The 47,100-nt window shown below is 67.8% G+C and carries 52 protein-coding genes and 4 tRNA genes (1 of these 56 only partly in view); 34 read left to right on the top strand and 22 right to left on the bottom strand.

The genetic code is table 11. The features are described 5' to 3' along the window. Window positions 1–1,122, top strand: partial view of an NtaA/DmoA family FMN-dependent monooxygenase gene (locus tag ACZ3HL_RS19920; RefSeq protein ID WP_465532729.1) — the 3' portion only. The gene continues 195 nt to the left of window position 1, outside the view; the window shows 1,122 of its 1,317 coding nt (coding positions 196–1,317); its start codon lies beyond the left edge, outside the window; the stop codon is at window positions 1,120–1,122. Here the strand turns inward: ACZ3HL_RS19920 and rfbA are convergent. Beyond that, on the bottom strand, window positions 1,112–1,993 hold the full coding sequence (gene rfbA / locus ACZ3HL_RS19925; protein WP_465532730.1) for a glucose-1-phosphate thymidylyltransferase RfbA: 882 nt from the start codon (window positions 1,991–1,993) through the stop codon (window positions 1,112–1,114). The two genes, ACZ3HL_RS19920 and rfbA, sit on opposite strands and share 11 nt — an antisense overlap. Before the next feature lie 52 nt (window positions 1,994–2,045). Continuing rightward, complete coding sequence (locus ACZ3HL_RS19930; protein WP_465415471.1) at window positions 2,046–3,194, bottom strand: sialidase family protein; 1,149 nt, start codon at window positions 3,192–3,194, stop codon at window positions 2,046–2,048. Window positions 3,195–3,376: 182 nt separating this feature from the next. Between ACZ3HL_RS19930 and ACZ3HL_RS19935 the strand changes: the two genes are divergently transcribed. After that, on the top strand, window positions 3,377–4,033 hold the full coding sequence (locus tag ACZ3HL_RS19935) for a hypothetical protein (RefSeq protein WP_465532732.1): 657 nt from the start codon (window positions 3,377–3,379) through the stop codon (window positions 4,031–4,033). A 49-nt stretch (window positions 4,034–4,082) separates the two neighbouring features. On the opposite strand, the gene ACZ3HL_RS19940 is transcribed toward ACZ3HL_RS19935, so the two are convergent. After that, window positions 4,083–4,574 (bottom strand): YajQ family cyclic di-GMP-binding protein, encoded by a 492-nt coding sequence (locus ACZ3HL_RS19940; RefSeq protein WP_007030975.1) that lies wholly within the window; start codon window positions 4,572–4,574, stop codon window positions 4,083–4,085. Between the two features lie 119 nt (window positions 4,575–4,693). On the opposite strand from ACZ3HL_RS19940, the gene ACZ3HL_RS19945 reads away from it, so the two are divergent. The 3 genes from ACZ3HL_RS19945 (at window position 4,694) to ACZ3HL_RS19955 (ending at window position 6,828) form a co-directional block, all read left to right on the top strand. Next, window positions 4,694–4,775, top strand: a tRNA-Tyr gene (locus tag ACZ3HL_RS19945). A 92-nt stretch (window positions 4,776–4,867) separates the two neighbouring features. Next, a complete protein-coding gene (locus ACZ3HL_RS19950) occupies window positions 4,868–5,440 on the top strand; it encodes a TetR/AcrR family transcriptional regulator (RefSeq protein ID WP_465532734.1) in 573 nt (190 codons plus the stop codon). After that, window positions 5,437–6,828 (top strand): MFS transporter, encoded by a 1,392-nt coding sequence (locus tag ACZ3HL_RS19955; protein WP_465532736.1) that lies wholly within the window; start codon window positions 5,437–5,439, stop codon window positions 6,826–6,828. The genes ACZ3HL_RS19950 and ACZ3HL_RS19955 overlap by 4 nt, the downstream gene beginning before the upstream one ends. Here the strand turns inward: ACZ3HL_RS19955 and ACZ3HL_RS19960 are convergent. Genes ACZ3HL_RS19960 through ACZ3HL_RS19980 form a run of 5 tightly spaced genes read right to left on the bottom strand, consistent with a single transcriptional unit; the run spans window position 6,776 to window position 10,513 of the window. Next, complete coding sequence (locus ACZ3HL_RS19960) at window positions 6,776–7,537, bottom strand: class I SAM-dependent DNA methyltransferase (protein WP_465415435.1); 762 nt, start codon at window positions 7,535–7,537, stop codon at window positions 6,776–6,778. The two genes, ACZ3HL_RS19955 and ACZ3HL_RS19960, sit on opposite strands and share 53 nt — an antisense overlap. Window positions 7,538–7,591: 54 nt before the next feature. Continuing rightward, the gene (locus tag ACZ3HL_RS19965) at window positions 7,592–8,161 is read right to left on the bottom strand and encodes a dihydrofolate reductase family protein (protein WP_465532738.1); all 570 of its coding nucleotides are present in this window, start codon (window positions 8,159–8,161) and stop codon (window positions 7,592–7,594) included. 40 nt (window positions 8,162–8,201) lie between these two features. After that, the gene (locus ACZ3HL_RS19970; RefSeq protein ID WP_465415431.1) at window positions 8,202–8,624 is read right to left on the bottom strand and encodes a PPOX class F420-dependent oxidoreductase; all 423 of its coding nucleotides are present in this window, start codon (window positions 8,622–8,624) and stop codon (window positions 8,202–8,204) included. Next, a complete protein-coding gene (locus tag ACZ3HL_RS19975) occupies window positions 8,621–9,835 on the bottom strand; it encodes a DUF4241 domain-containing protein (RefSeq protein ID WP_465532740.1) in 1,215 nt (404 codons plus the stop codon). The genes ACZ3HL_RS19970 and ACZ3HL_RS19975 overlap by 4 nt, the downstream gene beginning before the upstream one ends. A gap of 39 nt (window positions 9,836–9,874) precedes the next feature. Next, the gene (locus tag ACZ3HL_RS19980) at window positions 9,875–10,513 is read right to left on the bottom strand and encodes a TetR/AcrR family transcriptional regulator (protein ID WP_465415427.1); all 639 of its coding nucleotides are present in this window, start codon (window positions 10,511–10,513) and stop codon (window positions 9,875–9,877) included. Between the two features lie 97 nt (window positions 10,514–10,610). Between ACZ3HL_RS19980 and ACZ3HL_RS19985 the strand changes: the two genes are divergently transcribed. Further along, window positions 10,611–10,754 (top strand): hypothetical protein, encoded by a 144-nt coding sequence (locus ACZ3HL_RS19985; protein WP_158073309.1) that lies wholly within the window; start codon window positions 10,611–10,613, stop codon window positions 10,752–10,754. Between the two features lie 48 nt (window positions 10,755–10,802). After that, the gene (locus tag ACZ3HL_RS19990) at window positions 10,803–11,183 is read left to right on the top strand and encodes a VOC family protein (RefSeq protein ID WP_465532742.1); all 381 of its coding nucleotides are present in this window, start codon (window positions 10,803–10,805) and stop codon (window positions 11,181–11,183) included. A 54-nt stretch (window positions 11,184–11,237) separates the two neighbouring features. On the opposite strand, the gene ACZ3HL_RS19995 is transcribed toward ACZ3HL_RS19990, so the two are convergent. The 4 genes from ACZ3HL_RS19995 to ACZ3HL_RS20010 are packed head-to-tail and all read right to left on the bottom strand — an operon-like array spanning window position 11,238 to window position 13,744. Next, on the bottom strand, window positions 11,238–11,627 hold the full coding sequence (locus ACZ3HL_RS19995) for a VOC family protein (protein ID WP_465415421.1): 390 nt from the start codon (window positions 11,625–11,627) through the stop codon (window positions 11,238–11,240). Further along, a complete protein-coding gene (locus ACZ3HL_RS20000) occupies window positions 11,624–11,914 on the bottom strand; it encodes an ArsR/SmtB family transcription factor (RefSeq protein ID WP_465532744.1) in 291 nt (96 codons plus the stop codon). Before ACZ3HL_RS20000 ends, ACZ3HL_RS19995 begins: the two co-directional genes overlap by 4 nt. Window positions 11,915–11,957: 43 nt before the next feature. Continuing rightward, window positions 11,958–12,602, bottom strand: a complete 645-nt coding sequence (locus tag ACZ3HL_RS20005) for a response regulator (RefSeq protein WP_465415419.1) — start codon at window positions 12,600–12,602, stop codon at window positions 11,958–11,960. Beyond that, window positions 12,593–13,744 (bottom strand): sensor histidine kinase, encoded by a 1,152-nt coding sequence (locus ACZ3HL_RS20010; RefSeq protein WP_465532746.1) that lies wholly within the window; start codon window positions 13,742–13,744, stop codon window positions 12,593–12,595. The genes ACZ3HL_RS20005 and ACZ3HL_RS20010 overlap by 10 nt, the downstream gene beginning before the upstream one ends. Before the next feature lie 135 nt (window positions 13,745–13,879). Between ACZ3HL_RS20010 and ACZ3HL_RS20015 the strand changes: the two genes are divergently transcribed. Further along, window positions 13,880–14,530, top strand: coding sequence for a DedA family protein (locus ACZ3HL_RS20015; RefSeq protein WP_465415415.1), 651 nt, complete (start codon window positions 13,880–13,882; stop codon window positions 14,528–14,530). Window positions 14,531–14,572: 42 nt separating this feature from the next. On the opposite strand, the gene ACZ3HL_RS20020 is transcribed toward ACZ3HL_RS20015, so the two are convergent. The 6 genes from ACZ3HL_RS20020 to ACZ3HL_RS20045 form a co-directional block, all read right to left on the bottom strand. Further along, the gene (locus ACZ3HL_RS20020; RefSeq protein ID WP_465532748.1) at window positions 14,573–15,733 is read right to left on the bottom strand and encodes an alkaline phosphatase PhoX; all 1,161 of its coding nucleotides are present in this window, start codon (window positions 15,731–15,733) and stop codon (window positions 14,573–14,575) included. Continuing rightward, window positions 15,730–16,233, bottom strand: coding sequence for a helix-turn-helix domain-containing protein (locus ACZ3HL_RS20025; RefSeq protein WP_465532750.1), 504 nt, complete (start codon window positions 16,231–16,233; stop codon window positions 15,730–15,732). The genes ACZ3HL_RS20020 and ACZ3HL_RS20025 overlap by 4 nt, the downstream gene beginning before the upstream one ends. Next, the gene (locus ACZ3HL_RS20030) at window positions 16,230–16,430 is read right to left on the bottom strand and encodes a hypothetical protein (protein ID WP_465415409.1); all 201 of its coding nucleotides are present in this window, start codon (window positions 16,428–16,430) and stop codon (window positions 16,230–16,232) included. Before ACZ3HL_RS20030 ends, ACZ3HL_RS20025 begins: the two co-directional genes overlap by 4 nt. Window positions 16,431–16,597: 167 nt before the next feature. Continuing rightward, entirely contained in the window at window positions 16,598–19,000 is a 2,403-nt protein-coding gene (gene lon, locus ACZ3HL_RS20035) for an endopeptidase La (protein WP_465532752.1), read from the bottom strand. Between the two features lie 166 nt (window positions 19,001–19,166). After that, a complete protein-coding gene (locus ACZ3HL_RS20040; RefSeq protein WP_465532754.1) occupies window positions 19,167–20,015 on the bottom strand; it encodes an SAM-dependent methyltransferase in 849 nt (282 codons plus the stop codon). Between the two features lie 18 nt (window positions 20,016–20,033). Then, window positions 20,034–20,972, bottom strand: a complete 939-nt coding sequence (locus tag ACZ3HL_RS20045; RefSeq protein WP_465532756.1) for a GNAT family N-acetyltransferase — start codon at window positions 20,970–20,972, stop codon at window positions 20,034–20,036. A 280-nt stretch (window positions 20,973–21,252) separates the two neighbouring features. Here ACZ3HL_RS20045 and ACZ3HL_RS20050 point away from each other — a divergent pair, with 280 nt between their 5' ends. The 6 genes from ACZ3HL_RS20050 (at window position 21,253) to ACZ3HL_RS20075 (ending at window position 25,290) form a co-directional block, all read left to right on the top strand. Further along, window positions 21,253–23,868 (top strand): putative bifunctional diguanylate cyclase/phosphodiesterase, encoded by a 2,616-nt coding sequence (locus ACZ3HL_RS20050; protein WP_465415400.1) that lies wholly within the window; start codon window positions 21,253–21,255, stop codon window positions 23,866–23,868. 79 nt (window positions 23,869–23,947) lie between these two features. After that, window positions 23,948–24,020, top strand: a tRNA-Thr gene (locus tag ACZ3HL_RS20055). Between the two features lie 49 nt (window positions 24,021–24,069). Beyond that, window positions 24,070–24,142, top strand: a tRNA-Met gene (locus tag ACZ3HL_RS20060). A gap of 45 nt (window positions 24,143–24,187) precedes the next feature. Further along, window positions 24,188–24,352 (top strand): 50S ribosomal protein L33, encoded by a 165-nt coding sequence (rpmG, locus tag ACZ3HL_RS20065; protein ID WP_005152047.1) that lies wholly within the window; start codon window positions 24,188–24,190, stop codon window positions 24,350–24,352. 87 nt (window positions 24,353–24,439) lie between these two features. After that, the gene (locus tag ACZ3HL_RS20070) at window positions 24,440–24,889 is read left to right on the top strand and encodes a MaoC family dehydratase N-terminal domain-containing protein (protein WP_465415398.1); all 450 of its coding nucleotides are present in this window, start codon (window positions 24,440–24,442) and stop codon (window positions 24,887–24,889) included. Then, entirely contained in the window at window positions 24,886–25,290 is a 405-nt protein-coding gene (locus tag ACZ3HL_RS20075; RefSeq protein ID WP_125679930.1) for a MaoC family dehydratase, read from the top strand. Before ACZ3HL_RS20070 ends, ACZ3HL_RS20075 begins: the two co-directional genes overlap by 4 nt. A 75-nt stretch (window positions 25,291–25,365) precedes the next feature. On the opposite strand, the gene ACZ3HL_RS20080 is transcribed toward ACZ3HL_RS20075, so the two are convergent. Next, window positions 25,366–26,298, bottom strand: coding sequence for an SGNH/GDSL hydrolase family protein (locus tag ACZ3HL_RS20080; protein ID WP_465532797.1), 933 nt, complete (start codon window positions 26,296–26,298; stop codon window positions 25,366–25,368). Window positions 26,299–26,416: 118 nt separating this feature from the next. Here ACZ3HL_RS20080 and ACZ3HL_RS20085 point away from each other — a divergent pair, with 118 nt between their 5' ends. Then, window positions 26,417–26,632, top strand: coding sequence for a hypothetical protein (locus ACZ3HL_RS20085; RefSeq protein ID WP_465415396.1), 216 nt, complete (start codon window positions 26,417–26,419; stop codon window positions 26,630–26,632). Between the two features lie 37 nt (window positions 26,633–26,669). On the opposite strand, the gene ACZ3HL_RS20090 is transcribed toward ACZ3HL_RS20085, so the two are convergent. Continuing rightward, on the bottom strand, window positions 26,670–27,566 hold the full coding sequence (locus tag ACZ3HL_RS20090) for a TIGR03619 family F420-dependent LLM class oxidoreductase (protein ID WP_465532758.1): 897 nt from the start codon (window positions 27,564–27,566) through the stop codon (window positions 26,670–26,672). Beyond that, complete coding sequence (locus ACZ3HL_RS20095; RefSeq protein ID WP_465532760.1) at window positions 27,563–28,792, bottom strand: pyridoxal phosphate-dependent aminotransferase; 1,230 nt, start codon at window positions 28,790–28,792, stop codon at window positions 27,563–27,565. The genes ACZ3HL_RS20090 and ACZ3HL_RS20095 overlap by 4 nt, the downstream gene beginning before the upstream one ends. Before the next feature lie 206 nt (window positions 28,793–28,998). Between ACZ3HL_RS20095 and ACZ3HL_RS20100 the strand changes: the two genes are divergently transcribed. The 6 genes from ACZ3HL_RS20100 (at window position 28,999) to ACZ3HL_RS20125 (ending at window position 32,617) form a co-directional block, all read left to right on the top strand. After that, a tRNA-Trp gene (locus ACZ3HL_RS20100) sits at window positions 28,999–29,071 on the top strand. A gap of 27 nt (window positions 29,072–29,098) precedes the next feature. Next, window positions 29,099–29,551, top strand: coding sequence for a preprotein translocase subunit SecE (secE, locus tag ACZ3HL_RS20105; RefSeq protein WP_007031001.1), 453 nt, complete (start codon window positions 29,099–29,101; stop codon window positions 29,549–29,551). A gap of 76 nt (window positions 29,552–29,627) precedes the next feature. Further along, window positions 29,628–30,467, top strand: coding sequence for a transcription termination/antitermination protein NusG (nusG, locus tag ACZ3HL_RS20110; protein WP_465415390.1), 840 nt, complete (start codon window positions 29,628–29,630; stop codon window positions 30,465–30,467). Between the two features lie 78 nt (window positions 30,468–30,545). After that, on the top strand, window positions 30,546–30,980 hold the full coding sequence (rplK, locus tag ACZ3HL_RS20115) for a 50S ribosomal protein L11 (protein WP_020633284.1): 435 nt from the start codon (window positions 30,546–30,548) through the stop codon (window positions 30,978–30,980). Between the two features lie 81 nt (window positions 30,981–31,061). After that, entirely contained in the window at window positions 31,062–31,775 is a 714-nt protein-coding gene (gene rplA / locus ACZ3HL_RS20120) for a 50S ribosomal protein L1 (RefSeq protein WP_465415388.1), read from the top strand. Between the two features lie 77 nt (window positions 31,776–31,852). Further along, window positions 31,853–32,617 (top strand): alpha/beta fold hydrolase, encoded by a 765-nt coding sequence (locus tag ACZ3HL_RS20125; RefSeq protein ID WP_465415386.1) that lies wholly within the window; start codon window positions 31,853–31,855, stop codon window positions 32,615–32,617. Between the two features lie 124 nt (window positions 32,618–32,741). Here ACZ3HL_RS20125 and ACZ3HL_RS20130 read toward each other — a convergent pair whose 3' ends face one another. Further along, window positions 32,742–33,578: a hypothetical protein gene (locus tag ACZ3HL_RS20130; RefSeq protein ID WP_465532762.1), complete on the bottom strand. Its 837-nt coding sequence runs from the start codon at window positions 33,576–33,578 to the stop codon at window positions 32,742–32,744. Window positions 33,579–33,904: 326 nt separating this feature from the next. On the opposite strand from ACZ3HL_RS20130, the gene rplJ reads away from it, so the two are divergent. The 13 genes from rplJ to ACZ3HL_RS20195 all read left to right on the top strand — a co-directional run bounded on the left by rplJ (window position 33,905) and on the right by ACZ3HL_RS20195 (window position 46,907). After that, entirely contained in the window at window positions 33,905–34,456 is a 552-nt protein-coding gene (gene rplJ, locus ACZ3HL_RS20135; RefSeq protein ID WP_192747811.1) for a 50S ribosomal protein L10, read from the top strand. 48 nt (window positions 34,457–34,504) lie between these two features. After that, the gene (gene rplL / locus ACZ3HL_RS20140) at window positions 34,505–34,891 is read left to right on the top strand and encodes a 50S ribosomal protein L7/L12 (protein ID WP_037332742.1); all 387 of its coding nucleotides are present in this window, start codon (window positions 34,505–34,507) and stop codon (window positions 34,889–34,891) included. 491 nt (window positions 34,892–35,382) lie between these two features. Continuing rightward, a complete protein-coding gene (locus ACZ3HL_RS20145; protein ID WP_465415381.1) occupies window positions 35,383–36,552 on the top strand; it encodes an ABC transporter ATP-binding protein in 1,170 nt (389 codons plus the stop codon). A 38-nt stretch (window positions 36,553–36,590) separates the two neighbouring features. Continuing rightward, window positions 36,591–37,343 carry an MlaE family ABC transporter permease gene (locus ACZ3HL_RS20150; RefSeq protein WP_020633292.1) on the top strand — a complete coding sequence of 251 codons (753 nt, stop codon included), beginning with the start codon at window positions 36,591–36,593 and terminating at the stop codon, window positions 37,341–37,343. Between the two features lie 3 nt (window positions 37,344–37,346). Next, window positions 37,347–38,183 (top strand): MlaE family ABC transporter permease, encoded by an 837-nt coding sequence (locus ACZ3HL_RS20155; protein ID WP_378369448.1) that lies wholly within the window; start codon window positions 37,347–37,349, stop codon window positions 38,181–38,183. After that, window positions 38,180–39,517 (top strand): MCE family protein, encoded by a 1,338-nt coding sequence (locus ACZ3HL_RS20160; RefSeq protein ID WP_465532765.1) that lies wholly within the window; start codon window positions 38,180–38,182, stop codon window positions 39,515–39,517. Before ACZ3HL_RS20155 ends, ACZ3HL_RS20160 begins: the two co-directional genes overlap by 4 nt. 169 nt (window positions 39,518–39,686) lie before the next feature. Further along, on the top strand, window positions 39,687–40,718 hold the full coding sequence (locus ACZ3HL_RS20165) for an MCE family protein (RefSeq protein ID WP_465532767.1): 1,032 nt from the start codon (window positions 39,687–39,689) through the stop codon (window positions 40,716–40,718). Then, entirely contained in the window at window positions 40,715–41,701 is a 987-nt protein-coding gene (locus ACZ3HL_RS20170) for an MCE family protein (protein WP_465532769.1), read from the top strand. The genes ACZ3HL_RS20165 and ACZ3HL_RS20170 overlap by 4 nt, the downstream gene beginning before the upstream one ends. Beyond that, a complete protein-coding gene (locus tag ACZ3HL_RS20175; RefSeq protein WP_465532771.1) occupies window positions 41,698–42,876 on the top strand; it encodes an MCE family protein in 1,179 nt (392 codons plus the stop codon). Before ACZ3HL_RS20170 ends, ACZ3HL_RS20175 begins: the two co-directional genes overlap by 4 nt. Continuing rightward, complete coding sequence (locus tag ACZ3HL_RS20180; protein ID WP_465532773.1) at window positions 42,876–44,078, top strand: MCE family protein; 1,203 nt, start codon at window positions 42,876–42,878, stop codon at window positions 44,076–44,078. The genes ACZ3HL_RS20175 and ACZ3HL_RS20180 overlap by 1 nt, the downstream gene beginning before the upstream one ends. Then, window positions 44,078–45,343, top strand: coding sequence for an MCE family protein (locus tag ACZ3HL_RS20185; RefSeq protein ID WP_465532775.1), 1,266 nt, complete (start codon window positions 44,078–44,080; stop codon window positions 45,341–45,343). Before ACZ3HL_RS20180 ends, ACZ3HL_RS20185 begins: the two co-directional genes overlap by 1 nt. A 31-nt stretch (window positions 45,344–45,374) precedes the next feature. After that, window positions 45,375–45,896: a hypothetical protein gene (locus tag ACZ3HL_RS20190; protein WP_465532777.1), complete on the top strand. Its 522-nt coding sequence runs from the start codon at window positions 45,375–45,377 to the stop codon at window positions 45,894–45,896. An 84-nt stretch (window positions 45,897–45,980) separates the two neighbouring features. Continuing rightward, window positions 45,981–46,907, top strand: coding sequence for a hypothetical protein (locus ACZ3HL_RS20195; RefSeq protein ID WP_465532799.1), 927 nt, complete (start codon window positions 45,981–45,983; stop codon window positions 46,905–46,907). Window positions 46,908–47,100 lie beyond the last annotated feature (193 nt).

Raw genomic sequence — 47,100 nt, forward strand, 5'->3', positions numbered from 1 at the left:
GACTCCGACGTCGTCGGGCGGCCGAACACCACCACCGTGCTGGCCGCGCTGTCGGCGGTCACCACCCGGCTCGGGCTCGCGGGCACGCTGTCGTCGACCTTCAACGAGCCGTACGAGGTCGCACGGCAGGTCGCGAGCATCGACCACCTCTCCGGCGGCCGCGCCGCGTGGAACGTCGTCACCTCACCGGACGCGTGGACGGGACAGAATTTCCGCCGCGGTGGCTTCCTGAAACGCGAGGACCGTTACCGCCGCGCGGAGGAATTCCTCGCCACCGTGCGTGAGCTCTGGAACAGCTGGGCGCCCGACGCACTGGTGGGGGACAAGAAGAACGGCGTCTTCGCCCGCGGCATCGAGCGGTTTGTCCACAGTGGACCGCAGTTCGACATCCGCGGCGAGTTCACCGTCCCCAGGACCCCGCAGGGGCAGCCGATCGTCATCCAGGCGGGCGACTCCGACGAAGGCAGGGAGTTCGCCGCCAAGACCGCCGATGTCATCTTCACCCGCCATGGTTCACTGGAAAGCGGCAAGGAGTTCTTCGCCGACGTCAAGCGGCGGCTACCCGCCTACGGCCGCGAACCCGGCGAGCTGCTGATCATGCCCGCCGCGACCTTCGTCCTCGGCGACACCGAGGAGGACGCGCACGAGTACGCCCGCGAGATCCGCTACCAGCAGGTGCGCCCGGCGACCGCGATCCAGTTCCTCGAACAGGTCTGGAGCCGCGACCTCTCCGCCTACGACGCCGACGGCCCGCTCCCCGAGATCGACCCGGACCCCGACGCCGAGCCGCTGACCTGGGGCCGTGTCCGGCACGAGAAGGATCCTCTCGCCGTGGCCGCGAAATGGCGGGCGATCGCGGAGGAGAAGAAGCTCTCCATCCGCGAACTCGTCATCGAGGTGACCGCGCGCCAGCAGTTCGTCGGCACCGCCCGCCAGGTCGCGGAGTCGATCGACGAGTACGTCCAGAGCGACGCCGCCGATGGTTTCGTGCTCGTACCGCATCTCACCCCGGGTGGGCTGGACGCGTTCGTCGACGACGTCGTGCCGCGGCTGCAGGAACGGGGTGTCTTCCGGACCGACTACACCGGCGACACCCTGCGCGAGCACCTGTTCAGCCGGTAGCACCCTGGGTGCGCGCGACGTTCATCAGATATTCGCCGTAGCCGGACTTCGCCAGCTTCGCGCCGAGCGCGTAACACTGCTCCGCGTCGATGAAACCCATACGCAGCGCGACTTCCTCGAGACAGGCGATCCGGACGCCCGTCCGGTGTTCGAGGACCTGCACGAACTGGCCCGCCTCCAGCAGCGAGTCGTGCGTGCCGGTGTCGAGCCAGGCGAACCCGCGGCCGAGGTCGATCAGGGTCGCGCGGTCCTGGCGCAGGTAGGTGAGGTTGACGTCCGTGATCTCCAGCTCCCCGCGCGGCGAGGGCTTGAGGTCACGGGCGATCTCGACGACCTGGTTGTCGTAGAAGTACAGGCCGGTGATGGCCTTGTTCGACTTCGGCTTCTCGGGTTTCTCCTCGATGGAGAGGAGTTTGCCGTCGGCGTCGATCTCGCCGACGCCGTACCGCTGCGGGTCCTTGACCGGGTAGCCGAAGAGCACGCAGCCGTCGAGCGCGGTCGCCGCGGCCTGCAACCTGCTGGAGAACCCCTGGCCGTAGAAGATGTTGTCGCCGAGCACGAGCGCGACGTCGTCGTCGCCGATGAAGTCCGCGCCGATGACGAACGCCTCGGCCAGCCCGTTCGGAGCGGCCTGCTCGGCGTAGCTGAAACTGAGCCCGAACTGGCTGCCGTCGCCGAGCAGCCGCCGGAATTGCGGCAGGTCGACGGGGGTCGAGATGATCAGGATCTCGCGGATCCCGGCGAACATCAGCACCGAGATCGGGTAGTAGATCATCGGTTTGTCGTAGACCGGTAGCAGCTGTTTCGATATCGCCTGGGTGATGGGATGCAGACGCGTCCCACTGCCCCCCGCCAGCACGATGCCCTTCATGCGATGCCCCCGCTTCGTAGCCGATCGCTCGGGCTTCACACTACCGGGTGGCTCAGAACGCCGGGCCCTTCGCGAAGTACGCCTTGCAGCCGGCGTTGTTCTCGGTGGAGATCTGCAACACGTTCTTGCCGCCGTCGACCGGCAGCAGCGTGGAGCTGTAGTTGGGGCAGAAGTTGTCGTGGATCCCGGTGATGTGCACCGGCGCCGGAAGTTCGTACCAGTGCCCGGCGCCGAAGTTGTCGTTGGCCAGCAGCACTTTGCCGTTCTTGCTTTGTGGGACCCCGGCGGCGTTGGTGTAGATCTGCCCGACCATCACCAGCCGCACCCCGTTCGGGCCGCCGGGGAACAAGGTGATCGTCTGAGCATGCTGGAAGTAGTTGCCGTTCGCCGTGGTGACGCGGGTACCGGGGTCGAGGGGATCGCCCCAGTTGGCGCCGTCGGAGGAGATCTTGAAGTACGGGTCGCAGAAGCGGTCGCGGTAGTTGCAGATCTCGTAGGCCAGGTAGTACCGGCCGTCGGGGAGGCGGCGGATGATCGGCATCCCCGGCCGCACCCGGTGGGGCGGGATGGCCATCGTGCGCTGCTTGGTGCCCCAGTTCACCCCGTCGGTGGAGGCGACCCGGTTCATCACCTGCGCGAACTGCGGCGCCTCGGTCTCGTCGGCGTAGTGCAGCCACAGCGTGCCGCCCGCGTCGACGACGAACTCCGGCTCCCAGATGCCGTCGTGATTGTGCGAACGGGCCGCCTCGGACAGGAAGCCCCACGAGCGCCCGGCGTCGCGGCTGGACCAGATCCTGATGCCGATGCGCCGCTCCGGACCGGCGTTCTGCCGGTAGCTGGCGGCCCACAGCAGGGTGCCCGCGCGGAGCCTGCCGACCCGTTGCGGCAGTTCGTACAGCGTTCCGCAGCACATGCCGCGGCGGCCGTCGCGGTCGCGGATCTCGCCGATCTTGTGGAAGCTCTGGCCCTCGTCGGTGCTCTCCATGATCGGGGTGAACTTGCCGTTCTCGTCCTCGCTGGTCAGCGACGCGATGATGCGGCCGCGGCCGAACGGCGAGTGCTCGAGCCGGATGAGCCGAGGGTACGAGCCATAGCCGGGAACGAGCTGCTGGCGTTCAGCGGCCTGCGCGGGGGTGAACAGGGACGCGATCACCGTGAGTGACAGCGCGAAGGCGAGTGCGGAGCTGAAACGGCGCTTCATCGTGACCTTCCTCGAACGCGATCGCCGGATTACAACACGGCCTTTTGTCCCTTCGGGGCTCCCGCGAAGGCGTTGCGGCGGAAACCCACTTCCGGGTTGCCTGAATCGCTCGGCCGGGTGGCCCGGTAACGCTGGGCTATCGGCCGGCGAAGATCCGTTGACGGTTCGATTAGGGGGAACACGTGATCAGGCGCTTGTGCGCGGCTGTGCTGCTGACCGTGGGTCTGGTGGCCTGCTCGTCGCCGAATCCGGGCCGTGTCGTCCCGCAGGCGGCCGCTCCGGAAGGGCTGGCGCCTTCGCCGACTCCCACGACCACCCCGAGTCCCGGTCCTCAGCCGGAGGAGAAGCATTCGGGCAAGGGGAACGCGTCGGTGCCCATGGCTTGGCCGGCGCGCCTCGGCTTCGTGACCTTCGACTGCCCGAAGTGCTCCGGCCACGTCGCGGTCAACACCGAGAACGAGCTGATCGTCAACGACATCGGCCCGTACAAGGGCACACAGTGGATCAACGACATGCCCGGCCGTCAGGCGAAGACGTTCACCGTCAAGGCCAACGCCGCCTGGACACTGACCATCACCGACGAAAGGGGCCTTCCGGTCCTGGAGCCGGGCAAGCCCCTGTCGGGCAAGAGCGAAGCGGTGTTCGCCGTGCCCGATGCCGTCACGTCGGTCGCCGTCACCACCAAGAACAGCGGCCGCACCGCGGTGTGGGTGCACAGCGGTGACTACTCGGAGCTCCCCGTGAACCAGCTCGGCGACTACACGGGCAGCGTGCCCGTGTCCGGTCCGGCTTTCGTCTCGGTGGAAGGCGACGGGAGCTGGACGGTCGCCGCGTCCTAGGCGTGACGAAGGCCACCTTCCGCGGAAGGTGGCCTTGTTGCCGCCGCGCTCAGCGGTAGTTCGTGAACTGCAGCGCGATCTCGAAGTCCTTGCCCTTCAGCAAGGCGATCACGTCCTGCAGCTGGTCCTTCTTCTTGCCGGACACCCGCAGCTGGTCGCCCTGGATCTGCGCCTGGACCCCCTTGGGGCCCTCGTCGCGGATGAACTTGGCGATCTGCTTCGCCTTGTCCGACGCGATCCCCTGCAGGATCTTGCCGCCGATCTTGTAGATCTTGCCGGACAACGCCGGCTCGTCCGCCTCGAAGGCCTTCAGGGAGATGCCGCGCTTGATCAGCTTCTCCTTGAACACCTCGACCGCCGCCAGCGCCCGCTCCTCGGTTTCGGACTCGATCGCGATCGCCTCCTCACCGGACCAGTCGATCTTGGTCCCGGTACCCCGGAAGTCGAACCGTGTACCGAGTTCCTTGCTGGCCTGGTTCAGGGCGTTGTCCACCTCCTGGCGATCGACCTTGCTCACCACGTCGAAAGAGGGATCCGCCACGTGTTCTCACACCTCGTACTCGCTTGTCAGGAGCTTCCACCCTAGCCCTGTGGAACCCGGTTGACCGGGCCGCCACGGCATTGGGTATTCTTTCGTCTCGGCCGGGGACACCCGGTCACGGCGAGTTGCCCGAGCGGCCAAAGGGATCTGACTGTAAATCAGACGGCACTGCCTTCGGGGGTTCGAATCCCTCACTCGCCACACAGAAGCGGCCCCGTGACCCAGTCACGGGGCCGCTTCTCTTTTGTGCGCCGGGCCTTTAGTTAGTGGTTAGTAACTAGTAACTTCAGGGTATGGCTGGACGGATGAGCGGACCCGAGCGACGTGCCCAAGTGCTGGCCATCGCTGCGGAGGAGTTCGCGGAGCACGGGCTGCACGGGGCCTCGACGGAGGCGATCGCGAAGACGGCGGGGATCACGCAGGCGTACGTCTTCCGGATGTTCGGGACGAAGAAGGCACTGTTCCTGGAGCTGGTCCAGGCCGCGTTCGAGCGGCTCAGCGACGCGATGCGGGACGCGGGCGCGGGGGAGACCGGGCTGAAGGCGCTCTCGGCGATGGGCGCGCAGTACTTCGACCTGCTGGCCGACCGGACCGGGTTGTTGTTGCAGCTTCAGGGCTTCGCCGCGTGCGGCGACCCGGAGGTGCGGGACGTGGTGCGGTCTTGTTTCGCGCGGATGTGGGGCACCGCCGAGAACGGCACCGGACTAGACCCGGTGACCGTGAAGACGTTCCTCGCCTTCGGGATGCTGCTGAACGCCGGCGCCGCGATGGACGTCGAGCAGGTCGACGCGCTCTGGGCCGAGGGGGTTCGCACCCGGATCCAGCCGGGCCTGTTCACACACGTCACCACCGAGACGAACCGATGAGTGCCCCTGTCCGGCGGGACGGGCGACTGAGCGCCGCACTGGTGTGCACGGCGTTGGCGGGAGCCGTGATCGGCAGTGTCGGCGCGCCGCTGATCACCCCGGTCGCCACGGGGCTGCATGTATCCCTCGATGCGGCACAGTGGACGTTGACGGTGACGTTGTTCAGCGGCGCGATCGCGGGCCCGGTCCTGGGCAGGCTCGGCGGCGGTCCATACCGCCGCACCACGATTCTGATCACCCTGGCCATGGTCACGACGGGCGGGTTGCTGACGGTGCTTCCGCTTCCGTACGCGGCGTTGCTGATCGGGCGCGGCCTGCAGGGGCTCGGGGTCGCGGCCGGGGCGCTGTTGATGAGCGTCGCCCGTGCGCACCTGCCACCCGAGCGCTCGCCCTCGACGATCGCCGCGCTGTCGGTCGCGTCGACCGTCGGCATCGGGGTCGGTTATCCGGTGGTCAGCCTCCTTGATCAGCTCGCGGGCCTGCGTGCCGCGTACGGATTCGGATTCCTTCTCTCCGCCGTCGCTTTTCTCATCGCCTGGCGCCGGCTGCCTGCCGAGGCGCCCGGTGAACCGCCCCGGATCGATGTCCCCGGCGCACTGCTCCTCGCGCTCGGCACACTCGGGGTCCTCCTGCTCATCGCCGTGCCCTCCCTGTGGTCGAACGTGTGGTTCGCCAGTGGTCTCCTCGCCGGTACCGCCGCGGTCCTAGCTGTGTGGGCCTTCATCGAACTGCGCACCAGGGAGCCGCTCGTGGACCTTCGGCTGCTTGGCCGAGGCCCCGTCTTCCGCGCGAACCTGGCGATTCTCGTGGCCGGGGCGGGTTTGTACCTGCTGTTCAGTCTTTTCACCCGCTACGTGCAGACACCGGCGGACGCCCCTTACGGATTCGCGCTTCCGGGTGTCGCGGCTGGGGCGGCGTTGATCCCGTTTTCCCTGTTGGGATTCGTTGCGGGGAAAGCGATTCCGCGTATGAACGAACGGTGGACGTACCTGGTGTCGACCGTGATCGCGGTGGCAGGCGCGCTGGTATTCGTCGTCGGAAGCCAGTCGTTCGTTCTCGTCCTCCTCTCTATCGCCCTGCTCGGTTTCGCCGTCGGCGGCGTCTTCGCGGTGATGCCCAGACTCGTGCTCGTCGGTGTGCCGCAAGGGGAAACGGCCAGCGTGCTCTCGATCAACCAGATCGCGCGCAGCATCGGCATGGCCGTGGGCAGCGCCCTCGCCGGGTTGCTGCTCTCCGCGGCCACCCCGGACGGCGCCCTCCTCCCCACCCGGCACGGCTATCTCATTACGACACTGTGGGCGCTGCCCCTGCTCGCCTTCGGCGCGGTCATCATCTTCACGGACGGGCGCGTTCCCACACGGACACGTGCTTCGTACTCTCGGCGGTGAACTCCGAACGGTCCCAGTCCGCCCAGCGGTACTTCAGGCGCATCCCGGCGATGCGCGCCATGAGGTCCATTTCAGCCGGCCACACGTACCGGAAGGGGATGCGGCGGAACCGCCCCTGTCCCTCCGGTGACACCGTGACGTGGTTCGACGTGAACTCCTGTGTCACGACGTTGTACTGATCGAACCCCACATAGCCGGGTGCCATCGCGAACGGGACGATGTCCTGTCCGGGCGGCAAGCGGCGCAGATCCGGCAGGCCGACCTCGACCAGGAACAGTCCACCTGGCCGAAGGTGCGCGGCCGCGTTGCGGAAGACGTCGACCTGACCGTCCTGCGTGGTCACGTTGCCGATCGTGTTGTACACCAGGTAGACCAGCGAGAATTCGCCCTCCACACGTGTCTTCGTCATGTCGCCGATCGTGACCTCGACCGCGTCGCCGCCCGGCTTGCTCGCGATCCGGTCCGCCATCGCGCGGCTCAGTTCGATACCACTCACCGGCACACCGCGCGCCGCCAGCGGGACCGCGATCCGTCCGGTTCCGACGGCGAACTCGAGCACCGGACCGTCGGCCAGGTTCTGGAGGACGTCCACCGCCGGCGTCACCACTTCGGGCGCGTTCGCGCCGCCCGGCTCGTCATAGCGCGCGGCCACACTCTCGGGGAACCAGCCGTCCGCCGAGTCGTCTCCCGTATCCGTCTCACTGATCACGACCGCCGACGCTACGCCCGCGACCGTGCGCTCCTCATCCCGTTTTCGGTGGCGTCAGCGCGACGCGGCCCGATAACGCAGCAGCACGATGCCCGACGCGAACGCCCGCTCCTCCACCAGCCGAAGCTTCGGGACACCGGTGGCACCCTCGAACAACCGGCGGCCTTCACCGGCCACGACGGGATAGACGAACAACCGGTACTCGTCGACGAGGTCATCGGCGATGAGCGCCCGCACCAGCGAGATGCTGCCGGTCGTCACGATGTCCTTGCCTTCGGCGGCCTTCAGGTTCTCGATCTCGGAACGCAGCTCACCGGAGAGCACCGTCGTGTTCCGCCACTCCGGCTCGGTCAGCGTCCGCGAGACCACGTACTTGTCCACTGAGTCGAGATTGGCCGAAATCCCTGTCGTGTCATCGGTTTGCTTCGGCCAATATCCGCGCATGTCTTCGAAGGTGACGCGTCCGAGGAGGAACGCGTCGGCGTTCTCACGTTGTTCTTCGAGCACGGCCAGAACGTCCGACCGGTCCACGTCCGGATCGGTGTCGCCCGGACTGAACCAGTCGCCCGCCAGTTCGATCACGCCGTCGATCGTGCAGTTCTCGGTGACGATCAGCTCCCGCATGGACCCGACCGTACCGCCGCCCACCGACAAAAACGGCGCGTCACGCCTCGCCGTGCACCGCTCGCCTCGACGGATACCACGTCTCGCCCGCGGGTTCGCCCGCCATGTTCCAGCTCCACGACACCTTCGGCGTCACGCGCGCGTAGATGCCCGGGCCGACCACCCCTACCCGTTCGATCGGATCGGCGGCCTCGCCGTAGACGCGGATACCGCGGGCGATGAACGGGTCGAACGAGACCGTGTCGTCGACGACCAGGGCGACTTTGCGCCGTCCCGCCCGGATGTTGCGAAACTTCCGGGTCGCGAGAACCGAAGCGCCCACTCCACCGACCCAGAAATCCGTGCCGTCGAACTCGAACGCCAGCGGGACGACGTCGGGCTGCTCGCCGTCCTCCGACAGGGTCGCGAAGCGGGCCAATGGCTGCGAACGCAGGTACGCAATCTCCTCGTCTGTAAAGGTCATGGCGCCATCATCCGGGCGCGATTGAGGACCAGCATGTCGGTGACGAAGCAGACCGGCGCGCCGTCGGCCGCCCGGCCGATCCAGGTCGGATAGCTGCCGTCGCCCCAGCCGGTGGTGAACGCGATGATGTTGCCGTCGGCTCCGTCCGGAGTGACGTCGACGTACGGGTCCACCTCCTCGAACTTCTCCAGAAGGTCGTCGCCCATCTCCTCGGGGAGGGCGGCCGCGTCGGCGAAGCAACCCGTGCCGCTGTCCACGCCGTAGCCATAGAACTCCCCGTCCCCGAGGAAAAGCGCGTCCTGCCCGGGCCAGAGCGCGGTTTCCCAGGTGGCGACGGGAAGATCGGCGACGACGAGTTTGGCGGCCGCGACCCGTTCGTGGGCGGGTTCGTCGACGAACCGGATCACGGAGACTTCCACCCGGTATTCGCCGGGAGGCACGGTGACCGTGAAGTGCTCCGCGTCCGCGTCCAGGAAAGCCGGATCCGCCGCGACGAGCCTGCCGCTGGGCATGCGGAGCTTGCCGGCGTCCCGGAGTTCGACCTCGACAAGGCCATGGTCGCCGCTCAGCGAGAAGCGCGCGCCCGCGGTGAACATCTCGTCCATGCCGGAAGGGCGCAGCGGAACGGACGGCCGCCAGGGACGTTCGTCGACGGGCAGCGGTGGATCGGCGTCGGGAGCGTCTGAAGTCCGGAGCGTCAGCGGCCCCGAATTCGCGAGAGGCTCCCAGTCGCCGAAGGCAGGCTTCGGCATGGTCAGCTCCGACACCTGCTTGCTCACCTGACCGCTGCTGGAGCCGCCGCCGTAGCCCTGTGGCGCCTGATGCATCCAGCCCTTGCCATCCGGGCCGAAGGACATCTCCAGATGGCCGGCGCTCTTCTTGTCGAACTCCTCCTGGTCGTCGAACCGGTAGGTCCACTGCTCGATCTTCATGAGGAACAGCGCGCCGTCCTCCAGTACCCGGAACTCGAAGAAACCCCTGCGCCTGCCCAGCTCGTCGAACTGCACCGTCCGGGCGAAGCGGTTCTTCCATGCGATTTCGAGCAGTGCCAGCGGCACCTCGGTGCCAGGGCGCACCAAGGCGACGGCGTACTGCTCGCCGGCAGCGTCGCGCGCGCGGGCGGTGCCGGACGAGAGCCTCCCGGTCACCGCGCGGGCGGCCGGATCCCAGCCTTCGCAATAGACGACGTCCAGCAAGGTCCCCTCAGACATGCAGCGGAACCTAGCGGGAACCCCCGACAAAACCCAGGGCTATTCGCGGATCGCGTAGTCGCCGAAGGCCGGTTCCAGCAACTCGAAAGCCCGTTGTGCCGCCTTCGTCAGCGCTGCGGCGATCTCGTCGTTGCTCTCGCCGGCGTGTGAGCGCCGGAGGACCTCGCGGAAGAGGACGCGGTCGATCGCGTTGAGCTCGGCGGCGGCCATGACCGGGGTGACGTCGTCCGCGTCGGCTCCGGTCTCGGTCGCGAGCAGTTCGGCGAGCGCCGCTTCCCGCAGTTCGTGCAGTTCACGCAGCCGGGCGGTCAGAGTCGGGCTCTCCAGGACCATTTTGGCGAAGACCGGCCCGGTGAAGCCGATCACGGGCGAGTGCTCGGCGACCGCGTCCAGGAAGGTGCGCCGGAGCGCGGCCAGCGCCGACTCACCCGGCTTCCGGTCCCGGACGGCGTTCGCCAGCCCGTTCGTGAACTCCTCGTGCTGGTCGAGCGCCAGGTCCTCCTTGCGCGCGAAGTAGTTCGTGACGGTCTTCTTCGCGACTCTCGCGGCCGCGGCGATCTCGGCGATCGTCGTCTCCTCGAAGCCCTTCTCGATGAAGAGCAGCGTCGCCTGGTCGGAGATCAGCTGCCGCGTCTCCTGCTTCTTGAGCTCCCGCAAACCCACATCAGTGCTGGTCATGAGCGAAGTTTACCACCGTCGTAAAAATATCCTTGACTTACCGTGCGCTGGATGTAAACTTACGTCCGTACTACCGAACAGCGAGAGAAGAGGCTCCTTGACCGCTCGAATCCCCCAAGGCAACGAAGGCACCAATCGCGCCCAGGTCCGCCGGAACGACCGCCGCCACCAGCAGCCGTTCCCGGGCCGCTCGATGCCGGTGCGCCGTTCGATCGGCGTCCCGCGCCGCCGGTCCTACTGACCGGCTCGTATCTCTCGAAACCCACCGCCGACCCGAAGGGGATAGCCCATGAACGTCCTTGCCTCCACCATCTCGCTGACCGTCGACGACGTCGCCGCTTCCAGCCGCTTCTTCACCGAGCATTTCGGCTTCACCGAGCAGATGGCCGCTGAGGGTTTCGTGTCACTCGGGCACGAAACCGCGAAGATGACCATCGTCCTGCTGCAGGCGGGGATCGAGGTCCTGCCGGAGAACCTGCGGCAGCAGCGCGCGTCCGGGGTGATCGTGGCCTTCACGGTCGAGGACCTCGAAGCCGAGGAGAAGCGCCTGCGCGACGAAGGTGTCGAGATCACGTTGCCGCTGCGGGAAGAGCCTTGGGGAGAGCGCCTCCTCATGGTCACCGACCCGAACGGCGTACCCGTGGAACTCGTGGAATGGGTGCAGCAGTAGGGAAATTTCACGGCGGGGCTTGGTCCACAGTGGACCAGGCCCCGCTTTTGGTTGCTACTTCATCGTGGCGAGCTGGATCAGGTTGCCGCAGGTGTCGTCGAAGACGGCGGTGACCACGGGTCCCATGTCGACGGCGTCCTGCGTGAACTCGACGCCAAGGCCCTTGAGCCGGTCGACCTCGGCGTACACGTCGTCGACCGCGAACTGGGTGAATGGGATGCCGTCGTCTGCCAGCGCTTTCTTGAACGGCTTCGCCGCCGGGTGGCCGTCCGGTTCCAGCAGCAGTTCGACACCGTCTGGATTGGCGGGGGAGACCACGGTGAGCCAGCGGGCGTCGCCGGTGGGCACGTCGTGTTTCTTGATGAATCCCAGCTTTTCGGTGTAGAAATCCAGTGCCTTGGCCTGGTCGTCGACGAAGACGCTGGTGATGTTGATCCGGATCACGGGTTCGGTTCCTCTCGGTCGATGGGCCACCGCTCGACGATCGACCGCAAGGGGCTCGTGTCGATGTGGTGGAACTTGTAGCGGCCCTGGCGCCGGGTGCGTACCAAGCCCGCTTGTTCGAGCATCGCGAGATGCTGTGAGATGGCCTGTCGTGACGAGGCCAAGCCATGTTTCATGGTCAGCCTGCCGCAGATCTCGAACAGGGTCTGACCGTCCTTTTCGGTCAGCTCGTCCAGGATGGTGCGTCGCGTCGCGTCGCCGATCGCCTTGAACAGGTCGCCGTCCACGTCTCAGTTATAGGCAAGTCGTCACTTGCCTGTCAACTCGGGGTCAGGACCCGAGGTAACGCAGGATGGCCAGGACGCGACGGCTGTAGCCGGCGGTGTTGACCAGTCCGAGTTTGTCGAACATGGCGTTCACGTGCTTCTCGACGGCGCTCAGCGAGATGAACAACGACTCGGCGATCCCGGGGTTCGTGTGGCCCTGTGCCATTTTCTCCAGCACTTCACGTTCGCGGACGGTCAGTTTCGCGAGCGGGTCGGTGTGCGTGGTCCGTGCGAGCAACCGCCGCACCACCTCTGGATCGAACGCCGCCCCACCCGCGGCGACCCGGTCGAGCGCGTCCAGGAATTCGCCCACCTGGGCGACCCTGTCCTTCAGGAGGTAGCCGACGCGTTCGCCATCACCGGAGATCAGCTCGGCCGCGTAGCGCTTCTCGACGTACTGCGAGAGCACCAGTACCCCGATCTCCGGCCAGCGTTTCCGGATCTCGAGCGCCGCTCGAAGGCCCTCGTCGGTGTGGGTCGGCGGCATACGGACGTCCGTGACGATCACGTCCGGCCGGTACGCGGCCGTCGTCGAGAGGAGCGCGTCGCCGTCGCCGACCGACGCCACGACCTCGTGCCCCTCCTCGACCAGCAGCCGGACCAGCCCCTCGCGCAGAAGTGTCGAGTCCTCCGCGAGGATCACTCGCATGGCAGCATCGCCGTTACGACTGTCGGGCCACCGAGCGGACTGTCCACAGTGAACCGGCCATCCGCCGCCGCGACGCGCATCGCGAGGCCGGACAGGCCGCCGCCCGACTCCCGCGCCCCGCCTGTGCCGTCATCGGTGATCCGTACCCGCACCCTGCCCCCGTCCCACTCCACTTCGATGTCGATCCGCGTCGCCGCGGCGTGCTTGATCGTATTGGTGACCGCCTCGGAAGCGACGAAGTAGACGACGGTCTCGATCGCCGCCGGTGGCCGTTCCGGGAGGTCGACCCGCAGGTGGACGGGGATGCCCGAGCGCTCCGCGAGCGCCTCCAACGCGGGATGCAGCCCGTCCGCGTCCAGTGCGATCGGATACACCCGCCACGAGACCTCTCGCAGCTCCACGAGGGCGCGCTGTGATTCCTCGTGCGCTTGCCGGAGCAGATCCGACGCGTGCTCCGGGTCGGTCGCGCGACGTGCCCTGCCGAGCAGCATCCCGAGCGCGACGAGCCGCTGCTGGACGCCGTCGTGCAGGTCGCGTTCTATCCGGCGGCGCTCACCGTTGACCGCCTCGACCACCTCGGCCCGGCTGGTCGTGAGTTCGGAGAGCCGCCGGCGCAACTGTTCTCCTTTGCTGGGACCGAAAAAGCGCTTCGCCAGCCTGGCGTCCAGCGTCGCGGCTCCGATAAGCCCTTGCAAGGAAAGGAAAACAAGTAACCCGCCGAAGAGGGTGGTGGTGACCGGGTCGTACCAGTCGGCCGGTGCCCCACCTCCGGGCGACTGACCTTCGAAGAGCTGAGCGGCGATGATCACCCCGGATGCGGCACCCAGCAGGATCATGAGGAAGATCGCGGCGCAGAGCAGCCCGATGACGCACCGCGGGACGAGATAGGCCATCGCGCGGCGATCGGTGTAGTTCGTGGCGTTCTCTTCGCCGAAGTACTTCTCCAGCCGTCGCCGTTCCACTTCGGACAGTGCGCGCGCACCGGCGAAGACGGGGCGCCGCAGCGCGGGGACCGCGAGCGCGATTCCGCCGAAGAGCACGTAGAAGAACTCCGCGACGGCGGTCATGGCGCCGATCGCCAGGCCGAGTGTGCCGCGGAGGGCTTTGCGCAGATAGCGGCGCATCGCTGCCGGAACAGGCATAACGCCAGGTTAGCGGGGTAACCGAAGATCGGTACTGCGGTTTTCCTCAGTGATCTGTGCCGCTTCACCGCAGTGTGCGGAACCCGGGCGATTCGTACGTTCGTTGACATCCGCAGACGACCACGAAAGGCCGCCATGAACCTCCTCCTCGCCCAAACCGCCAGTGAACCGATGGGAGGACTCGCCGGCTGGGCGGTGTCACTGATGGACGCGCTGGGTGGTCCGGGCGCCGCGATCATCGTCGGCCTGGACAACCTGTTCCCGCCGATCCCCAGCGAACTGGTGCTCCCGCTCGCCGGGTTCTCCGCCAGCCAGGGCACGTTCACCCTGGTGGAAGCCTTGGTGTGGACGACCTTCGGCTCGGTCGCGGGAGCGATCATCGTGTACTACCTCGGCCTCCTGCTGGGCCGGGACCGCACCCGCCGGTGGATGGCCAAGATTCCGCTGGTCAAGACGTCCGACTTCGACAAGACCGAGGCCTGGTTCCAGAAACACGGCACCAAGGCGGTGTTCTTCGGCCGGATGGTGCCGATCTTCCGCAGCCTCATCTCGTTGCCCGCCGGGATCGAGCGCATGCCGTTCTGGCGGTTCCTGACCCTGACCACGCTGGGCAGCCTGATCTGGAACACGGTGTTCGTGCTGGCGGGCTACGGCCTCGGCGAGAGCTGGCACCTGGTCGAGGAGTATGCCGGGTTCTTCCAGTACTTCGTGATCGCCGCCGTCGCGATCGCGCTGACGCTCTTCGTGGTGAACCGGCTGCGGGAGAAGAACCGCACCAACGCCTGAGGGGGTGCGGGCGCCCCTTGCCCAGGGCGCCCGCACCGGGTCTCAGGACCGGAAGGGGCCGGTCACCTCGTAGGTGATCCCGCCTGAGGACGACCCGGAGGTACCGCGTTGCGACGAGAAATACAGCCGGTTACCCGCCGGGGTGAACGCGGGGCCGCAGATCTCCGACGAGCTCTGGCCGTTGATCCGCAGGAACGGCGCCACGATGTCGTTCGGCGTGATGATGCAGATCTCCATGTTGCCGCCGTCTTCGGCGACGAACAGGTCACCCGAGGAGGTCCCCGTGACGTTGTCGACGCCGGTCAGCGGGGCCGAGCCGGGGCTGACCAGCGAGTCGTCGTAGGCGAGCTCGTAGGTGTTGTTCGTCAGGTTGAGCTGCCAGACGCGGTTGTCACCCTTGGTGGTGAACCACGCGGTGTCGTTGGCGTAGTGCAGTCCTTCGCCACCGCTGAACCGCTTCGCGCCGGACACCTGGTTGCGGGTGGCGGTCGGGGAGCCGTCGGGGTCGGGCACGTTCGCCCAGGTGAAGCTGCCCGAGGTCGCCGTGCCCGCCTTGAGCACCTGCAACGTCCCGGCGGAGAGGTTGCCCCACGTCGTCGGGACGAAGCGGTAGAAGCACCCGTCCGAGGTGTCCTCGGTCAGGTAGACGACCTTGCGCACCGGGTCGGCCGCCGCGGCCTCGTGCTTGAACTTCCCCATCGCGGGCCGCTGGACGGCGGCCGTGGCCGGGCCGTTCGGCTGGCACTCGTAGACGAAGCCGAGGTCGACCTCCTCGCAGGAAAGCCAGGTGTTCCAAGGAGTCTTGCCGCCCGCGCAGTTCTGCCGCGTGTTCGAGAGGATGCGATGGGCGCCGGTGATGTTCCCGCTCGCGTCGAATTTGACCGCGCTCGCCCCGCCGCCGGGCGTGATCTCCGAATTCGACACGTAGATCCAGCCGCTGCCGTCGGCGAACACCGCGCCGCCGTCCGGGGCGCTGTGCCAGGTGTACCCGGTGTTCGCGACCTTCTGGCCGGACCGCGCGATCACGCGGCTGGTGAATCCCGCCGGCAGCTGGATCCCGTTCGCGTCGGCCGCCTGGAGCGCGCCGTACGGGCTGGGTCCGTTCTGGGCGGGCGCGGCGAGGGCCGCTCCCGAGAGCCGGTTTCCGAACGCCGTGACACCGGCGCCGACCACGGCCGCGCGCAGGAAATTCCGTCGCTTCACTCATGCCTCCGAGACATCCGCTGATGTGGTGGTGCGGGAAGGAGCGGGTCGGAGAGTACGGGCGGAACGGGACTTCCAGGTGAATTCGCGGCATATTCACCGCGAGAAGAGAACTTTCGTAGGGAACCCTCGCTCAGCACGATTTCCCGGGCTTTGCGGAGCCCCGGGGCGTCGGCCCCGCCGCGTTGTTCCGCGACGGTCAACGCGAGCAGTATCCGATCGATCGGGGCGTATCCGCCATTGCGGTGGTGTCGACGTCCGATCAGGTGACGCCAGTCGGCGAGATACTCGTCGATTCCCGGTTCTCCGGGAACCGCTCGGAGCAGGGCGTGTAGCAGCGCTCGCAGCTGACTTTCGTTGCCGGGCAAGGTGTTCCGGGCCAACATGTCGGCCAGGGTGCTGCGGGACCAGCCGGTCGCGGCGGCCAGCGCGCGGATGCTGAGGCCGCTTCGGTCGCGAAGTTCACGCAGTCGCGCCATGAACTCCGATTCGGTGTTCATCGGAGTGCCCTGGCGGGCACGGGGTGGCGGAGAACGGTGCCGAACAGGGCGATGGCGATGCCCGCGGCGATCGAGGCGCTGGTGCCGGCGAAGGTCAGCGCCGCGGTGAAAGAGGTGAGAATACTCAGGCAGACGATCTGACCGGCCGAAACGCACCTGCGCCTCGGCCGCAACGGGGAAAGAATTCCTTGACTCATGACCTTGCCCTCTCAAGGATCACGCACCCCGGCTGGGTGGCACGCAATACACGTTATCAAAACGTGATAGGGAGTTTAAGGTGAGTCAATGTCCGGGTTCGTCCGGATCCTGGAAAGCCGAAAGCCCCGGATCCTTGGCGGGATCCGGGGCTTCAGGCCTCGCGCTGTTACGCCGCTTGGGCGACCGGAGCCGTCGCCGGGGCCAGCGCGATGTCCAGGACGTCGCGCACGTTCGCCACGGCGTGGACGTCCAGCTGCGCCAGCACTTCGGCCGGGACGTCGTCCAGATCGGGCTCGTTGCGCTGCGGGATGATCACCGTCTTCATTCCCGCCCGGTGCGCGGCCAGCAGCTTCTGCTTGACCCCGCCGATCGGCAGCACGCGCCCGGTCAGCGACACCTCACCGGTCATCGCGACGTCCGACTTCACGACCCGGCCCGAAAGCAGGGACGCCAGCGCGGTCGTCATCGTGATACCGGCACTCGGCCCGTCCTTGGGCACCGCGCCCGCCGGGACGTGCACGTGGATGCCGCGGTCCTTCAGGTCGCCGACCGGCAGTTCCAGCTCGGCGCCGCGCGACCGCAGGTACGACAACGCGATCTGCACCGACTCCTTCATCACGTCACCCAGCTGACCGGTCAGCGACAGCCCGGTCGAGCCGGACTCCGGATCCGCCAGCGACGCCTCGATGTAGAGGACGTCACCGCCGGCGCCCGTCACCGCCAGCCCGGTCGCCACGCCGGGGGTCGACGTGCGCTGCGTCGACGCGGGCAGCGAAGACTCCGGCAGGTGCCGCGGGCGGCCGAGGTAGGTCTCCAGTCCGTCGGCGTCGATCGTCAGCGGCAGCTCGACCTCGTCCAGCGCGACCTTCGTCGCCACCTTCCGCAGGACCTTCGCGATGGTCCGGTTCGCATTGCGCACCCCGGCTTCCCGCGTGTACTCGGCGGCGATGCGGCTGAACGCGCCGTCGGTCAGCGTGACGTCGTCCTTGCCGAGCCCGGCACGCTCCAGCTCGCGGGGGAGCAGGTGGTCGCGGGCGATGGTGACCTTCTCGTGCTCGGTGTAGCCGTCGAGGGTGACCAGCTCCATCCGGTCCAGCAGCGGACCGGGGATGGTCTCGAGCGCGTTCGCCGTCGCCAGGAACACGACGTCGGACAGGTCGAGTTCGACCTCGAGGTAGTGATCGCGGAAGGTGTGGTTCTGCTCCGGGTCCAGCACCTCCAGCAGCGCGGCCGTCGGGTCGCCGCGGTAATCGGCGCCGACCTTGTCGATCTCGTCGAGCAGCACGACCGGGTTCATCGAGCCCGCTTCCTTGATGGCGCGGACGATCCGGCCGGGTAGCGCGCCGACGTAAGTGCGGCGGTGACCGCGGATCTCGGCCTCGTCGCGGATACCGCCGAGGGCGACCCGGACGAACTTGCGGCCCATCGCCTTCGCCACGGACTCGCCGAGCGACGTCTTGCCGACCCCGGGAGGACCGGCGAGCGCCAGCACGGCGCCCGAACGCCGTCCGCCGACCGGGCCGAGCCCGGACTCCGCGCGGCGCTTGCGCACGGCCAGGTACTCGATGATGCGTTCCTTCACGTCGTCGAGACCGGCGTGGTCGGCGTCGAGGATGTCGCGCGCGGCGGCGATGTCGTGGACGTCGGTGGTGCGCTCGTTCCACGGCAGTTCGAGGACCGTGTCCAGCCAGGTGCGGATCCAGCCGCCCTCGGGGGACTGGTCCGAGGTCCGCTCCAGTTTGTCCACTTCGGACAGTGCGGCCTTCTTGACCGCGTCCGGCAGCTCGGCGGCCTCGACGCGGGCGCGGTAGTCGTCGTCGTTGGCCGTCCCGTCGAGCTCGCCCAGTTCCTTGCGGATCGCTTCGAGCTGGCGGCGCAGCAGGAACTCCTTCTGCTGCTTTTCCATGCCCTCCTGGACGTCCTTGCGGATGGTGTCGGTGACCTCGAGCTCGGCCAGCTGCTCGCGGCTCCAGTCGAGGGCCTTCTCCAGCCGCGTGGAGACGTCGAGCGTGGTCAGCAGCTCGATCTTCTGTTCGGCCTTCAGATAGGACGAGTTGCCCGCCAGGTCGGCGACCGCGGACGGGTCCTCGACCTCCTGGACGGCGTCGATCATCTGCCAGCCGCCGCGCTGCTGGAGGATCGCGATGACGACGGACTTGTACTCGGACGCGAGCTTCGTGGAGTTGTCGTCGGTGGTCTCGGTGGCGACCTCGGCGTGGACCCAGCGGGCTGCGCCGGGGCCGTCGGCGATGCGGCCGACGACGGCGCGGCGGGTGCCGCGCAGGAGCACCGCGGTCTTGCCCCCGGGCACGCGCCCGATGCGCTCGACGGTCGCGATGGTGCCGAGTTCGGCGTACTCGCCGTGGACGCGGGGGACGATCAGCACTTCGGCCTTGGTGGCGGCGCTGGACCGGATCCCCGGGAAGGAAGCCTGGGCAGGCGTGTTGGCCTGGGCGGACTCCACCGCGGCGCGCGTCTCCGTGTCGGCGAGGTCGAGCGGGACGATCATGCCCGGCAGCACGACGTCGTCATCGAGCGGGAGGACGGGCAGGAGGCGGTTGTCGGTCATCTGTGCACTCCTCGGTTAGTTGAGTCTGTCTAGCTCAACTCTCCGATCGACCCGTTTGTTTCCTTTCCGCGTTCGCCGTCAGCGATCACCCTCCCCTCTGACCTTTGCCCGGTTCGCGTCGCCTTTAGCCCGCTAAAGGCGACGCGAACCGGTGAGAGGTCGGATGTCAGGGGTGGACGGCGACCCCGCACCAGGCGAACGGCCGGGCACCTTCCTCGTCCCGCCGCAGCTCCCGCACCGGTCGCCAGTCGGGCAGGTTGACGACGCCGGGCTCCAGCAGCGGCCAGTCCCCGAAGAGCGGCTCGATCTCTTCGCGGTCCCGCATCCACACCGGGTTGCTCGTCTTCCGGTACTGCTCGACCATCCAGTGGAGCCCGTCGGCGTCCTCGCCCGTCTGGCCGCCGAAGCTCATATGCGACAACCCCAGCCAGCTGCCCGGCGCCAGCGCGTTCCGGTAGGTCGCGACCAGCGCGGGCGGATCGTCGTGCGGGCCGGCGAAATGCAGGACGGCCATCATCATCAGGCACACCGGCTGGTCGAAATCGATCAGCCGCAGTGTCTCCGGATGCCGCAGGACGTCTTTCGGCCGCCGCATGTCCGCCTGGATGATCCCGGCCCAGTCGGTCGCCTCGTGCCGTTCGAGGATCAGCTCCGCGTGCGCCACCGCCACTGGCTCGTAGTCGACGTACACGACCTTCGCCGTATCGCCTGGCTCCAGTTCCTCCTGGACGATCTCGTGCACGTTCCCGGCGGTCGGGACACCGGAGCCCAGATCGATGAACTGCCGGATCCCGGCGTTCAAGGCCGCGCGCACGACCCGGTTCATGAACTCGCGGTTGTGCCGCGCCCCCGGTTTGACCCACCGCCACTGCTTTTCCAGCGCGCGGGCGAACTCGCGGTCGACCGCCCAGTTGTGCGTCCCGCCGAGGAACCAGTCGTAGATCCTCGCCGCGGACGGCTTCTCGGTGTCGACCCCGGTCGGCGCCACCGGGGCCGTGTCATCGTCCCTCGTCACGAAATGAGCCTATCGGGATCAAGGGACCGCCGGTCGCCGCTGCCAGTAGGTCCAGAGCGGCCGGTACCCCTGCGCGTACCAGAACGGCGTCGAGCGCGGGTTGGCCAGCGCGTGGTGCAGCAGCACGGCTTCGGTGCCGCATTCGTCGAAGACCTGGTGCGCGTGCGCGGCGAGCGCCGTCCCCACGCCGCTCGAGCGCGCCGGTTCGGCCACCGCCAGCGACGACAGGTAGCCGACGCGGTCGGCCGCGACCCGGCCGTCGATCCACGCCGTCTCGCCGGGGAACTGCACCCGGACCATGCCCAGCGGCCGTCCGTACAGTTCGGCGATCCACAACGTCGGATTTTCGCGGCCGACGTGTTTCGACAGCTCCGCCGTGATCGTTTCCTCCGCGCCCTCGCGCAAAGTGACAGAACCGAACTGCGCGTCGTAACGCTGCAATTCCAGTTCGAGTCCGACGGCGGTTTCGAGATCATCGGCTTCGGCGGGCCGGATGTGCACTCCGGGAGTGGCGGGCGGTCCAGTCGCGGCGAGCCGGTCGGCCGGACGGACCGCGATCACCAGCACCGGCGCGAAGCCGCGGCGCAGCAATTCGGCCGAGCCGGGGGAGTCCCGGCTCGGCCGCACCACGGTCGCCGCGGTCTCGACATCCCCAGGTGGAGCCACGGTCTTCAGATGTTCATCCCATCGGGTGAGTAATGCGTCGAGGGCCGCTTCCGGGCGGGGTCCGGTGAGCCGTGCTTCGAGGCGATGTTCGACGAGGGCCCGCCACGGAGAGTCAACAGAATCGGGACCCGCCTCGGTCCGTACCGACAATCCGGCGGCGGCCGAGTCGCCGACCGTCGCGGAGAGTGACACGGAACCCTCGACAGGCTCCAGTGCAGGCATTTCGGGGAGCAGGGCGTCCACGGTGGCGAGCCGCTCGGCGTGCCCGGCGGCGATGGCGTGGCTATTCATAGGGCTATTCAAGCCCCTACTCACGGGTCCGCCGGGAACTTCACGAGATTGGCCGGGGCGTGGCGCCAGGTGACTTCCGGTAGTCGGAAGGAACGCGAATAACGCTCCCATTTCACCCCTTGGTCCACGCAGGTCAGCGCGACGCGCCCATTGTTAACCCTGGGGTGATCTCATACTGTCTCGAATGGGACTTGGGTACGCCCTCCGGGGTACTGTATTGCCCTCGTCCCCGAGGTCGCGGTAGGACAAGACCGGTTGGGCAGCCGGGAAGGAAGGTCGGATGCCGGACACGAACGGCAGGCCCGGGAGCGCCGCACAGGCGACAGCGGGCAAGGGAGGTGCCGTTACGGAGGCTCGTACCGACGAGCGACGGTTCCGCGTCTACACCTTCGCGGTACTCACCATGGGCATCGCCGCCGCGGCCGCGGTCAGCCTCTGGCTGGACTTCGAGGCTTCGGACGACCTGCTGTGGATCGGGCCGATCCTCGCGCTCGCGTTCCTGCTCGCCGAACAGCTCGGCATCAACGTCGACGTCCGCAGCGGCATCTCGTGGACGATCTCGTTCACCGAGATCCCGCTGGTCATCGGATTCTTCGTCGCTCCCTTCGAAGTCGTGCTCGCCGCCCATCTCGCGGCGGGCATCGGGACACTGCTGGCCCGCAAGGTCGCGGGCCGTGTGCTCTACAACGCCGGCGCCTTCCTGCTGGAGATCACCGGCGCGTTCGCCGTGGCAGGACTGGTGAAGCAGGCCTCCGGCGCCCAGGACATGACCTGGATCGCCGCGCTGGCGGGCACTTTGACCGCGCCGCTGGTCAGCACGCTGCTCGCGCTCGCCGCCGTCCGCGTGTTGCGCCGCCGCATGCGGGTCAGCACCGCGATCCGGTTGACCGGCCGCATCCTCGTCGTCGGCTTCGTCAACGCTTCGGTCGGTCTTTCCGGATATTTGGTCATTTCCGGGACGCCGAAGGCCTGGCCGCTCGTGCTGGCGGTCTTCCTCGGGCTCACCGCGTTGTACTGGGCGTATTCCGACCTGCTCCGTGAGCAGCGCGACATGGAAGCGCTGTCCGACGTCAGCCTGATGGTCGCGCGCTCCGGTCAGCAGGCCGCCGCCCGGCCGGCCGGACGCGCCGACGAGCTCGTCGGAGGTGTCGACGTCCGCGAATGGGCGACCATCGCCGAGCGCATCAAGGACCAGCTGGCCGCCGGCCGCGTCGTGCTCAGGCTTCGACTGGAACCGAAGGACACCATGCGGATGGTGGTCGCGGGCGACGAACTGCCGCCCGTCGACCCGGCCGCCGACGACCCGCTGCTGCGCCTGCCCGGCGCGCACGTCCGGCACTTCCGGATCACCGAAGCCAATCCCGACGTCCGCTCCGCGTTGCTCGACCGCGGCGCGCAGGAGGCGCTGGTCGTCCCGTTGCGCAGCGCGAACCAGCTTCTCGGCGTCGTCGAAGCGCACGACAGGCTGTCCCGCTGGCGCGGGTTCGGCAAGTACGACGTCCAGCTGCTCGGCACGATGGCCAGCCACCTCGCGACGTCGCTGGACAACCGGCGCCTGCTCGCGACCCTGCGCCACGACGCCTACCACGACCCGCTGACCGGCCTGCTCAACCGGCCGGGCTTCCGTCAGGTCGCCAAGGAACCGTTGCGGGAACAGGTCGACGCGGTCGTGCTCCGGATCGATCTCGACGTCTTCTCCACCGTCAGCGACGCCCTCGGCTACGTGTGGGCCGACCGGATGGTCATCGCCGCGGGCCGCCGGATCCGCGACGCGCTCGGCCCCGACGTCCCGCTCGCCAGGCTCGAAGGCGCGTCCTTCGCCGCGCTCCTCGTCGGCTGCGCGCCCGAACGTGCCCAGGCCGCCGCGGAACTGCTGCGCGCGGAGCTCGTCGCCCCGTATCCGGTGGACCGGCTCTCCGTCGAAGCCAACGCGATGATCGGCTACGCCACTTCGTCGGCGGAAGACGACGACCAGGTCGACGTCGACGGGCTCCTGCAACGTGCCGACGTCGCCGTCCGCGCGACCAAGGGCGGCGAAGAGGTCCGCGGGTACATGGCCAGCATGGGTCAGATCTTCATGCGCCGGTTCCAGATGGTCACGCAGTTCCGGCAGTCGCTGGAAGAAGGCCAGCTGAGCGTCCATTACCAGCCGAAGATCACCTTGCCGAACCGGCAGATCCAAGGCGTCGAGGCGCTCGTCCGCTGGGTGCATCCGGAGTTCGGCAGGCTCGGGCCCGACGAGTTCGTCCCGGCGATCGAAGCGGCAGGCCTCATCGGCGTCCTGACGTCGTTCGTGCTCGAAGAGTCGTTGAAGCGCGTGCGCAAATGGCTCGACGAGGGCCTGCGGATCTCCGCCGCGGTGAACCTGTCCGTGCGGAACCTGGCCGACGAGGACTTCCCGACGAAGGTCGCGCGCGAACTCGACCGCTTCGGTATCCCGCCCGAGCTGCTCACCTTCGAGCTGACCGAGTCCGGTGTGATGTCCGACCCGCAGAAGGCGCTGCCGATCCTGCGGGAGCTGCACTCGCTGGGCATCGTGCTCGCCGTCGACGACTTCGGCACCGGCTACTCGTCGCTGGCGTACCTGCGGCAGCTCCCGGTCGACCAGGTCAAGATCGACAAGAGCTTCGTCCTCGGGATGGGCACCGACCTCGGCGACCTCGCCGTGGTGCGCTCCATCGTCGAGCTGGGCCACTCGCTCGGTCTCACGGTCGTGGCGGAGGGCGTGGAGGAGGACGTCGCGCGGGATCAGCTCGAGGCGATGGGCTGTGACGTGGCACAGGGCTACCTCATCTCGCGGCCGCTGCCGGAGGACCGCCTGGAGGCCTGGCTGCAGGCTCGCACGGCACGCTCGCCGGGGCGGCACTCCGAGACCGTGCTGACCCTGCTGACCTGAGGTTTTGCGGTAAGGGGACCCCCCTGAAATCGGGGTCCTCCGAAGTTGGTAATCTTTCCAAGTCCTCGCGAGAGGCAAGGCCCCTTTAGCTCAGTCGGCAGAGCGTCTCCATGGTAAGGAGAAGGTCTACGGTTCGATTCCGTAAAGGGGCTCGCGACCTCAGCCGCGTCACGTAAGCGTGTCGCGGCCAGGTTCATGTAAGGCGGTGTAGCTCAGCTGGCAGAGCAAGCGGCTCATAATCGCTGTGTCGCCGGTTCAAGTCCGGCCACCGCTACGCGGTAATCCTGGGTATCCCAGGCCTAGTAGAGAAGGAAATGCTGTGGCTGCCACTGACGTGCGACCGAAGATCACGCTCGCGTGTGAGGAGTGCAAGCACCGCAACTACATCACCAAGAAGAACCGGCGCAACAACCCGGATCGCCTGGAGATGAAGAAGTTCTGCCCGAACTGCGGTACGCACCGGACTCACAAAGAGACCCGCTGAGCGTCTAGCGGTTCTACCTGTCTCACCCGAAGCCGTCCTGGTCACCAGGGCGGCTTCGGGTTTTTCCGGGTTCGGTAGCCTGCTCGGGTGGCCTTGGACCAGTCGTTCACCGGGCGGGTGTACCCGCCGACCAGTACCTATGAAGTGAGTCGCGAGAAGATCCGGGAGTTCGCCGACGCGCTCGGCGACGCGAACCCGCTCTACCGCGACACCGAAGCGGCGAAGGCGGCCGGCTACCCCGACGTCATCGCGCCGCCGACGTTCCTGACGATCATCAACCTCGCCTCGATCAACGCGATCGTCTCGGACCCCGAGCTGGGGCTCGACTATTCGCGGATGGTCCACGGCGACCAGCGGTTCACCTACACGCGGCCGGTGCACGCGGGCGACGTCCTGTCGCTCACCACGTACATCGACAACATCATGACCCGCGCCGGGAACGACTTCATCAACCTGCGCGCCGAGATCTCCGGCGCCGACGGCGACCTGATCGCCACCACGAACGCGCAGCTCGTGGTCCGAGGGGAGGACGCGTGAGCACGTTCACCGCCGGGGAAGAACTGACGCCGCTGACCATCGACGTCACCCGCGAGCAGCTGGTGCGCTACGCCGGCGCGTCGCTGGACTTCAACCCCATCCACTGGAACGAGGCCTTCGCCAAGGAGGTCGGCCTTCCCGACGTCATCGCGCACGGGATGCTGACCATGGCGCTCGGAGCACGGCTCGTCACCGACTGGCTCGGCGACCCCGGCCGTCTCGTCGACTACTTCGCGCGCTTCACGCGCCCCGTGGTCGTGCCGAACGACGGCGCGGCGACGATCGAGTTCACGGGGAAGGTCGCCGTCGTCAACGACGACGGCACCGCCCGCGTCGACATCACCGCCAAGTTCGAGGGCAAGGCCGTCCTGGGCAAGGCGCAGGCGGTCGTCCGCACCTGACGTCCGGGGGAGCAAGGGACCTTTGCTCACGCTCGCTTAGCATGCCTAAGTAAGTGGGAGCAAAGGTCCCTTGCTCTACGCGAGCTTGAGCAGCTTCTCGATGACCTCCGCCATCCCCTCCGCGCCCCGCGCGTTCGGATGCAGCGGCGCCGCGGGCACGGAGGGAGCGGGGCCTTCGACCCAGCGCCGGTTCGCGGCGCTGCACATGTCCCGCCCCTTGCTCGCTGTCGACATGTCGGCGAAGCCCGCTTCGTGTTCCTTCGCCGTCTCCTGCAACGCCTCGTTCAGTCGCTTCAGCGAGTCGCGGAAGTAGGCCACGTCGCCCGCGCCGACCGGCAGAACCGGCCAGCAAGCGGCGTCGTCGTCCGGAAGTACCGTCGGGTACCCCACGACCACGATGCGCGCCGAGGGGGCCTTCGAGCGGATCTGGTCCAGAATCCCGCCGAGCCTGCCCGCTGTGGCGGCGCTCCGCTCCGCCAGCTGGTCGCGCCCTCCCGCGGTCAGCTGGGTCTTGCACGGCGAAGCGGTCTGCACCTGCGTCGCGCATTGGCTCGCGAAGCCGACGAAGCCCACGTCGTTGCCGCCGATCCCGACGGTCACCAGAGTCGTCTCGGCGTCGATGGCGTCGAGTTGCGGAGCGTTCGTGCCGTCCCGGGTCTTCTGCTCGCCGGTGAGGTGTTCGGTCGTGGCGCCGCCGCAGCTGACGTCGACGAACTCGGCCGGACGCAGCTTCGCGGCGAGCAGGCTGGGGTAGTTGTTGTCCGAGCGATCGCAGCCCGGCGGCTCGCCCACCGGCCGTCCGGTGCCCGGCGAAGCCGTGTAGGAATCCCCCAGCGCCACGTACCGGCCCGCCCCGTCCGGAACGGTGACCCCGCCAGGCGTCACCGAAGTCCCGCGCTCCCACAGGTGGTAAGCGATCCCCAGGACGGACAGCACGATCACCAGGAAGAGGCAGCCGCCGCCCGTTCTTCGCCGCGTCACCCGTTCGTTGTACGCGACCTGGGTCACGTTTGTCATCGGTCCGCTCGTCGGTGAACGACGTGTGAACGGGTGATCTCCGGTTGCCTGAGACGTGGATCACGTTCAGGGTGAAGCCCGTACCTGCCCCCGAGGAAAGGCGGAAACCGTGAGCCTGAACTTGAACAAGCTGGTGGACAAGGCGTGGGAGGACAAAGGGGTCAACGAGCTGCTGGACGCGCCCCCGTCCGCCCTTGAAGGCCTGACCAAGAAGCACGACGAACTCCTCGCCGAGCTCAAGATCAAGACCATCCGGGATCTCGGCAACTGGAAGTACGCGGCGAAGGCGCACGCGCTCGTCCAGCTCGCCGACGGCGAATCCTGACGTTCTGAAGGCCCTTCCCGGTGAGCGGGGAGGGCCTTCAGCCGCGCGGGACGAGGTCGCGCAGCTTGGCGGCGAGATCGAGGGCGTGCCCGACGTCCCGCGCGAGGTAGTGCGGGTCGACGAAGGCCTCGGTGATCCCGGTCTCGGCGGCCGCCTTCAGCTGCGCGGCGACGTCTCGGAGATCGGTTCCGGGCTTCGGGTTGAGCCGCAGGACCCGCCGCAGCGTTCCGGGGTCGCGGCCCGCCTTCTCGGCCGCGCTCACCACGGTCTCCCAGAGCTTCGCCAGATACGGCGCGGGCAGCCCCGCCGGAAGCCAGCCGTCGGCGCGGCGGCCGACGCGGTCCAACGCCACCGGCGACAGCCCGCCCAGCAGCACCGGGGGATGCGGGCTCTGCGCCGGTCGCAAACCCACCTTCGACGCCGGGACTCGCCAGCGTTCGCCTTCGTGTTCGACAGGGTCTCCGGTCCAGAACTTCCGGAGGACGTCGAGAAGCTCCTCCAGTTGCGCGCCACGCCCCTTCCAGGGCGTGCCCGTCGCTGTGTACTCGTCGCGAAGCCAGCCGATGCCCAAGCCGACGTCCAGCCGTCCACCGCTCACCTGATCCAGTGAAGTGAGCATCCGGGCGAGCACGACGGCCGGATACACCGTTCCGGTGAGCGTGCTGGTGCCCAGCCGGACCTTGTTCGTGACGCTCGCGGCGACGGTCAGCAGGATCAGCGGATCGCCGAAGGTGACGAACTCGGGCGGGTACGGCCGTTCGGGCGTGCCGCCGGGGTAGAAGTCCGACGGCGACACCGGGGCCAGCACGCGATCCCCGACCCACAAGGACTCGTACCCGAGCTCCTCGGCGGCCGCGGCGAAACCGGTGACGGCGTCCAGCGACGCGAGGGGACCGTACTGCGGAAGGGCGATTCCCAGGCGCATCGCGGTCACCGTGCTTCCGCGAGCAGACGACCCATTCTGGTGATCCCTTCGGCGAGATCGTTTTCGTCCAGGGCATAGGAAATCCGGAAGTACCCCGGCGTCCCGAACGCCTCGCCGGGCACCACGGCGACCTCGGCCTCGCGCAGGATCAGATCGGCGAGGGCCGCCGTGTCGGCCGGGCGTTCGCCGCGAATTTCCTTGCCCAGCAAGGCCTTCATCGACGGGTAGACATAGAAGGCGCCGAGTGGCACCGGAGTTTCCACGCCAGGGATCTCGGAAAGCAGGGAGAGCGCGGTTTTCCGCCGGGCATCGAACGCTTCGCGCATCGCGAAAACGGCGTCGAGCGGACCGCTCACCGCGGCGAGCGCGGCCCGTTGCGCCACGTTCGAAACGTTGCCGCACAAGTGCGACTGGTACGCCGTCGCGGCCTTCACCACGTCCTGCGGACCGAGTAGCCAGCCCACTCGCCAGCCGGTCATCGAGTACGTCTTCGCGACGCCGTTCAGGACGATCGCGCGGTCGGCGAGCTCGGGGACCAGGACGGGCATCGAAGGCGCTTCGGCGCCGTCGTAGACCAGGTGCTCGTAGATCTCGTCGGTGATGACCCAGAGACCGTTTTCGTGCGCCCAGCGCCCGATCGCCTCGACCTGTTCGCGCGGATACACCGCGCCGGTCGGGTTCGACGGCGACACGAACAGCAGCACCTTCGTGCGCGGTGTCCTGGCGGCTTCGAGTTGCTCGACGGTGACCAGGTAGTCCGTCGTCTCGTCCGCCGTGACCTGCACCGCGACGCCGCCGGCGAGGGCGATCGACTCCGGGTACGTCGTCCAGTACGGCGCGGGCAGCAGGACTTCGTCGCCGGGGTCGAGCAGTGTCGCGAACGCCGAGTAGACCGCCTGCTTGCCGCCGTTGGTCACCAGGACGCGGCCGGGGTCGACCTCGAACCCGGAGTCGCGGACGGTCTTCGCCGCGATCGCCTCGCGCAGCTCCGGGAGCCCGCCCGCCGCCGTGTAGCCGTGGTTGGCCTTGTCGCGGACGGCCGCTTCGGCGGCTTCGAGCACGTTGGCCGGGGTGGGGAAGTCCGGCTGCCCGGCGCCGAACCCGATCACCGGACGACCCTGCGCCTTGAGCTCCCGGGCCTTCGCGTCGACGGCCAGCGTGGCCGAGGGCGTGATGCCGCCGATGCGAGCCGAGACGCGGTCGGCCGTCGAAGACGAGGGTGCGGGAGCGCTCATGGCGACATCGTGGCACGATCATGGGGTCGGCCGTGGGGGAGTTTCCCCGCGGAAGGCTGCTCCGCGCCGCTTTGAGGGGCGCGGTTGCGAAGCTGTTCGGGGGTTGCCGTAGACTTCTGGTCTCGGAACGCACTACGGTCATCCCCGCCACGGCGGTGGGGACGATGGAATGCGTCCTCGGGAGCTCCAGAGCATCGGGGCTCCAAAGGGGTGTAGCTCAATTGGCAGAGCAGCGGTCTCCAAAACCGCAGGTTGCAGGTTCAAGTCCTGTCACCCCTGCGTTAGCGAACTGGTGAAGGCGGAGGAGTGGTCGTGAGCGACAGCGACGCCAGCGGTGAGAAGGCGCAGGACGGCGCCGGGCAGAAGCCCGACGAGCAGTCCCGCCCGGTGACCGCCGCTGCCCGGCGTGAGCGCCGTGCGTCCGCGCGCCCGTCCGGTAAGGCCGACGCCAAGTCGGACGACAAGACCCGCCCCGCCGGCAAGGCGAAGGCCGGGGACAAGACCGAGAAGTCCAAGGACGCCAAAGGCACGGCGACCCCGAAGCGCGACCGCAAGCCGAAGCAGGCGTCGATCTTCGCCCGGCTGATGCGCTTCATCCGTGAGGTCTGGGCCGAGCTGCGCAAGGTCATCTGGCCGAACCGCAAGCAGATGGTCACCTACACCGCGGTGGTGCTGGTCTTCGTGGTGTTCATGGTGGCGCTGGTGAGCGGCCTCGACCTGGCCTTCAAAGAGGTCGTCGGTGCCGTCTTCGGCAGCTGAGGCAGCCGTTCGCGGTGCCTGAGGGCACCGCGCGGAGGCCTGCGCCACGGCAACCGATCAACTGAGAGGACGGAACGTGACCTCCGACAACGGCACAGCAGCCGGTCATGAGCTGACCGAGCTTTCCGACGAGCAGGTGCACGCGGCACTCGGCGACGAGCAGTCCGAGCACCTGGACTCCGTCGAGGTGCCCGCCGCAGGCGACGAGGTCGACGAAGCCGGAGATGTCGCGGAGGCCGAAGAGGCGTCCGTCGAGACCGACGACACCGCCGCCGAGCCCGAGGCCGACGAGGACGTCGACCCGGTCGCCAAGCTGCGCGCGGAACTCAACGCCGCTCCCGGCGAGTGGTACGTCGTGCACTCGTACGCGGGTTACGAGAACAAGGTGAAGACCAACCTCGAAACCCGCACCCAGACGCTGGACGTCGAGGACTACATCTTCCAGATCGAGGTCCCGACCGAAGAGGTCACCGAGATCAAGAACGGCCAGCGCAAGCAGGTGCAGCGCAAGGTGCTGCCCGGCTACATCCTGGTCCGCATGGACCTGAACGACGCCTCGTGGAGCGCGGTGCGCAACACGCCGGGTGTCACCGGGTTCGTCGGCGCCACTTCGCGTCCGTCGCCGCTGACCGTGGACGAGGTGCTCAAGTTCCTCGCGCCCAAGGTCGAGACGGCCGCGCCCGCCAAGCCCGGCAAGGGCGAGGCTGCCGCTTCCGAGTCGCAGCTGGGCGGCCCCGCGGTCGAGGTCGACTTCGAGGTCGGCGAGTCGGTCACCGTCATGGACGGCCCGTTCGCGACGCTGCCCGCGACGATCTCCGAGGTCAACGTGGACGGACAGAAGCTGAAGGTCCTGGTGTCGATCTTCGGCCGGGAGACCCCGGTCGAGCTGTCGTTCAACCAGGTCTCCAAGATCTGACGGCCGCCAGACGGCCGGCAGTCCCCGCGTACTGGCAGGTGTGCGGGGGACTCAAGTCAGTAAGAAGGAACAAACGAAATGCCACCCAAGAAGAAGAAGCTTGCGGCGATCATCAAGCTGCAGATCAAGGCGGGTGCGGCCAACCCCGCGCCGCCGGTCGGCCCCGCGCTGGGTCAGCACGGTGTCAACATCATGGAGTTCTGCAAGGCCTACAACGCCGCGACCGAGTCGCAGCGCGGGGACGTCGTCCCGGTCGAGATCTCCGTGTACGAAGACCGTTCGTTCGACTTCAAGCTCAAGACGCCGCCGGCCGCGAAGCTGCTGCTGAAGGCCGCGGGCGTGGAGAAGGGTTCCGGCGAGCCGCACAAGACCAAGGTCGCCAAGGTCACTTGGGACCAGGTCCGCGACATCGCGAAGACCAAGGAATCCGACCTGAACGCGCACGACATCGACCAGGCCGCGAAGATCATCGCCGGCACCGCCCGCTCCATGGGCATCACGGTCGTCGACTGAGTTCCACCCAGCACCACCGTGGGAGAGCCAGTGCTGGCTCCAACACCACACTGATCCGTTGAAGAGTTAAGGACAGAAGCAATGCCCAAGCACAGCAAGGCCTACCGCAAGGCTCTTGAGCTGGTGGACCGCGAGCGGCTCTACGCCCCGCTCGAGGCCGCGAAGCTGGCCAAGGAGACTTCCTCCGCGAAGATGGACGCCACCGTCGAGGTCGCCATGCGCCTCGGTGTCGACCCTCGCAAGGCCGACCAGATGGTCCGCGGCACCGTGAACCTGCCGCACGGCACCGGTAAGACCGCCCGCGTCATCGTTTTCGCCGTTGGTGACAAGGCCGCCGAGGCCGAGGCAGCCGGCGCGGACGTGGTCGGTACCGACGAACTGATCGAGCGCATCCAGGGTGGCTGGCTCGAGTTCGACGCCGCGATCGCGACGCCGGACCAGATGGCGAAGGTCGGCCGTATCGCCCGCATCCTCGGCCCGCGTGGCCTGATGCCGAACCCGAAGACCGGCACCGTGACCCCCGCGGTCGCGAAGGCCGTCTCGGACATCAAGGGCGGTAAGATCAACTTCCGCGTGGACAAGCAGGCCAACCTGCACTTCGTCATCGGCAAGGCCTCGTTCGACACCGAGAAGCTGGTGGAGAACTACGCGGCCGCGCTGGACGAGGTCCTCCGCGCCAAGCCGTCGTCGGCGAAGGGTCGCTACCTGAAGAAGGTCACGATCTCCACGACGATGGGCCCGGGCGTCCCGGTGGACCCGGCCCGGACCCGCAACCTCCTCTCCGAGGACGCGTGAGTCTGAGTTAGACATCACTGAGAAGGGGGCGGTCCCGCTACGGCGGGGCCGCCCCCTTTTCGTGTTTGCTGGAGGGTATGCCTACCTTCGCGTCGTTCGACGGGCTTCAGCTGAGCTACACCGTTTGGGAAGGCCGTGGGCGCCCGGTACTGCTGCAGCACGGCTTCGCCGCCGACACGAACGCCAACTGGATCGCCACCGGCGTCGTCGACACCCTCCAGGACGCGGGGCTGACCGTGATCAGCCTGGACGCGCGCGGCCACGGGCGGTCGGCGAAACCGCACGACGAGGCGAGCTACGGCGACGACGCGATGGTTCGCGACGTTTCGGCGCTGCTCGACACGCTGAACCTCGACGAGGTGTCGATGGTCGGCTACTCGATGGGCGCGATGATCGCGCTCGGCGCGGTGGCCGCCGACCCGCGGATCCGGTGCCTCGCGATCGGCGGGGTCGGGTCGGGGATCGTCGACTTCGGCGGCGTCGATACCCGCGTCGTCACGCCGGAGGCGATCAGTGAGGCTCTGCTCGCTTCGGACCCTTCGACGCTGCCGCCGTCTTCGGCGCCTTTCCGGGCGCTGGCCGACGCGTTGCGGGGGGACCGGATCGCGCTGGCGGCCGTCGCGCGCGGGACGGCGAACCCGAAACTGGACCTGACGGCGATCGCGGTGCCGACCCTGATCCTGGCCGGCGACACCGACCCGCTGGCAGCGGAACCCGAACGCCTGGCCGCCGCCATCGCGGGCGCACGCCTGGTCCGCGTGCCCGGCGACCACCTGGCCGCCGTCATGCACCCCGCCTTCGGCTCCGCCCTGACGGGCTTCCTCACGTCGCACGACCTCTGACCCGACCTGCGTTTCGCGGGCTGATCGCGATCCGGCGCCCGACCTGCGTTTCGCGGGCTAAACGCGATCCCGAGGGCACTTGCGTTTAGCCCCCTAATCGCGATCTGGGGTGGAAACGCCCAGGTCAGTTGCCGGTGGGCGGGGCAGGGCAGGGGTCGGGCGAGTTCGCGTGCCCGGTGATCAGCCACTGGCCCATCTCGACTTCCTGCAGGGTGAAGCTGCCCAGCAGGGGGCCACCGCGGATGCTGTACCAGCACGAGTGGATCGTCAGGTTCTGGCGCGGGACCACGCTCGACATCGGGCGTACCGCGTAGATGTACGGCGTGATGTCGGTGACCTTGGCGTTCAGGGCCGGGACGGCGGTCGCGCAGTCCGGATACCCGAGGTCACGGGCGAACTGGGCCTGCGCCTGTTCGCTCATCGACAGGCAGACCTTTTCAACGCGGGTGGCAGGCGGGTAAGGCTTGCCGATCGTGTCGTAGATGGCCCGCACCGCCTCCCATGGGTTGGTCGAAAGCACCTGGTTGGTGCGGTGTTTCCCTCCGCCGCCTTCGACGAACGTCGCCGTGTTCTGTCCGGCGTCGCTGGGGAAGAAGTGCCGGTAGACGATGGTGGCGCCGACACAGATCAGCACGATCACGATGATCCAGGCGAGGAGCTTCCCGCCCAGCCGCCGCAGCCAGCGCGGCACGCGTGGCCGAGGGGAATGCACGAGCTCGCCGGGCGGCGGTCCCGGAGGCTGCCCGCCGTAGTGCTGGGTCATGGGCTGCGCGGGCTGCTGCGGCACGAGGCCCTGCTTCTGCGCCTCGGTGAACTTCAGATAGTCCTGGAACTGCTGAAACTGCTGGAACTGGCGCAGTTGCTCGTCGTCCAGCCGGGGCGCGGGCTGACCTCCCGCCTTGGGCTCGATGTCCGTGCCGGGCTCGTTGTCCGGCTTTCCGTCATCACGCTGCTCCGCCACGTCACCATGATGCCTCGCGAGTCCTCCCGTGCACTCCGCCGGTCGCGTTTAGCCCGCTAAACGCGATCTGGGGGGCCCGCGCGAAGGGTTGGAGAGGCTCGCGTATTCTTGTCAAGGTTCTACCGAAGACCGCTGGTCTTCTCCTGGTCATCTGGCCTGGAGAACGAAGGCCCCGCTAGGGCGGGCGACCCGCGCAGGAGGAACGAGGCTCGCTCGCGACGTACTCCGTCGTTTGCCCTGACGCCCCGCGCCTGTCTGCGCTGGGGCGTTTCGTCGTTTCAGGGCTCTCAAGGCCAGTGGACCACTAGCCAAGAGAGGAGGCGACCATGGCGAAGCCCGACAAGGAGGCGGCCGTCGCCGAGATCGCGGAGCGCTTCCGCACCAGCTCGGCCACAGTCGTTACCCAGTACACCGGCCTCTCCGTGTCCCAGCTGTCCCAGCTGCGCCGCGCTCTCGGCACCAATGCCAAGTACCGGGTCGCGAAGAACACCCTTGTCCAGCGTGCCGCCACGGACGCCGGCATCGAGGGTCTCGAGGACCTGTTCGTCGGCCCGACCGCGATCGCCTTCGTCGAAGGTGAAGCTGTTGACGCCGCGAAGGCGCTTCGCGACTTCGCGAAGGACAACAACGCGCTTGTGATCAAGGGCGGCTACATGGACGGCAAGACGCTGTCCGTGGACGAGATCAACCAGATCGCCGATCTCGACAGCCGTGAGGTCCTGCTCGCCAAGGCGGCGGGCGCGTTCAAGGCGAAGCTGTCCCAGGCCGCCGCGCTGTTCCAGGCGCCGGCGTCCCAGGTCGCCCGCCTGGCTGCCGCGCTGGAGGAGAAGCAGCGCAACGCCGGTACCGAAGCAGCCGAAGCACCCGCCGAGAGCTGAACACCCCCCACCCCGAACTTTTAGTTCGTTTCAGAGAGGAAAGCCACCATGGCGAAGCTGAGCACCGCCGAGCTGATCGACGCCTTCAAGGAGCTCACCCTTCTTGAGCTGTCCGAGTTCGTGAAGGAATTCGAGACCACCTTCGACGTGACCGCAGCCGCCCCGGCTGCCGTCGTCGCCGCCGCCCCGGGTGCCGCCCCGGCCGCGGCCGCCGAGGAGCAGGACGAGTTCGACGTCGTCCTCGAGTCCGCCGGTGACAAGAAGATCCAGGTCATCAAGGTCGTCCGTGAGGTCGTCTCGGGTCTGGGCCTGAAGGAGGCCAAGGAGCTGGTCGAGGCCGCTCCCAAGGCCCTCCTGGAGAAGGTCGACAAGGAGGCCGCCGAGGCCGCCAAGGAGAAGCTCGAGGCCGCGGGCGCCAAGATCGCCATCAAGTGATCTCGGGCGCGTCAGCGCCTACCGCAGCACCGTCGAAGGGGCGGGCATCCACACGGATGCCCGCCCCTTCGCTGTCTCCCGCCCACGACCTGCGTTTAGCCCCCTGATCGTGACGCGTAGCCACGCTAAGCATCAGGGCGCCAGATCGCATTTAGCCCGCTAAACGCGATCCGAGCGGCGCGGAGGGTGACAGGGGCACTGACCTGCGTTTAGCCCCCTAATCGCGATCCGGGCCGGGCGGCGCCCGCTGTGGATCTGCGCGCGGGAGTGACGTGCACTACGGTGCTGCCAGCGGTGCACGGGCAGGCGGCGGGCTGCGCGAAAAGTTACCCGCGGGTCTGGCCAGAAAAGAAAACTGGTGAGTAACCTGTTCGCACTCAGCTCGTTGCACCTGGTTGACGCGGGTATCGCTGCGCGAACGCATGCGTCCTCCCGGGCCAGTGGCACGGGACGGCAGTGCGCGACGACGCGGAACAGCTCCTGGAGGTGCGATGGGTGCCGAGGTGGTCATCGAAGGTCTTTCCAAGTCCTTCGGTAAGCAGGCCATCTGGCGGGACGTCACGCTGACCCTGCCTCCGGGCGAGGTTTCGGCGATGCTCGGTCCGTCCGGAACCGGTAAGTCCGTCTTCTTGAAGTCGATGATCGGTCTGCTCAAGCCGGACCGTGGCCGGTGCATGATCAACGGCGTCGACATCGTGACGTGCTCCGAACACCAGCTCTACGAGGTGCGCAAGCTCTTCGGCGTCCTGTTCCAGGACGGCGCGCTCTTCGGCTCGATGAACCTCTACGACAACGTGGCGTTCCCCCTGCGCGAGCACACGAAGAAGTCGGAGACCGAGGTCCGCCGGATCGTGCTCGAGAAACTCGAGATGACCGGTCTCAACGGCGCAGACAAGAAGCTGCCCGGCGAGATCTCCGGCGGTATGCGCAAGCGCGCCGGGCTCGCCCGCGCACTGGTGCTGGACCCGCAGATCATCCTCGTCGACGAGCCGGACTCCGGTCTCGACCCGGTCCGCACCACCTACATCTCCCAGCTCTTCCTGGACGTCAACGCGCAGATCGACGCGACGTTCCTGATCGTCACGCACAACATCAACCTCGCCCGCACCGTTCCGGACAACCTGGGCATGCTCTTCCGCAAGGAACTGGTCATGTTCGGCCCGCGTGAGGTGCTGCTGACCAGCGAGGAGCCGGTCGTCAAGCAGTTCCTCAACGGCAAGATGGACGGCCCCATCGGCATGAGCGAGGAGAAGGACTCGGCCCAGCTCGCCGCGGAGCGCGCGATGTTCGAGGCCGGCCACCACGCTGGTGGTGTCGAGGACGTCAGCGGGGTGCCGCCGCAGATGCAGCCGACGCCCGGCGTGCCGACCCGGATGGGCGCGGTCCGCCGCAAGGACCGGGTCATGCAGATCCTGCACGGCCTGCCGCCCGAAGCGCAGGAGAGCATCATCGAGTCGCTCTCCCCGGAGGAGCAGCAGCGCTACGGCGTCCGCCCGCAGCGCCTCGCGGCCGCCGGGCACCGGTCGGCGCCCACCGAGACCTCGATCCCGAACCACCACCAGGGCCAGTTGCCCGATGACCAGGTCGCCCACATCCCGCACCCCGGGAGAGCGGGCAACCACCGCTTGCGGCCACAAGATCCGGGGTCAGGTGGCGCGTGAGCTCTTCCGCTTCATCGGCGAAGATCCCCGGGATCGGCATGTTGCGCGAGACCGGGAACCTGTTCGCTCTCGGCCTCGACATCGTTCGTGGCATTTTCCAGCGCCCGTTCCAGCTGCGGGAGTTCATCCAGCAGGCCTGGTTCATCGCGAGCGTCACGATCCTGCCGACGGCGCTCGTCGCGATCCCGTTCGGCGCGGTCATCTCGCTGCAGTTCGGTTCACTCGCCCGCCAGCTCGGCGCCCAGTCCTACACGGGCGCCGGGTCGGTGCTCGCCACCGTGCAGCAGGCCAGTCCGCTGGTCACGGCGCTGCTGGTCGCGGGCGCCGGCGGTAGCGCGGTCTGCGCGGACATCGGCGCGCGGACGATCCGTGAAGAGATCGACGCCATGGAGGTGCTCGGTGTCTCCGCGGTGCAGCGGCTGATCGTGCCGCGCGTGCTCGCGATGATGCTGGTGGCGCTCCTGCTGAACGGCATGGTCAGCGTCATCGGCGTGCTCGGCGGGTACTTCTTCAACGTCGTCCTCCAGGGCGGGACGCCGGGCGCGTACCTGGCGAGTTTCTCCGCGCTGGCCCAGCTGCCGGACCTCTGGGTCGGCGAGCTGAAGGCGCTGATCTTCGGCTTCATCGCCGCGGTCGTCGCCTCTTACCGGGGACTGAACCCGTCCGGCGGCCCGAAGGGCGTCGGGGACGCGGTGAACCAGTCGGTCGTCATCACGTTCCTCATGCTGTTCGTGGTGAACTTCGTGATCACGCTGATCTACCTGCAGATCGTGCCCGGAAAGCTGGACTGACGCATGACCTTCCTCCAGGGCGCCAAGCGGGTCGCCAACCGTCCATTGCAGACACTGGATCAGCTCGGCGACCAGATGTCGTTCTACGGCCGCGCCTTGCTGTGGACGCCGCGGACGCTTCGCCGCTACATGAAAGAAGTTCTGCGGCTGCTCGCCGAAGTGAGCTTCGGTTCCGGCTCGCTCGCCGTCATCGGCGGCACGGTCGGCGTGATGGTCGGCCTGACCCTGTTCACCGGTGTCCTCGTCGGTCTTCAGGGTTACTCGGCGCTGAACTCGATCGGCACCTCGGCCTTCACCGGCTTCCTGACCGCGTTCTTCAACACCCGCGAGATCGCCCCGCTGGTGGCCGGGCTCGCGCTTTCGGCGACCGTCGGCGCCGGGTTCACCGCCCAGCTTGGCGCGATGAGGATCTCCGAGGAGATCGACGCGCTCGAAGTCATGGGCGTGCCCAGCCTGCCGTACCTGGTGACCACGCGGATCATCGCCGGTTTCGTCGCGGTCATCCCGCTGTACGTCATCGGCCTGCTGAGTTCGTATCTCGCGTCCCGGTTGGTCGTTATCTACATCTACAACCAGTCAGCGGGTACCTACGACCATTACTTCGACCTGTTCCTACCACCACAGGATGTGTTGTATTCGTTCATCAAGGTGCTGTTGTTCAGCGTCTTGATCATCCTGTCGCATTGTTATTTCGGTTACCGGGCCTCCGGTGGCCCCGCCGGTGTCGGCGTGGCCGTCGGCAAGGCGGTCCGGCTGAGCATCGTCACGGTGTCCATCATGAACTTCTTCATCGGTTTCGCGATCTGGGGAACCGACGTCACGGTGAGGATCGCAGGATGATCGCGACAATCCGGCGCAGGCTGCTGGGCCTGCTTCTGGTCGCCGTGCTCATCGGCGGAGTGGCGCTGAGCATCGCGCTGTACCAGCGGGCGTTCACGCCCGTCGTCAGCGTGAAGCTCCAGTCGGGCAACATCGGGAACCAGTTGCTGAAGCAGTCCGACGTGAAGGTCCGCGGGCTCATCGTCGGCTCGGTCAAGGAGATCAACGCGACCCCGGACGGCGCCGAACTCACGCTCGCGCTGAATCCGGAGTCGGCGAAACTGATCCCCCAGAACGTTTCGGCGCGATTCCTGCCGAAGACGTTGTTCGGTGAGCGCTTCGTTTCCCTCGAAATCCCGGACGTGCCTTCGGAGCGGACGATCGCCGAGGGCGACGTGATCACCCAGGACCGCACGTCCGGCGCGGTCGAGCTGGAGCAGGCCTTCGCCCACCTGATGCCGGTCTTGCAGGCCGTCCAGCCGCAGAAGCTGTCGAGCACGCTTTCGGCGATCTCGACCGCGCTCAACGGCCGCGGCGACCAGCTCGGCGACACCCTCGCGCAGCTCGGCACCTACGTCGGCGAACTGAACCCCCACGAGCCCAAGCTCCAGCAGAACCTCAAGGAGCTCGCGAAGTTCTCGGACAACCTCGGCGCCGTCGCCCCGGATCTGGTGCAGACCTTGGACAACCTGAGCACCACCACCCGCACCGTGGTGGACCAGAAGATGAACCTCGCGAACCTCTACGGCAGCGTCACCCAGGCTTCGGTCGATCTCCAGACCTTCCTGCGGAACAACGCCGACAACCTGATCCGGCTCGCCGACACCGCCCGTCCGACGGCGGAGCTGCTGGCGAAGTACGCGCCGTCGTACCCCTGCGTCATCGGGCAGATGGCGGACAACCTGCCGAAGATCGACAAGGCCCTCGGCAAGGGCACCGACCGGCCCGGTCTGCACGCGACCATCGAGGTCACCGTCAACCGCGGGCCGTACCTGCCCGGCAAGGACGAGCCGCGGTTCGAGGACAAACGCGGCCCGCGCTGCTACGACCTGAAGCAGTTCCCGGACCCGTTCCCGCAGTACCCGCCGGACGGCCCGATCAAGGACGGCAGCACGGTCAAACCGCCGGCACGCTCGGCGAACGACGGTCTTTCGCCGTCGAACGGTTTCGCGAACGTCGGTGGTTACAACGGCGGGGGAGCGCCCGGCGGTAGCCCGTCCTACAGCGCGTCCGAGTCGGACTTCCTCGCGCAGCTGGTCGCCCCGCAGGTCGGCATGTCCGCCTCGGACGTGCCCGGCTGGGGATCGCTGCTCGTCGGTCCGCTTTACCGAGGAGCGGAGGTGCACGTCCGATGACTGGAGCGGGAGTTGCGCCCCTTGTCGAAAAGGTGATTGCCACGCGCGCGTTCTGGCCGGAGGCCTCGCTATCGCGGAGGCAGGCCGCCCTTTCCACGCGACCGCCGGTTTCGGCTGGTAGGCGCGGCCTGGCCGCGCGATCGCGATCGCGCGCGGACGGGGGGAAGGCATGAGGGGATTGCTCGCTCCGCTGATCAAGCTCTGCGCCTTCATCGTCGTCACCGTGCTGTTCACGACGATCCTCGGGATCAGCATCGCCAACGTGAACACCACCAGCACCAACGCCTACAAGGCACGGTTCAGCGACGCGACCCTCGTGCTGCCCAACGACGACGTCCGGATCGCCGGTGTCCGGGTCGGGCAGGTCAAGGAGGTCCGCATCGTCGACCGGCGCCAGGCCGAGATCGAGTTCGAAGTGGACGCCGGCCGCAAGCTGCCCGCCGGGGTGACCGCGCAGATCAAGTTCCGGAACCTGGTCGGCCAGCGCTACCTCTCGCTCGGGCAGGGCACCGACAGCTCCGGCAAGACACTGGAGCCCGGCGGGAACATCCCGCTGGAGCGGACCACGCCCGCGCTCGACCTGACGCAGTTGTTCAACGGGTTCAAGCCGCTGTTCACCGCGCTCAACCCGGACGACATCAACAAGCTGTCCTACGAGGTCATCCAGGTCCTGCAGGGCGAGGGCGGCACGGTCGAAAGCCTGTTGAAGCACACCGCGTCGCTGGCCACCACGATCGCCGACAAGGACAAGGTGATCGGCGAGGTCATCGACAACCTGAACTCGGTGCTCGACACGGTCAACGCGCACACGCCGCAGCTCAACGACCTGATCGTCAAGCTGCAGCAGCTGGTCTCCGGGCTGGCCGCGGACCGCGAGCCGATCGGCGACGCCATCGAATCGCTCGGCACCCTCGCCCAGACGACCTCCGGTCTGCTCGGCGAGGCCCGCGAGCCGCTCAAGCAGGACATCGCCGCGCTCGGCACCCTGTCGAAGAACCTCAACGACAGCCAGCCGCTCGTCGAGCATTTCATCCAGTTCCTGCCGCAGAAGGTGACGGCGCTGACCCGCACCGCCGACTACGGCTCCTGGTTCAACTTCTTCGCCTGTGAGATGACGGGAGCCGTCGCCCTGCCTCCGCTGATCAACGAGCCGATCAACCTGCCGCTGCTGCCGGTGAACCGGGCGAGGTGCACGGCATGAAGTCGTTCCAGAAACGCAATCCGATCCCGATCGCGCTGGTCGGTATCTCCGTGCTGCTGCTCGGTTTCATCGCCGCGCTCAACTCCGAGGACCTGCCGGTCATCGGCGGCGGGACGACCTACTCCGCGGACTTCAGCGAGGCTTCGGGCCTGCAGGAGGACAACGACGTCCGGGTCGCCGGCGTGAAGGTCGGCAAGGTGTCCGAGATCAAGCTCGACGGCGACAAGGTCCGCATCTCGTTCAAGGTCAAGGACGCCTGGCTGGGCGACAAGACCAGCGCGGCCATCAAGATCAAGACCGTGCTGGGCCAGAAGTACCTGGCGCTCGACCCGCAGGGACAGCGCACGCTCGACCCGAGCGCGACGATCCCGCGTGAGCGCACGATGTCGCCGTTCGACGTCCTCGACGCCTTCCGCGGGCTTTCGCAGACCGTCGACGACATCGACACGACGCAGCTGGCGAAGAGCTTCGACGTCATCACGGAGACCTTCGCGGACACCCCGGCCGACGTGAAGGGCGCGCTGACCGGCCTTTCCCGGCTCTCGGACACCATCGCCAAGCGTGACTCGCAGCTGTCGAGCCTGCTCGCGAACACGCGGCAGGTCTCGCAGACGCTCGTCGACCGCGACGCCGAGTTCCAGAAGCTGCTGGCCGACGGCAACAAGCTGCTCGGCGAGGTGGCCAAGCGCAAGGAGGCGATCTCCGCGCTGCTGGACGGCTCGCGCAACCTCGCCACCCAGCTCAAGGGCCTGGTCGACGACAACGACGCGCAACTCGACCCGGTGCTCACCCAGCTCGATCAGCTGACCTCGATGCTGCAGCGCAACCAGGACGCCCTCGGCCAGGGCATCGCGCGGTTCGCGCCGTTCATCCGGGTGTTCACGAACACGATCGGCAACGGCCGCTGGTTCGACAACTACATCTGCGGACTGGTCCTGCCGTCGTTCGGCCCGATCAACGAGAAGGGGTGCTACGACAAATGAGTACCCGTCTCGGTTCCAGCCTCGCGCGCGGCTTCACCATCGCGATCGTGCTCGCGCTGGTCGTCGCCGGCGCGCTGTGGTGGACGCTCAAGGACGCCGGCCGCAACCACGTGACCGCCTACTTCGCCGGCACGGTCGGCCTCTATGAAGGCAACAGTGTCCGCATGCTCGGCGTCGACATGGGCACGGTCACCAAGATCCAGCCGATGGGCAACCAGGTCCGCGTCGAACTCGAGTACGACCGTTCGGTGGCCGTGCCCGCCGACGCGAAGGCGATCATCGTGTCTCCGTCGCTGGTCAGCGACCGCTACGTGCAGCTCGCCCCGGCGTACAAGGGCGGACCGCGGATCGCCGACGGCGCCGTCATCGGGCTCGACCGCACCGAGGTCCCCCTGGAGGTCGACGAGCTCGCCGCCAGCCTCTCCCGGGTGAGCAGGTCGCTCGGGCCCAACGGCGCCAACAAGAACGGCTCGCTGTCGAACCTGCTCGACACCGCCGCGAAGAACTTCGACGGCAACGGGCAGGCGCTGCACGACACGATCACGAAGCTCGGCCAGGCCGCGGGCACGTTGTCGGGAAACAAGGACGACCTGTTCAAGACCGTCGAGAACCTCGGCTCCTTCTCGCAGACGCTGGTGAACAGCGACAAGCAGGTCCGCGACTTCGAGCGGCAACTCGCCGACGTCAGCGGCTTCCTCGCGGGGGAGCGGGAAAACCTTTCGGCCACGGTGAAGCAGCTGTCCGACACGCTCACCGCGGTGCAGGCGTTCATCGAGAAGAACCGCGACCGGCTGAAGTCCAATGTGGACAAGCTGGCCAGTGTGACCAAGGTGCTCGTGGACCAGCGCGGCGCGCTCGCCGAGATCCTCGACGTCGCGCCGGTCGGCCTCGGGAACCTGGTCAACACCTACAACGCGTCTTCTGGCACGCTCGACGCGCGGGCCAATCTCAACGAGCTCACGCAGCCGCCGCTGGTGATGGTGTGCAACCTGCTCAAGCAGACCCCGGAGGCGCTCGACGCGTTGGGCGACGCGTGCAAGGGGGTCGCCGGACTGGTCGACGGGCTGGTGCCGCTGCCGTCGATCGCGCAGGTGATCCAGTCTTCGCAGGCGGGCCAGCTGCCGCCGCTGCCGCTCCCGATCGCCGGTCAGCTCTATGGAACGGCGGCCAAGTGATGAACAAGAAACTCGCTCTTGCCGCCGTCGGGACCGTTGCCGCGCTGACGTTGAGCGGCTGCGGGTTCAGCGGGATCTACGACGTCCCGTTGCCCGGTGGCGCCGAACTCGGCGACCACCCGTACACGGTCAAGGTGCAGTTCCGGGACGTGCTCGACCTGACCCCGCAGGCCGGGGTGAAGGTCAACGAGGTCGCCATCGGCCGCGTCGAAGCGATCGGGCTGACCCCGGACGGCTGGAACGCCGAAGTCACCCTCCGGGTCAACGGCGACGTGAAGCTGCCGGCGAACGCGCTCGCCAACGTCAAGCAGTCGAGCCTTCTCGGTGAGAAGTACGTCGAGCTGGCGGCGCCGGCCGATGGACAGGGCAAACTCGCCGACAACGCGGTGATCCCGCTTGCCCGCACGAACCGCAGCGTCGAGGTCGAGGAACTGCTCGGCGCGCTTTCGCTGCTGCTCAACGGTGGCGGGGTGGAACAGCTCAACACCATCACCAAGGAACTCAACAACGCCACCCACGGCCGCTCGCCGGAGCTCAAAGCGCTGCTGAACAACACGAACGAGCTGGTCACGAACCTGGACAAGCAGTCCGCGAACATCACGCGGGCGCTCGACGGGCTGAACCGGCTCTCGCTCACCCTGAACGGCCAGAAGGACAAGCTGGTCGGCGCGGTCGACAACCTCGGCCCCGGTCTCGGTGTGCTGGAGCAGCAGCGCGGTCAGCTGGTGACCATGCTGAACGCGCTCAACCACCTCTCCGGTGTCGCCGTCGACACGGTGAACAAGAGCAAGGAAGACCTCGTCGCCGACCTCAAGGCGCTGCAGCCGACGCTGCAGAAACTCGGCGAGGCCGGCTCGGATCTGCCGAAGGCGCTCGAGATCCTGCTGACCTTCCCGTTCAGCGACGCCGCCTACGACGGCGTCAAGGGCGACTACTTCAACCTGTTCGCGAAGATCGACCTGAACCTGAACGAGATCCTCAAGAACCTCGGCCGCAGCCGCGAGAACCCGCTCAAGGACGTCATCCCGGTGCCGGGACTGACCGGGGGCACCGAGGGCCCGGGCGCGAACCCGCCGCTGCCGATCCCGGACAGCGTCGGCGGTCTCGCCGGCGGCCAGGCGAGCGCGCCGCAGGGTGGCGGACAGCCGCAACAGACCGGACCCGCCGGTATCTTCGGTGTGCTGTCGGGAGGTGCCGGCTGATGCTGGTCCGTAGGACGAAGATCCAGCTGGTCGCGTTCGCGATCATCTCCGTGGTCGCCATCGTGTACGCGCTGATCCGGTTCGCCGGGCTCGGCCAGGTCTTCGGTAACGAGGGCTACACGGTGAAAATGCAGCTCAAGCAGTCGGGCGGCATCTTCCAGAACGCCGAGGTCACCTACCGGGGCTTCAACATCGGCCGGGTCGGCGAGCTGCGCCTGACGAAGACCGGGCTGGAGGCCGACCTCAACATCTCGCCGGACGCCCCGCAGGTGCCCGCCGATCTGGACGCCGTCGTCGCGAACCGGTCGGCGGTCGGTGAACAGTTCGTCGACCTGCGGCCCAGGAGCGAGAACGGGCCGTTCCTGAACGCGAGTTCGGTCATCCCGGCCGACAAGGTCAAGACGCCCGTGCCCACCGAGCAGCTCATCGGTGACCTCGACAGCCTCGCGGCCTCGGTGCCGACCGACTCGCTGCGCAAGGTCGTCGACGAGTCGTACAACGCCTTCAACGGCACCGGCCCGGACCTGCAGCGGCTGCTCGACACCGCGCGGAGCTTCACCGCCACCGCGCAGGAGTACCTGCCGCAGACCGTCCAGCTGCTGGAAAAGGGCGGACAGGTCCTCGAAACGCAGAACGACATGGCGAGCTCGATGAAGTCGTTCAGCGCGGACCTCAACAAGCTCTCCGGCACCCTGAAGAACTCCGACGCCGACATCCGGAAGCTGATCGGGATCACCCCGCAGGTGGCGAACCAGATCAGCTCGGTGCTCGCCGAATCCGGGCCGGGGCTGGGCGCGCTGACGGCGAACCTGCTCACGACGTCGAACCTGCTGGTGACCCGGCTCGACGGGCTCGAACAGGGCCTGGTGACCTACCCGATGCTCGCGGCAGGCGCCAACACCGTCGCCAACGACGGCACCGCGCACCTCGGGCTCGCGCTCAACCTGTTCAACCCGCCGTCGTGCACCAAGGGCTACATGGGCCTCGACAAGTACCGCGAAGGCACCGACACGACGCCTCGCGCGCCGAAGGACGACGCGTACTGCGCCGAGCCGAAGGGCAGCCCGATCAACGTGCGCGGTTCGCAGAACGCGCCGTACAACGGGGTCCCGCAGATCCCGTCGGAAGGCGACGTCGCGGCGAACGCCGGCCGCTCGGCCGAGGAACTGGCCAGCCTGCGAGCGGCACAGGGCATGCCGAGCGTCCTGCAGAGCCCCGGGGTCAGCCTGCCCACCCTCGGCATGCTGCTGGGCCTGCCCGGCTGAGGCAAAGACCGTATATCTAACCTGGAGTGTCATGAGTTCTTCTCGATCGCGGACCCTGGTCCTCGGGGCGGCGGCGTTCGCGCTCGCCGCCTTCGTCGCCGCGGCGATCTTCGGTGTCATGTGGGCCGTGGCCGCGGCGGACGACAACGCCGATCTGGCGCGTTCGCGGGACGAGGTGGCCAAGGCGGGCGGCACCGCGATCAAGGCGTACACCGAGGTCGACTTCGAGAAACTCGACGAGTTCTTCGCCAAGCAGAAGGCCGTCTCCGACGACAAGATGGGCCAGCAGCTGGCCCAGCTGGAGCCGACGTACCGCAAGGCGCTCGGCGACGCGAAGACCAAGGTCGTGACCACCATCCAGGACATCGCGGTCGAGGAACTCGACGACCACGAGGGCAAGGCGAGCTTCCTCGCCGCCATCTCCACCCAGGTCACCCAGGGCGACAAGGCGAGCTCGAAGGCGTTGCGCCTGGAGGTCTCGATGACCCGGGTCGGCGATGAGTGGAAGCTGTCCGGGATCGACAACGTGCCCCTCGTCGCGGCCGGTCAGTAAGAGCGTCACCTAGAACGGAGCCACGTAGTGCCCCCCTCCCGTCGCCAGCCTCCTCGCAGCACTCCGCCGGTGCGCCGCCCCAGGGTGGCCGGCCTGCGACGGCCCGGTGCGTCTCCTGCTCCCGCTTCTCCGGAGGCCCCTGCTTCAGAGGTCTCGGAGGTCGACGAAGCGCCGACTCCGGTCCGTCGCCCGACGCCGCGGCCGGCTCCGCGTCCTGAGCCCGAACCTGAGCCTGAGCCCGTCGAGGTCGCTGAGGTCGCTGAGCCTGAGGTGGCCGCTGTCGAGGCTCCTGAAGAGCCCTCGGCCGCCGAAGAGGTCGTCGAGAAGCCGAGTCCCCGTGCGAAGGTCCGCGCGGCCGCCGAAGAGAAGCCGGACGACCTCGAAGAGGCCGAAGCCGAGGTCGCTTCCGATTCCTCGGAGTCCGAGAAGAAGCCAGGCTCCAGGCAGCTGATCCTCGCGGGCGCGCTGGTCGTAGTCGGGTTGCTACTGGCCGCGACCGCGGTGCTGTTCAAGATCCAGGCCGACGAGGTGTCCAGTTCGACGAACAACACCGCGCTGCTGGACGTCGCGAAGACCGCGCAGGTCAAGGACCAGGTCTCGAAGGCGACCGAGGCGCTGTTCTCGTACGACTACAACAACATCGCGAAGACCGAGACCGCGGCGGCCGATCTGCTGGTCAACGACGAGGTGCGGGCGAAGTACAACCTGCTGATGGGCGAGGTCAAGCGGCTGGCGCCGCAGCAGAAGATGGTCGTGACGTGCAAGGTCACCCGTAGCGCCGTCATCCGGCTGGAAGGCGACCGGGCCGACGTGATGGTGTTCGTCGACCAGAGCTCGACGCGGGCCGACACGAACAAGACGACCGCCGGGAGCGCGCAGCTGCACTTGAACGCGGAGCTGCAGGGCGACAAGTGGAAGATCACGGCAATGAACACCTACGCCGCTCCGCCCAACCCCACCGCTTCGTCGGCCCCCGCCTCACCCCCCGCTTCCCCGGCCCCCTCGAAGTGACCCCCGGCCGGACCTGCGTTTAGCCCCCTAATCGCGATCTGGGGCCGCGACGTGCGCCCGTGCCGTGAAGGCCTCCTTGAGGGACCCAGAGTCCCTCAAGGAGGCCTAATGGGTTGTGTTCAGGCTGGTTTGGCAGGCTTGGATGTGGTGGCTGCTGGTGGGTGAGCACTCGTGAGGCCTGGGTTGTGCGAGA

Source organism: Amycolatopsis sp. NPDC000009 (assembly GCF_055563465.1).

Coding starts and splice junctions, on each gene's coding strand:
- lon (WP_465532752.1), bottom strand. CDS start 19,000: ATGACCGACAACCGCCTCCTGCCCGTCCTCCCGCTCGATGACGACGTC.
- ACZ3HL_RS20145 (WP_465415381.1), top strand. CDS start 35,383: ATGGGTGCCGAGGTGGTCATCGAAGGTCTTTCCAAGTCCTTCGGTAAG.
- ACZ3HL_RS19970 (WP_465415431.1), bottom strand. CDS start 8,624: ATGACCTTTACAGACGAGGAGATTGCGTACCTGCGTTCGCAGCCATTG.
- ACZ3HL_RS20045 (WP_465532756.1), bottom strand. CDS start 20,972: ATGAATAGCCACGCCATCGCCGCCGGGCACGCCGAGCGGCTCGCCACC.
- rplJ (WP_192747811.1), top strand. CDS start 33,905: ATGGCGAAGCCCGACAAGGAGGCGGCCGTCGCCGAGATCGCGGAGCGC.
- ACZ3HL_RS20165 (WP_465532767.1), top strand. CDS start 39,687: ATGAGGGGATTGCTCGCTCCGCTGATCAAGCTCTGCGCCTTCATCGTC.
- ACZ3HL_RS20005 (WP_465415419.1), bottom strand. CDS start 12,602: ATGCGAGTGATCCTCGCGGAGGACTCGACACTTCTGCGCGAGGGGCTG.
- ACZ3HL_RS20050 (WP_465415400.1), top strand. CDS start 21,253: ATGCCGGACACGAACGGCAGGCCCGGGAGCGCCGCACAGGCGACAGCG.
- ACZ3HL_RS19990 (WP_465532742.1), top strand. CDS start 10,803: ATGAACGTCCTTGCCTCCACCATCTCGCTGACCGTCGACGACGTCGCC.
- ACZ3HL_RS20170 (WP_465532769.1), top strand. CDS start 40,715: ATGAAGTCGTTCCAGAAACGCAATCCGATCCCGATCGCGCTGGTCGGT.
- rplK (WP_020633284.1), top strand. CDS start 30,546: ATGCCACCCAAGAAGAAGAAGCTTGCGGCGATCATCAAGCTGCAGATC.
- ACZ3HL_RS19975 (WP_465532740.1), bottom strand. CDS start 9,835: ATGTCTGAGGGGACCTTGCTGGACGTCGTCTATTGCGAAGGCTGGGAT.
- ACZ3HL_RS20095 (WP_465532760.1), bottom strand. CDS start 28,792: ATGAGCGCTCCCGCACCCTCGTCTTCGACGGCCGACCGCGTCTCGGCT.
- rplA (WP_465415388.1), top strand. CDS start 31,062: ATGCCCAAGCACAGCAAGGCCTACCGCAAGGCTCTTGAGCTGGTGGAC.
- ACZ3HL_RS20150 (WP_020633292.1), top strand. CDS start 36,591: ATGTTGCGCGAGACCGGGAACCTGTTCGCTCTCGGCCTCGACATCGTT.
- ACZ3HL_RS19980 (WP_465415427.1), bottom strand. CDS start 10,513: ATGACCAGCACTGATGTGGGTTTGCGGGAGCTCAAGAAGCAGGAGACG.
- ACZ3HL_RS20125 (WP_465415386.1), top strand. CDS start 31,853: ATGCCTACCTTCGCGTCGTTCGACGGGCTTCAGCTGAGCTACACCGTT.
- ACZ3HL_RS20185 (WP_465532775.1), top strand. CDS start 44,078: ATGCTGGTCCGTAGGACGAAGATCCAGCTGGTCGCGTTCGCGATCATC.
- ACZ3HL_RS20160 (WP_465532765.1), top strand. CDS start 38,180: ATGATCGCGACAATCCGGCGCAGGCTGCTGGGCCTGCTTCTGGTCGCC.
- ACZ3HL_RS20180 (WP_465532773.1), top strand. CDS start 42,876: ATGAACAAGAAACTCGCTCTTGCCGCCGTCGGGACCGTTGCCGCGCTG.
- rfbA (WP_465532730.1), bottom strand. CDS start 1,993: ATGAAGGGCATCGTGCTGGCGGGGGGCAGTGGGACGCGTCTGCATCCC.
- ACZ3HL_RS19955 (WP_465532736.1), top strand. CDS start 5,437: ATGAGTGCCCCTGTCCGGCGGGACGGGCGACTGAGCGCCGCACTGGTG.
- rplL (WP_037332742.1), top strand. CDS start 34,505: ATGGCGAAGCTGAGCACCGCCGAGCTGATCGACGCCTTCAAGGAGCTC.
- ACZ3HL_RS20010 (WP_465532746.1), bottom strand. CDS start 13,744: ATGCCTGTTCCGGCAGCGATGCGCCGCTATCTGCGCAAAGCCCTCCGC.
- ACZ3HL_RS19950 (WP_465532734.1), top strand. CDS start 4,868: ATGGCTGGACGGATGAGCGGACCCGAGCGACGTGCCCAAGTGCTGGCC.
- ACZ3HL_RS20015 (WP_465415415.1), top strand. CDS start 13,880: ATGAACCTCCTCCTCGCCCAAACCGCCAGTGAACCGATGGGAGGACTC.
- ACZ3HL_RS20030 (WP_465415409.1), bottom strand. CDS start 16,430: ATGAGTCAAGGAATTCTTTCCCCGTTGCGGCCGAGGCGCAGGTGCGTT.
- ACZ3HL_RS20175 (WP_465532771.1), top strand. CDS start 41,698: ATGAGTACCCGTCTCGGTTCCAGCCTCGCGCGCGGCTTCACCATCGCG.
- ACZ3HL_RS19965 (WP_465532738.1), bottom strand. CDS start 8,161: ATGCGGGAGCTGATCGTCACCGAGAACTGCACGATCGACGGCGTGATC.
- ACZ3HL_RS20025 (WP_465532750.1), bottom strand. CDS start 16,233: ATGAACACCGAATCGGAGTTCATGGCGCGACTGCGTGAACTTCGCGAC.
- ACZ3HL_RS20190 (WP_465532777.1), top strand. CDS start 45,375: ATGAGTTCTTCTCGATCGCGGACCCTGGTCCTCGGGGCGGCGGCGTTC.
- ACZ3HL_RS19930 (WP_465415471.1), bottom strand. CDS start 3,194: ATGAAGCGCCGTTTCAGCTCCGCACTCGCCTTCGCGCTGTCACTCACG.
- ACZ3HL_RS20155 (WP_378369448.1), top strand. CDS start 37,347: ATGACCTTCCTCCAGGGCGCCAAGCGGGTCGCCAACCGTCCATTGCAG.